The organism is Candidatus Chloroploca sp. Khr17 (assembly GCF_004138165.1).
GTDB lineage: Bacteria > Chloroflexota > Chloroflexia > Chloroflexales > Chloroflexaceae > Chloroploca.
In genome coordinates this window covers 1-57671 of record NZ_RYFF01000005.1, presented here as the reverse complement: position 1 = coordinate 57671, position 57671 = coordinate 1, and the positions used below count along the sequence as shown (strand labels likewise).

52 protein-coding genes are annotated in these 57671 nt (G+C 56.8%); 21 read left to right on the top strand and 31 right to left on the bottom strand.

From position 1 onward, the window contains the following. The first annotated feature begins 11 nt into the window (after positions 1 to 11). Positions 12 to 197 carry a 50S ribosomal protein L28 gene (gene rpmB / locus EKD05_RS04645; protein ID WP_129671274.1) on the top strand — a complete coding sequence of 62 codons (186 nt, stop codon included), beginning with the start codon at positions 12 to 14 and terminating at the stop codon, positions 195 to 197. Between the two features lie 115 nt (positions 198 to 312). Here the strand turns inward: rpmB and rdgB are convergent, their stop codons facing one another. Next, complete coding sequence (gene rdgB / locus EKD05_RS04640) at positions 313 to 909, bottom strand: RdgB/HAM1 family non-canonical purine NTP pyrophosphatase (protein WP_129671273.1); 597 nt, start codon at positions 907 to 909, stop codon at positions 313 to 315. A 177-nt stretch (positions 910 to 1086) separates the two neighbouring features. Between rdgB and EKD05_RS04635 the strand changes: the two genes are divergently transcribed. The 18 genes from EKD05_RS04635 to EKD05_RS04550 all read left to right on the top strand — a co-directional run bounded on the left by EKD05_RS04635 (position 1087) and on the right by EKD05_RS04550 (position 16129). Further along, the gene (locus tag EKD05_RS04635; protein WP_129671272.1) at positions 1087 to 2067 is read left to right on the top strand and encodes a decaprenyl-phosphate phosphoribosyltransferase; all 981 of its coding nucleotides are present in this window, start codon (positions 1087 to 1089) and stop codon (positions 2065 to 2067) included. 33 nt (positions 2068 to 2100) lie between these two features. Beyond that, a complete protein-coding gene (locus EKD05_RS04630) occupies positions 2101 to 2919 on the top strand; it encodes an isopentenyl phosphate kinase (protein WP_129671271.1) in 819 nt (272 codons plus the stop codon). Next, the gene (locus EKD05_RS04625; protein ID WP_129671270.1) at positions 2906 to 3862 is read left to right on the top strand and encodes a stage II sporulation protein M; all 957 of its coding nucleotides are present in this window, start codon (positions 2906 to 2908) and stop codon (positions 3860 to 3862) included. The genes EKD05_RS04630 and EKD05_RS04625 overlap by 14 nt, the downstream gene beginning before the upstream one ends. 24 nt (positions 3863 to 3886) lie before the next feature. After that, a complete protein-coding gene (locus EKD05_RS04620) occupies positions 3887 to 4909 on the top strand; it encodes a hemolysin family protein (RefSeq protein ID WP_129671269.1) in 1023 nt (340 codons plus the stop codon). Positions 4910 to 5058: 149 nt separating this feature from the next. Further along, positions 5059 to 5715, top strand: a complete 657-nt coding sequence (locus EKD05_RS04615) for a metalloregulator ArsR/SmtB family transcription factor (RefSeq protein WP_129671268.1) — start codon at positions 5059 to 5061, stop codon at positions 5713 to 5715. Between the two features lie 29 nt (positions 5716 to 5744). Beyond that, the gene (sufC, locus tag EKD05_RS04610; protein WP_129671267.1) at positions 5745 to 6524 is read left to right on the top strand and encodes a Fe-S cluster assembly ATPase SufC; all 780 of its coding nucleotides are present in this window, start codon (positions 5745 to 5747) and stop codon (positions 6522 to 6524) included. A 1-nt stretch (position 6525) separates the two neighbouring features. Next, positions 6526 to 7734, top strand: coding sequence for a Fe-S cluster assembly protein SufD (sufD, locus tag EKD05_RS04605; RefSeq protein ID WP_129671266.1), 1209 nt, complete (start codon positions 6526 to 6528; stop codon positions 7732 to 7734). A gap of 40 nt (positions 7735 to 7774) precedes the next feature. Next, complete coding sequence (locus tag EKD05_RS04600) at positions 7775 to 9013, top strand: cysteine desulfurase (RefSeq protein WP_129671265.1); 1239 nt, start codon at positions 7775 to 7777, stop codon at positions 9011 to 9013. A gap of 14 nt (positions 9014 to 9027) precedes the next feature. Beyond that, positions 9028 to 9429 carry a Fe-S cluster assembly sulfur transfer protein SufU gene (gene sufU, locus EKD05_RS04595; RefSeq protein WP_129671264.1) on the top strand — a complete coding sequence of 134 codons (402 nt, stop codon included), beginning with the start codon at positions 9028 to 9030 and terminating at the stop codon, positions 9427 to 9429. A gap of 26 nt (positions 9430 to 9455) precedes the next feature. Continuing rightward, positions 9456 to 10871, top strand: a complete 1416-nt coding sequence (gene sufB / locus EKD05_RS04590; protein WP_129671263.1) for a Fe-S cluster assembly protein SufB — start codon at positions 9456 to 9458, stop codon at positions 10869 to 10871. An 83-nt stretch (positions 10872 to 10954) separates the two neighbouring features. Continuing rightward, positions 10955 to 11272 (top strand): non-heme iron oxygenase ferredoxin subunit, encoded by a 318-nt coding sequence (locus EKD05_RS04585; RefSeq protein ID WP_129671262.1) that lies wholly within the window; start codon positions 10955 to 10957, stop codon positions 11270 to 11272. A gap of 96 nt (positions 11273 to 11368) precedes the next feature. Continuing rightward, a complete protein-coding gene (locus tag EKD05_RS04580) occupies positions 11369 to 12220 on the top strand; it encodes a sulfurtransferase (RefSeq protein WP_129671261.1) in 852 nt (283 codons plus the stop codon). Positions 12221 to 12313: 93 nt separating this feature from the next. Continuing rightward, positions 12314 to 12700 carry an iron-sulfur cluster assembly scaffold protein gene (locus EKD05_RS04575; protein ID WP_129671260.1) on the top strand — a complete coding sequence of 129 codons (387 nt, stop codon included), beginning with the start codon at positions 12314 to 12316 and terminating at the stop codon, positions 12698 to 12700. A 33-nt stretch (positions 12701 to 12733) separates the two neighbouring features. Continuing rightward, on the top strand, positions 12734 to 13666 hold the full coding sequence (locus tag EKD05_RS04570) for a PLP-dependent cysteine synthase family protein (protein ID WP_129671259.1): 933 nt from the start codon (positions 12734 to 12736) through the stop codon (positions 13664 to 13666). After that, positions 13666 to 14139 carry a M67 family metallopeptidase gene (locus tag EKD05_RS04565; protein WP_129671258.1) on the top strand — a complete coding sequence of 158 codons (474 nt, stop codon included), beginning with the start codon at positions 13666 to 13668 and terminating at the stop codon, positions 14137 to 14139. The genes EKD05_RS04570 and EKD05_RS04565 overlap by 1 nt, the downstream gene beginning before the upstream one ends. Before the next feature lie 240 nt (positions 14140 to 14379). Continuing rightward, complete coding sequence (locus EKD05_RS04560; protein WP_129671257.1) at positions 14380 to 14655, top strand: MoaD/ThiS family protein; 276 nt, start codon at positions 14380 to 14382, stop codon at positions 14653 to 14655. 1 nt (position 14656) lies between these two features. Then, complete coding sequence (gene moeB, locus EKD05_RS04555) at positions 14657 to 15811, top strand: molybdopterin-synthase adenylyltransferase MoeB (RefSeq protein WP_129671256.1); 1155 nt, start codon at positions 14657 to 14659, stop codon at positions 15809 to 15811. 69 nt (positions 15812 to 15880) lie between these two features. Next, complete coding sequence (locus EKD05_RS04550; RefSeq protein ID WP_129671255.1) at positions 15881 to 16129, top strand: hypothetical protein; 249 nt, start codon at positions 15881 to 15883, stop codon at positions 16127 to 16129. A gap of 218 nt (positions 16130 to 16347) precedes the next feature. Here EKD05_RS04550 and EKD05_RS04545 read toward each other — a convergent pair whose 3' ends face one another. From EKD05_RS04545 to EKD05_RS04410, 27 genes are all read right to left on the bottom strand, one after another. Beyond that, positions 16348 to 16989, bottom strand: a complete 642-nt coding sequence (locus tag EKD05_RS04545) for a LysE family translocator (RefSeq protein WP_129671254.1) — start codon at positions 16987 to 16989, stop codon at positions 16348 to 16350. Between the two features lie 212 nt (positions 16990 to 17201). Then, on the bottom strand, positions 17202 to 17498 hold the full coding sequence (locus EKD05_RS04540; RefSeq protein ID WP_129671253.1) for an addiction module antidote protein: 297 nt from the start codon (positions 17496 to 17498) through the stop codon (positions 17202 to 17204). Beyond that, positions 17495 to 17860: a type II toxin-antitoxin system RelE/ParE family toxin gene (locus EKD05_RS04535; RefSeq protein WP_129671252.1), complete on the bottom strand. Its 366-nt coding sequence runs from the start codon at positions 17858 to 17860 to the stop codon at positions 17495 to 17497. Before EKD05_RS04535 ends, EKD05_RS04540 begins: the two co-directional genes overlap by 4 nt. A 332-nt stretch (positions 17861 to 18192) precedes the next feature. Continuing rightward, entirely contained in the window at positions 18193 to 18525 is a 333-nt protein-coding gene (locus tag EKD05_RS04530; protein ID WP_240695635.1) for a DUF5615 family PIN-like protein, read from the bottom strand. Then, positions 18506 to 18742 (bottom strand): DUF433 domain-containing protein, encoded by a 237-nt coding sequence (locus EKD05_RS04525; RefSeq protein WP_205703861.1) that lies wholly within the window; start codon positions 18740 to 18742, stop codon positions 18506 to 18508. Before EKD05_RS04525 ends, EKD05_RS04530 begins: the two co-directional genes overlap by 20 nt. 554 nt (positions 18743 to 19296) lie before the next feature. Then, positions 19297 to 19815 (bottom strand): GNAT family N-acetyltransferase, encoded by a 519-nt coding sequence (locus tag EKD05_RS04515; protein ID WP_129671251.1) that lies wholly within the window; start codon positions 19813 to 19815, stop codon positions 19297 to 19299. 348 nt (positions 19816 to 20163) lie between these two features. Beyond that, a complete protein-coding gene (locus tag EKD05_RS04510) occupies positions 20164 to 20601 on the bottom strand; it encodes a PIN domain-containing protein (protein WP_129671250.1) in 438 nt (145 codons plus the stop codon). Then, complete coding sequence (locus tag EKD05_RS04505; protein ID WP_129671249.1) at positions 20585 to 20800, bottom strand: hypothetical protein; 216 nt, start codon at positions 20798 to 20800, stop codon at positions 20585 to 20587. The genes EKD05_RS04510 and EKD05_RS04505 overlap by 17 nt, the downstream gene beginning before the upstream one ends. A 65-nt stretch (positions 20801 to 20865) precedes the next feature. After that, on the bottom strand, positions 20866 to 22509 hold the full coding sequence (locus EKD05_RS04500) for a transposase (RefSeq protein WP_129671248.1): 1644 nt from the start codon (positions 22507 to 22509) through the stop codon (positions 20866 to 20868). Between the two features lie 227 nt (positions 22510 to 22736). Next, positions 22737 to 23453, bottom strand: coding sequence for a M48 family metallopeptidase (locus tag EKD05_RS04495; protein ID WP_129671247.1), 717 nt, complete (start codon positions 23451 to 23453; stop codon positions 22737 to 22739). Next, positions 23453 to 26575, bottom strand: coding sequence for a type I restriction endonuclease subunit R (locus EKD05_RS04490; protein WP_129671246.1), 3123 nt, complete (start codon positions 26573 to 26575; stop codon positions 23453 to 23455). Before EKD05_RS04490 ends, EKD05_RS04495 begins: the two co-directional genes overlap by 1 nt. Then, positions 26568 to 27836 (bottom strand): restriction endonuclease subunit S, encoded by a 1269-nt coding sequence (locus EKD05_RS04485; RefSeq protein WP_129671245.1) that lies wholly within the window; start codon positions 27834 to 27836, stop codon positions 26568 to 26570. The genes EKD05_RS04490 and EKD05_RS04485 overlap by 8 nt, the downstream gene beginning before the upstream one ends. After that, on the bottom strand, positions 27827 to 30304 hold the full coding sequence (locus tag EKD05_RS04480) for a class I SAM-dependent DNA methyltransferase (protein WP_129671244.1): 2478 nt from the start codon (positions 30302 to 30304) through the stop codon (positions 27827 to 27829). The genes EKD05_RS04485 and EKD05_RS04480 overlap by 10 nt, the downstream gene beginning before the upstream one ends. 425 nt (positions 30305 to 30729) lie before the next feature. Further along, positions 30730 to 31005 (bottom strand): BrnA antitoxin family protein, encoded by a 276-nt coding sequence (locus EKD05_RS04475; RefSeq protein ID WP_129671243.1) that lies wholly within the window; start codon positions 31003 to 31005, stop codon positions 30730 to 30732. Next, entirely contained in the window at positions 30968 to 31246 is a 279-nt protein-coding gene (locus tag EKD05_RS27120; RefSeq protein ID WP_129671386.1) for a BrnT family toxin, read from the bottom strand. The genes EKD05_RS04475 and EKD05_RS27120 overlap by 38 nt, the downstream gene beginning before the upstream one ends. A gap of 672 nt (positions 31247 to 31918) precedes the next feature. Then, a complete protein-coding gene (locus EKD05_RS04465) occupies positions 31919 to 32170 on the bottom strand; it encodes a DUF2442 domain-containing protein (RefSeq protein ID WP_129671242.1) in 252 nt (83 codons plus the stop codon). A 9-nt stretch (positions 32171 to 32179) separates the two neighbouring features. Next, positions 32180 to 32494, bottom strand: a complete 315-nt coding sequence (locus tag EKD05_RS04460) for a DUF4160 domain-containing protein (protein ID WP_129671241.1) — start codon at positions 32492 to 32494, stop codon at positions 32180 to 32182. 104 nt (positions 32495 to 32598) lie between these two features. After that, positions 32599 to 33078, bottom strand: coding sequence for a GNAT family N-acetyltransferase (locus EKD05_RS04455; protein WP_129671240.1), 480 nt, complete (start codon positions 33076 to 33078; stop codon positions 32599 to 32601). 513 nt (positions 33079 to 33591) lie between these two features. Next, entirely contained in the window at positions 33592 to 34218 is a 627-nt protein-coding gene (locus tag EKD05_RS04450; protein ID WP_129671239.1) for a hypothetical protein, read from the bottom strand. Positions 34219 to 34573: 355 nt separating this feature from the next. Next, a complete protein-coding gene (locus tag EKD05_RS04445; protein WP_129671238.1) occupies positions 34574 to 35617 on the bottom strand; it encodes a S66 peptidase family protein in 1044 nt (347 codons plus the stop codon). Positions 35618 to 35642: 25 nt separating this feature from the next. Then, positions 35643 to 36071 carry a type II 3-dehydroquinate dehydratase gene (gene aroQ, locus EKD05_RS04440; RefSeq protein WP_129671237.1) on the bottom strand — a complete coding sequence of 143 codons (429 nt, stop codon included), beginning with the start codon at positions 36069 to 36071 and terminating at the stop codon, positions 35643 to 35645. Next, entirely contained in the window at positions 36068 to 43714 is a 7647-nt protein-coding gene (locus EKD05_RS04435; protein ID WP_129671236.1) for an NEW3 domain-containing protein, read from the bottom strand. Before EKD05_RS04435 ends, aroQ begins: the two co-directional genes overlap by 4 nt. A 12-nt stretch (positions 43715 to 43726) precedes the next feature. Continuing rightward, positions 43727 to 47953: a right-handed parallel beta-helix repeat-containing protein gene (locus EKD05_RS04430; RefSeq protein WP_165360585.1), complete on the bottom strand. Its 4227-nt coding sequence runs from the start codon at positions 47951 to 47953 to the stop codon at positions 43727 to 43729. Between the two features lie 153 nt (positions 47954 to 48106). Further along, positions 48107 to 48331 (bottom strand): hypothetical protein, encoded by a 225-nt coding sequence (locus EKD05_RS04425; RefSeq protein ID WP_129671234.1) that lies wholly within the window; start codon positions 48329 to 48331, stop codon positions 48107 to 48109. Between the two features lie 354 nt (positions 48332 to 48685). Next, on the bottom strand, positions 48686 to 49957 hold the full coding sequence (locus EKD05_RS04420) for a pitrilysin family protein (protein WP_129671233.1): 1272 nt from the start codon (positions 49955 to 49957) through the stop codon (positions 48686 to 48688). 204 nt (positions 49958 to 50161) lie between these two features. After that, positions 50162 to 50425, bottom strand: a complete 264-nt coding sequence (locus EKD05_RS04415; RefSeq protein ID WP_129671232.1) for a hypothetical protein — start codon at positions 50423 to 50425, stop codon at positions 50162 to 50164. 182 nt (positions 50426 to 50607) lie between these two features. Beyond that, positions 50608 to 52095: an MDR family MFS transporter gene (locus EKD05_RS04410; protein ID WP_129671231.1), complete on the bottom strand. Its 1488-nt coding sequence runs from the start codon at positions 52093 to 52095 to the stop codon at positions 50608 to 50610. Between the two features lie 545 nt (positions 52096 to 52640). Between EKD05_RS04410 and EKD05_RS04405 the strand changes: the two genes are divergently transcribed. Continuing rightward, positions 52641 to 53507: a metallophosphoesterase gene (locus EKD05_RS04405; protein ID WP_129671230.1), complete on the top strand. Its 867-nt coding sequence runs from the start codon at positions 52641 to 52643 to the stop codon at positions 53505 to 53507. A gap of 7 nt (positions 53508 to 53514) precedes the next feature. Next, positions 53515 to 54405 carry a DMT family transporter gene (locus EKD05_RS04400; protein WP_129671229.1) on the top strand — a complete coding sequence of 297 codons (891 nt, stop codon included), beginning with the start codon at positions 53515 to 53517 and terminating at the stop codon, positions 54403 to 54405. A 76-nt stretch (positions 54406 to 54481) separates the two neighbouring features. On the opposite strand, the gene EKD05_RS04395 is transcribed toward EKD05_RS04400, so the two are convergent. The 3 genes from EKD05_RS04395 to EKD05_RS04385 form a co-directional block, all read right to left on the bottom strand. Continuing rightward, positions 54482 to 55363 carry a DUF4230 domain-containing protein gene (locus tag EKD05_RS04395; protein WP_129671228.1) on the bottom strand — a complete coding sequence of 294 codons (882 nt, stop codon included), beginning with the start codon at positions 55361 to 55363 and terminating at the stop codon, positions 54482 to 54484. Between the two features lie 27 nt (positions 55364 to 55390). After that, positions 55391 to 56107 carry a ubiquinone/menaquinone biosynthesis methyltransferase gene (locus tag EKD05_RS04390; protein ID WP_129671227.1) on the bottom strand — a complete coding sequence of 239 codons (717 nt, stop codon included), beginning with the start codon at positions 56105 to 56107 and terminating at the stop codon, positions 55391 to 55393. 131 nt (positions 56108 to 56238) lie between these two features. Continuing rightward, complete coding sequence (locus EKD05_RS04385) at positions 56239 to 57135, bottom strand: class I SAM-dependent methyltransferase (protein ID WP_240695632.1); 897 nt, start codon at positions 57133 to 57135, stop codon at positions 56239 to 56241. Between the last annotated feature and the right edge of the window lie 536 nt (positions 57136 to 57671).

Below are 57671 nucleotides of genomic sequence, written 5' to 3'. Positions count from 1 at the left end.
GGAGTTACCCAATGGCAAAGTGTCAAATCTGCGGAAAAAAGCCATCCTTCGGTCACAACGTCAGCTTCTCGAAACGTCGCACAAACCGGATGTGGCGGCCCAACATTCAGAAGACAACCATCACCAACAAGGACGGTTCGTCGGTACAAGTCAAGGCGTGTACGCAGTGTATTCGTACGATGTCTAAAGTTCGTTAAGCACCGGCCACAGCGTTGCCCATTATAGCCGAACGCCAGAGCCGATGCAATAGGAATTTTCCACCGAATCACCGCGAAGCCCTGAGGCTTCGCGGTGATTGTTTTCAGCGCCTTGTTACTGTGGACTGAACCAGTGAGCGAGGATCGCGCGGGCAGCGTGGGCAGCGCGGGCACGATGGCTGATAGCATTCTTCCGTTCGGGGGGCAATTCAGCCATCGTCTTATCTTCATCAATCAGATAGAAGAGCGGATCATAGCCAAAGCCCTCGGTGCCTTTTGGCTCACACTCGATCACCCCTGGCAGCACCCCTTCCACCAGTTCGGTTGGATGCGAGGGATGGGCCAGGGCAATCACGCAGACAAACCGGGCGAGGCGCGCATGCCAGGGCACATCACGCAACTGGTCAAGCAGATAGCATAACTGGGCCTCACCGGTGACGCCGCCATAGCGCGCCGAATAGACGCCCGGTGCCCCATTGAGCACCGCCACTTCGAGGCCACTATCATCGGCAAGCGTCGGCAAACCGCTCAGGTCACGATACTGTTCAGCTTTGAGGGTCGCATTGGCGGCAAATGTAGCCCCCGTCTCATCCACTTCATCGACAATGCCCAACTCATCAAGCGTCCGCAACTGCAGATCGAGTCCGGCAAAAATGGCCGCAAACTCGCGCAATTTGCCGGGATTGCGGGTCGCGATCAAGAGTTCTTGCATTGGTCTGTCTCCAGGCTGGATCCAATACCTTGCAAATACGTCGGGTTATTTGACGCAGAGGCGCAGGGGCGCGAAAGTTTAAGGTGATTGACGCATAACGCAGATATGCAGTACAATCCCCTGTGCATAGTATATACAATCTTGAGGCATGATACCACAGTAACCCTCTTACGCTGTATGAATAATGTTTCGACCGATCGTGCGACACCGACGCTCACAACGGGAACCGTCAATCCCTTGCGGGAACTATTGCGAGCGATGCGTCCACGGCAGTGGGTAAAAAACGCTTTTGTCTTTGCGGCCCTAGCTTTTTCTGAGGATCGCCTCTGGCAATTTTGGGGTGAAGCGGGACCCGGGCCACTCTTGCGGGTGATTGGGGCGTTCATCGCCTTTTCGATGGCCGCCAGTGCCATCTATCTGGTCAACGATCTCGTTGATATCGAGAAGGATCGCGCCCACCCTAAAAAACGTGAGCGACCCTTTGCGTCAGGGCGTCTCGATCCACGCATAGGCATCGCCGCAGCAGCCGTGCTGATGCTTGCCATCATTCCGCTCGCCATCGTGCTTGATCGCGATCCGCCACCCGCCCCGCTCGATCTCGACTTTCTTGGGGTGCTCGTGCTTTATATTGTCATTCAGGGCTTCCTCTATACCTACTGGCTCAAAAATGTGGTTATCTTTGATATCCTCGTGCTTGCAGCTGGTTTTGTCTTGCGCGCCGTAGCTGGTGCCGCCGTCCTGGATATCGAGATTACCCCGTGGCTGCTGCTCTGCATGCTCCTGCTGGCGCTCTTCCTCGGCATTGGCAAACGGCGCCACGAGTTGACCCTGCTTGAGCAGGGCGCAGGTGAGCATCGCCGGATTCTGCAGGAATATTCGGTGCCAATGCTCGACCAGATGATGTCAATTGTGACGGCAAGCATCATTATGGCCTACAGCATTACCGCTTTTCTGGCCCCGGTGGCCCCGCAGGAACCGTACCCAATGTTGATGATGACGATCCCGTTTGTGATCTACGCGATCTTCCGGTATCTCTATTTGATCTATCAACGCGGTGAAGGCGGCGCGCCCGAAGATCTGTTGCTCCGCGATAGGCCGTTGGCGAGCAGTGTGGTGCTGTGGGGAATCACAGTGCTTGGGGTGTTATTCTTTTTTTAGTGGGCTTGCGCCCGCGTAGCCATCAGGTGCGGTGTGTATACCTTTATCAAACTTGGTGGTTCCGTCATTACTGATAAGCGCGGCGAGGAGGCGGCCGATCTGCCGGTGATCCGGCAACTGGCGGCTGAACTAGCGGCGGCCCGCCAACTTAGGCCCGAGGTGCGCGTGCTTCTGGGGCATGGCAGTGGCTCATTTGGGCATGTCGCGGCGACCCGCTACGGGGTGCATCGCGGTCGCGCCGCCGGGGTTGAGCCATTTGGGTTGGCGATGACCGCCAGTGCCGCGCTACGCCTCAATCGCATTGTGGTTGATGCCTTGCTCGACGCTGGCCTGCCCGCGATGGCGTTCCAGCCCTCGGCCACGCTCTGGGCCGAGGGCGGCCAGATTGCGTCGTGGGCGACAGGCCATGTCGAACACGCCCTAGAAGAGGGGTTGCTGCCCGTGATCCACGGTGATGTCGCCTTTGATCATCAGCAGGGGACGGCGATCATCTCGACCGAGTTGCTGCTCGCGCATCTGGCGCTGAACAGCAACATCGCCCCCAACCGGATCATTCTCGTAGGCGAAGATGCGGTCTATACGGCTGATCCGCACCGCGACCCGGCGGCGACGCGCATTCCCGTGATCAGTGCCGACAATCTTGCCACCGTGTTGCACGGGGCTTCAGGGTCACACGGGGTCGATGTCACCGGCGGGATGCGCAGCAAACTCGAACTGATGTGGCGCCTCGTGACGGCCTGCCCAGGGCTCGAAGTTCAGTTGATCGGACCAACCCCGGGAAATCTGGCTGCAGCAGTAAGCGGTACCCCCCTAGCGAGCGGAACCATCATTAGAGCTTATGCGCCACGATGAGTTTATTGCGCAGCGTCGGCCCAACTGGGAACGCCTCGATCGCCTGATTGAACAGGCCGGCGCGGGCCTCGCGGGGTTGTCGGCGAGCGAACTACGTGAACTTGGGCGGCTCTATCGGCAGGCTGCTGCCGATCTGGCGACGGCTCGACGCGATCTGCCGGAGCACGCGATTGTAAGCTTTCTTAATGGGTTGGTTGCCCGCGGGCATAGTGCCGTCTATCGGGAGAGTGGGGCTGGTGGCACAACACGGATCCGGGCCTTTTTCAGCACCGAACTCCCCCAGACGTTTCGCGCTACCTGGCAAGCAACGCTGATCGCCTGTCTAATGTTCTTTGTGCCAGCGCTTATCGGCTTTGGCCTCACGATGAACGATCCGGCGCTGGCCGGCGTACTGATGCCAGGGGCCGAACTTGTCGTTGGTGAAGTCCAGGCGGGCAACGAATGGTGGTTGCGCATTAACGAAGAAGGTCGCTCAATCGCCTCGGCGGAAATCATGACCAATAATATTGGCGTCGCCTTTCGCGCCTTTGCAGGAGGCGTGACGCTAGGCATCTATACGGGCTACATTCTGATCATGAATGGGCTCTTTCTTGGCATTATTGCCGGTGCCGCCCAGCGTTTTGCCTTTGCTGGCAATCTCTGGGGGTTCATTGCGGCCCATGGAGTGGTTGAACTGAGTGTCATCTTTATCGCGGGGGGGGCCGGGTTGCAACTGGGCTGGGCGATCCTGCGGCCTGGCTTGCTCACGCGGCGAGCCGCCCTGGTAGTCGCCGCACGCCGCGCCCTGATCTTGATCCTCGGCTGCATTCCTCTCTTGATCATTGCAGGCTTGATCGAGGCGTTTATCTCACCTTCGGCACTACCCCTGGCCGTCAAATATGTCGTCGCGCTCGGCTCGGGCGTCGCACTCTACACGTACCTGCTTGGCGTTGGACGTACCTGAACAGAACATGCGGAGCACCATCCTATGGAGCAACTCTTTCTCTTCATTGCCCTGGTTCTCATCATCTCGGCCCTCTGTTCGGGAGTCGAGGCAGCCTTCTTTTCGACCAACCTTGTGCGGGTACGCCAACTCGCCGAAGGTGGGGGTGCTTCGGCAAAAACTCTGCTCAAGATCCGTGAAAATATGGGCCGCCCCATCAGCACCATTGTGGTCTTGAATAACATTGCCAATATTGGGGGCAGCATTATTGTTGGTGATCTAGCCACAACGGTCTTTGGCAGTCAATGGATTGGAGCCTTTTCCGCCGGGTTGACCCTGGCGGTCATTATTTTTGCCGAGATTATCCCCAAAAATGTTGGAGAGCGTTATTCTGAGCCAATTGCACTGGTGGCGGCGCGCCCGGTGGCAACGCTGACCATGCTGCTCACACCGCTTGTCTGGCTGATCGAGCGCCTTGTTGCGCCGATTGTGGGCACTTGGAAAGCACCGACCACCACCGAGGCCGAGATCCGGCTGCTGGCGCGGATCGGGCAACAGGAGGGCATCATTGAGCGCGATGAGTCTGAGATGATCGAGCGCGTCTTTCGGCTCAACGATACCATTGCCGAAGATATTATGACCCCGCGGGTCAGCCTTTCGTACCTCTACGCCGATGAGAGTCTTGCCGAAGCGCGTGAGCGCGTGCTCGCCTCAGAGCACACCCGCATGCTGGTCATCGGCGACTCGATTGACGAAGTACGGGGCATTGCCTTGCGTCAAGAGATCCTGGCCGCCCTGCTCGAAGGCCGCGGCGACGAACTCGTTACGACGATTATGCGGCCAGCCAATTTGATTCCGGCGAGCGTACGCGCCGACCGGCTGCTCGAAGTCTTTCGGCAGACCCGCCAACACCTCGCGGTGGTCATTGACGAATATGGCGGGGTGGCCGGAGTGATCACCCTTGAAGATGTGCTCGAAGTGATCACCGGCGAAATTGTAGATGAAACGGATCGCGTCGCCGACCTACAAGCCGAAGCGCGCCGCAAAAATCGCCGCCGGTTTGAATAAAAAAGGTATTTTCCGTTTTTATTGACAAAAAGAAGTGAGGTCGGTACAATAGGTCTATACGTTGAGCACACATTCTCATTGAGTTCATAATGCGCCCCAAGTGGGGCGCCAGCGAAGGCAGTGGCTTTCGCAAGAGGCGAATAAGAGCTATGCCCGTCATCGGTTATGCCACAACCAGCGCCTCGGGCCAGATCCTGCAGCACTTGCAGCGTCAGGGCGAGGCAACCGTGAAAGAACTGGCGACGGTGCTTGGGGTCAGCACCACTGCCGCTCGTGAACATCTCGTTCACCTGCAGGCCGAAGGGCTCGTGGCAGTACGCGCCGAGCGGTACGGACCAGGGCGACCGCGCCTGATCTACATGCTCAGCGACGAAGCCCATAGCCGGTTTCCCAAGCAGTACGATCGCCTCATCAATGGCTTGTTACGTGAACTGATTGCGCTCGAAGGCCCTGATAAAGTCGGTGAACTGCTTGAACGGGTGAGCCGACGCCTGGCCAACGAGTATGCCGACCGCATGGCAGGCAACGATGTGCCTGAACGTCTTGGTGAGTTACGTCGCCTGCTTGAACAGCGCGGTGTCCCGGCTGAAGTAGCCGAGAGTGGCGACAGCATTCGCCTCTTTGCGTGTCCGTTTTATGACATTGCCCAGGATCATCCTGAAGTCTGCTCGATGGAGCGGCAGATGATCGAGTTTGTCCTTGGCGAGAAATTACAGCTTGAGAGCAGCATCCGGGAAGGGTCGCACACCTGTCGTTTTGTGGTACGAAGCGGAGTAATTCCGCTTGTACCAGTTCAGTCTGAGTAAGAGTTTTGATTTTTTGTAATGAGGAGCACATGAGCAACGATCTGGTCATCAAGGATCTCTGCGCGAACATTGGCGACAACGAGATCCTCAAAGGCGTCAATCTGACCATACGCGGCGGAACCATTCACGCCATTATGGGGCCGAATGGCAGTGGCAAGAGCACACTCGCGCATGTTATTGCCGGGCATCCTGACTACGAAGTAACCGCCGGTGAGATCTGGTATGGTGGGCAGAATATTCTTGAACTGGAAGCCGATGAGCGCAGCAAACTGGGTCTCTTCCTGGCCTTCCAGTACCCGGTGGCCGTTCCTGGGGTGACCGTCGCCAACTTCCTGCGCGCCGCGATCAATGCACATCGGGCCGAGGAGGGCAAAGATCCGAAAGAGACCGCTATTCCGATGGCGGAATTCCGCAAGATGCTGCGCGAAGGGATGAAAACCCTCGAGATGGACGAAGGTTTTGCCCGTCGCTACCTCAACGAAGGCTTCAGCGGTGGTGAGAAGAAGCGCCTCGAAATCCTGCAGATGACCATGCTCAAGCCAGGGATGGTGGTGATGGACGAGACTGACTCGGGGCTCGATATTGATGCACTGCGCATCGTCGCTGAGGGCGTCAATCGCCTCGCCGGGCCAGAGCTGGGAGCCCTCGTGATTACGCACTATCAGCGCTTGCTCAACTATATCAAGCCCAACTTTGTTTCGGTGATGATGGATGGACGCATCGTGCGTGATGGTGGCCCCGAACTGGCCCTGGAGCTGGAAGAGAAGGGCTACGACTGGCTCCGCGAGGAACTGGCTGGAGCAGCGTAAGATGAAGCAAAGCATTACTCTCAAAGACTTGACCGCCGACCTGATTGTCGAACAGGCTCACGCCGCGCACGAGCCGGGTTGGCTTGCCGAGCGTCGTCACGAAGCGTGGACTTTTTTTGCCCAATCAGGGCCACCCGAGTGGCGCCGAACTGACTTGAGCGGGTTGGCACCTGATGCCCTGACCCTCAGCGGTGCCGTTGGCACCGAATTGATCTGGGATGCAGCGCTGGCCGAGCAGGGCGTCGTCTTCAAACCACTGCGAGAGGCGCTCAACAGCCACGAAGAACTGATCAAGGCGCATATGGATAGCGCCGTTGCGCCGCTTGATCACAAATTCAGTGCCTTGCGCGCCGCCCTCTGGGCCGATGGCGCCTTGCTCTATGTGCCGAAAAATGTCGCTGCCGATACGCCGATCCATGTGCGCTACACGCTGCCTGCCGACCACCACATGATCATGCCGCGCACCCTGGTGATTGTGGAAGCCAACGCCAGCGCAACGATCATCGAAGAGTTTATCTCGGCGGATCGCAGCGAACAGGCGCTGGCCGCGCCGATTACCGAGCTTATCGCTGGCCCCAATAGCACCGTGCGCTTTATCAGTGTGCAACAGTGGGGCGATGGAGTGTATCATATCGGTGGACAAAAGGCTGTGCTTGGCAATAACGCCTCGCTCGAGTGGACTTCGCTGGCGCTCGGGGCGAAAGTGCAGCATATCGAAGCCGAGACGACGCTCAAGGGCAATGGCTCACGCGTCAACTGGCTCGGGGCCACCTTTGCCAATGGCTCGCAGGTGCTGGTCACCGCACCCTGGCTGCGCCACATCGGCCACAACGCCGAGAGCTTTATGCAGTTCAAGACGGTGGTCAACGATACGGCCTACAGTGTGTTTGATGGAATGATCAAGATCGAGCACGAGTCCACGGCAACCAGCACACGGCTCGAAGAGCATGCGCTGCACCTCAAACCGGGGGCACGCAACGACTCGATCCCGGGGCTCAAGATTGACACCAACAGTGTGCTCAAGGGCGGTCATGCCTCGACCAGCGGCGATGTGGACGACGAGCAACTCTTTTATATGCAGACCCGCGGGCTCAGCAAAAATGAAGCACGCCGTATGATCGTCATGGGCTTCTTTAGCCCGGCCCTCGACACGATCCCGGTTGAAGCGCTGCGACACCAGCTCGAAGCGGTGATTGAAGCGAAGATCTAGGCACTGGGGCCAAGGCCCACCAGTTGCGAAGCGAGTGGTTATGTCAACTTTAACCCAATTCGATGTCTTGGCGATTCGGCGTGAGTTTCCGATCCTCCAGCAAGAAGTGCATGGTCATCGGCTGGCCTTTCTCGACAGCGCGGCCTCGTCGCAGAAACCGCGGCAGGTGATTGATTGCCTAGAAGATTACTATCGCCGCTACAACGCCAATGTGCATCGGGGGGTTTACAAATTCAGCGAAGAGGCCACCTTTGCCTACGAGCGCGCACGAGGCAAGGTGGCACGCTTCATCGGGGCCGCCAGTCAGCGCGAAATCATCTTTACCCGCAATACAACCGAGTCGATCAATCTGGTGGCTCAAACCTGGGGCGCAACCAATCTGCGTCCCGGGGATCACATCTTGCTCTCGCTGATGGAACATCACTCGAATATCGTGCCCTGGCAGATGATCGCGCAGCGTACCGGGGCCATCCTCGATTATCTTTCCATTGATGGGGAAGGTCGGCTCGTGCTCGAAGAGCTTGACCAGAAATTGACGGAACAGACCAAATTAGTTGCGCTGACGCAGCAGTCCAATATGCTCGGAACGATCAATCCGGTGCGTTTGATCGCCGACCGTGCGCACGCGGTTGGGGCGGTCATGCTGGTCGACGGTGCCCAGAGTGTGCCGCATATGCCCGTCAATGTTGCTGAACTCGGTTGCGATTTTCTCGCCTTTAGCGGGCATAAAATGTGTGCCCCGACTGGCATCGGGGTGCTCTGGGGGCGCCGCAAGCTGCTGGAGGCGATGCCACCGTTCATGGGGGGCGGCTCGATGATCAAAGTGGTCGAGCTGAAACAGAGTACGTATGCCGATGTGCCGGCACGTTTTGAAGCCGGAACGCCAGCGATTGGCGAGGCGATCGCGCTGGGCGAAGCGATTGATTACCTCAGCACCATTGGGATGGAGGCGATCTATCAGCACGAGGTCGAATTGATGGCCTACGCGCTCGAGCGGCTGGTCAATGTGCCAGGGTTGACGCTTTATGGCCCATTGACGACTGAGCAACGTGGAGGTGCCTTTAGCTTTACCCTCGAGGGCGTGCATCCCCACGATGTCGCCGCGATTCTCGACGGGCAGGGCATTGCCGTGCGGGCAGGGCATCATTGTACGCAGCCATTGCATCGCCACTTTGATGTGCCAGCGACCACTCGCGCTAGCTTCTATATTTATAATCTGCCCGAAGAGATCGATCGGCTCGCGGTCGGCCTCGAAAAAGCAAGTAAGCTCTTTCAATAAGAACGGGCCAGGGTATGGATGATCTCTATCAACAACAGATCCTTGAACACGCCAAGTATCCGCATAATTTTGGACGCCTCACAGAACCGGATATTTCGCATGAAGAACATAATCCACTCTGTGGTGATCGGGTGCGGATTGAATTACTGATCGAAAATGATATCATTACTGATGTACGTTTTGAAGGTCGTGGATGTGCGATCAGCCAGGCTTCGGCCTCACTGTTAACCGATGAGCTTAAAGGCATGCCGGTTGAGACAGCAAAAGCTTTTAGCAAAGAGGAGTTGCTTGACTTGATCGGGATTCCACTCACACGGAATCCGACCCGGCTTAAATGCGCCCTACTCTCGCTCAAGGCCCTCAAGGCTGGGCTCTATGGCATCGATCACCTCAATGAGGACGACGACGATTTGTAACAAGATATATTTCAGGAGGATAGAAAATGGTCGCAGAAGCAACCAATCTCCAGTTTGATTACACCAAGTACGGTTTTCGGAACGAAGAGAACTATCTGTTCAAGGCGCCCAAGGGGCTGAACGAGCGGGTCGTCCGGGAACTTTCGGGGATGAAGGATGAGCCCGAGTGGATGCTGAAGCGACGCCTGCGTGCGCTCGATATTTTCAATAAGAAGCCAGTGCCCCTGGCAGGCATGTGGGCGAACCACGAACTCGCGGATCTGAACCACGACGAGATTCACTATTTCGTGCGTGCCGGTGAGCGCCCGCAGACTGATTGGGACGCGGTGCCGCAGGAGATCAAGGACACCTTCGAGAAACTGGGCATTCCCGAGGCCGAGCGCAAGTTCCTCGCGGGTGTTGGTGCGCAGTACGAGTCTGAGGTGGTCTACCACTCGCTGCGCGAAGAGTGGTCAAAACTCGGCGTGATCTTTCTTGATACTGATACAGCGTTGAAGGAGCATCCGGAATTCTTCAAGGAGTATTTCGGCACGATCATTCCTTCGGCTGATAACAAGTATGCCGCCCTCAACACCGCCGTCTGGTCGGGTGGCTCGTTTGTCTATGTGCCCAAGGGCGTCAAGGTTGACATTCCGCTGCAGGCCTATTTCCGCATCAATGCTGAGAATATGGGCCAGTTCGAGCGCACGCTCATTATTGTGGATGAAGGAGCTGAGGCGCACTATATCGAGGGTTGTACCGCACCAATCTATTCGACCAACTCGCTCCACTCGGCTGTCGTTGAAATCGTCGTCAAAAAGGGTGGCAAGTTTCGCTACACCACGATCCAGAACTGGGCCAACAACATCTTCAACCTGGTGACCAAGCGTGCCGTCGCCCACGAAGAGGCGAGCATGGAGTGGGTAGACGGCAATATCGGCAGCAAGCTGACGATGAAGTACCCGTCGGTCTACTTGATGGGCCGCAAGGCACGGGGCGAAGTGTTGAGCGTCGCCTATGCCGGCAAGGGCCAGCACCAGGATGCCGGGGCCAAGATGGTTCACCTGGCACCCGAGACGACGAGCCGCATCACCAACAAGTCGGTCAGCAAGGATGGCGGCAAAACGACCTACCGTGGTCTCGCCAAGGTTGCCCGTGGGGCCTACGGGGCCAAGATCAACGTCAACTGTGACGCGCTGATCCTCGATGAGCGGTCAGCCTCCGATACGATCCCCTTCATCGAGATCGAAGAGGATCGCTGCACCCTCGCCCACGAAGCGACCGTCGGACGCATCGGTGCCGAGCAACTCTTCTACCTAATGAGCCGTGGATTGCCCGAGGCCGATGCACTCTCGATGATTGTGCTTGGTTTTATGGAGCCGTTTACTCGCGAGTTGCCGATGGAGTACGCGGTCGAGTTGAACCGCCTGATCCAGATGGAGATGGAGGGATCGGTAGGCTAAGGCTAGCGGGTTGCCGCCCGCAGCCCTTCGCCTACCGGTGAAGGCTAGCGGGCGAACCACTTTGTTGAAGAAGAAGAGAGTCGATGAGCGCAATTCAGATTGGAACACTAGCCGAGGTGCCAGAAGAGGGTGGCAAGGCCTTTACGGTTGAGGGCCATGCGATTGCCGTCTTTCGCGTTGAGGGCGAGCTCTTTGCGATTGATGATACCTGCACCCACGATGAGGCCTCGTTGAGCGAGGGCGAGCTTGATCCCGACATGCTCTGTATCGAGTGTCCCCATCACGGGGCGCTCTTTAGCCTCCGCACCGGCGAGGCGCGTACCTTGCCGGCCTACAAGCCGGTCAAGACGTATCGCGTCTATGCTGAGGGCGATGCCTTATTTGTTGAGTATTCTACGTAAGAACTTGACTTTATGCCAGACCAGCGGTATACTGAAAAAGAGGGAAGGCAATGCCTTCCCTCTTTCAAATATGAAGCTTTTGGCGAGGAGTTTCCGATGAATGCATATGCCCATCCCGAAGTACTGGTTGACACCACCTGGGTAGCTGACCATCTCAACGACCCGGGGGTGCGCCTGGTCGAGAGCAATGAAGATGTGTTGCTCTACGAGACAGGACACATTCCCGGTGCGGTCAAGCTTGATTGGGTTGGCGACTTGAATGATCCCGTTGTGCGCGACTATCTTGATGCACCGCGTTTCGCTGAGTTGATGGCGAGCAAAGGGATTAGCAACGCTACGACCGTGGTTCTCTATGGGGATCGCCACAACTGGTGGGCAACCTATGCCTTCTGGGTCTTCAAGCTCTTTGGCCACAAGGATGTTCGCTTGCTCAACGGCGGGCGAGCGCGTTGGATCGCCGACGGGCGCGAGGTGACCCGCGTCGTGCCGAGCTATCCACAGGGCAGCTACCACGCCCCCGAGCGCGATGATACGACGATCCGCGCCTTTCGCGACGAAGTGCGTGCGCAGATCAAGCACGCCGCTGGCACGGCGCTGGTGGATGTCCGTAGTCCGCAGGAGTTCAGCGGCGAACGCACGCATATGCCCGAGTATCCGCAGGAGGGCACGCTCCGCGGGGGGCATATCCCGACTGCGGTCAACATCCCCTGGGCGCAGGCCGTCAATGAGGATAGTACCTTCAAAAGTACCGACGAACTGCGGGCGCTCTATGCAAGTCAGGGCGTAACCGACGACAAGCAGGTGACAACCTACTGTCGCATTGGCGAGCGCTCGAGCCATACCTGGTTTGTGCTCACCTATCTGCTCGGTTTCCCACATGTACGCAACTACGACGGCAGTTGGACCGAATGGGGCAACGCGGTTGGCCTCCCCATCGAACGGGGGTAGGAGGTCTAGTTGCGGTTGGTGGCAGCGGCTAGCGAGGCTAGCCGCTGCCACCAACCGCAACGTAGGGTTAAACGATGACCAAGCGAGACACCAATGGATCGCCAGGCTATTATTGAGCGGCTGCTTGAGCACTATGACCATCCCCGTCACCACGGGCCACTCGCCGAAGCAGATATCACCTTATCGGGAGGCATTCCTGATTGCGGTGATATGATTACCATCTATCTCAAGGTTGAGGCCAGTGGGGAGCATGTCACAGCGCTCAGCTTCGAGGGTCAAGGCTGCACAATCAGTCAGGCGGCAGCCTCGCTGCTCAGCGAACAATTCCAGGATGCGCCGCTGGCAGCCATTGAGAACATGGAAGACAATGCGGTGCTCGATCTCCTGGGCCGCGAAGTTGTTCGAGCACGGCCACGTTGTGCAACGCTCGCCTTGAACACGATGAAAGCGGCCGTGCAAGCCTATCGGCGTCGCCATTGACGCAAAGGCGCTGAGACGCGAAGGTTTAAAGGTATGAGCACAACGCCACTGGATCTGATTGGCAATACGCCGCTCTTGCGTTTGACTCGCCTGACAACGGGGCTTGCCCCGGGGGTCGAGGTCTACGGCAAGGCCGAGTGGTACAACCTCGGGGGGTCGGTGAAAGACCGGCCCGCCTTATGGATGGTGCGTGACGGCGAGCGGCGCGGTGCGTTGCGCCCAGGCATGCGCATTGCCGATGCCACCAGTGGCAACACCGGCATTGCCTATGCGACACTGGGGGCGGCGCTGGGCTATGGTGTCACGCTCGCGCTGCCGGCTAACGCCAGCCCTGAACGCATCCGTACGCTGCGCGCCCTCGGGGCTGAACTGATCCTGACCGACGCGAGCGAAGGCATGGATCTGGCAATCACGACGATTCGGGAACTGGTTGCCGGGCAACCCGAGCGGTTTTTTTATCCAGACCAATACAGTAACCCGGCCAATCCACAGGCCCACTACAAGACGACGGCCCCCGAAATCTGGGCGCAGACAGGTGGCCGAATCACCCACTTTGTGGCCGCGTTGGGCACCAGTGGCACCTTTATGGGCAGCAGTCGCCGCCTGCGCGAGCTCAACCCGCAGATCCAGATGCTTGCGGTGCAGCCCGATAGCCCCTATCATGCCCTCGAGGGCGTCAAGCATATGGCCTCGACCCGTCTGGTGCCAGCCATTTACAACCCCAACGCGCCTGATGCAGTGATCGAAGTCCGCAGCGAAGAGGCCTTTGCCATCGCACGCCGCCTGGCGCGCCGCGAAGGCCTGCTGGTAGGCATCTCGGCGGCGGCAAACGTAGCCGCTGCCTTGCGAGTAGCACGTGAACTAGAGCGTGGCGTGGTGGTCACTATTCTCTGCGATAGCGCCAACCGGTATCTCAGCGAGCGTTTCTGGGAAGATAGCGATCTGATCGAAGGGGCAGGCATCTAATGATCCGTGTAGCCTCTGAGGCGGCAACCACTATTGCCCGCCACGCCGAAGCAACGTACCCTGATGAGTGTGTCGGCCTGCTGCTCGGCCACGTCGACGGTGAAGATAAAGTCGTCAGCGAAGCCTTTCCGGTCGAGAACCGCTGGGCAGGTCAGATGAGCCTGGCCGAGACCGACGATCCAACCTCGCGACGGGATCGGTTCTATCTCGATCCGCGCGATTACATGCGCGCCGACCGCGCCGCGCAGGCTCGTGCGCTCGACATCGTTGGGTGTTACCATTCGCATCCCGATCATCCACCAACACCCTCGGAACGCGACCGGGTCGGGGCCCAGGCGATTGCCGGCCCGGGCTTTGCTTTTGCCATTCAAGCCGTAGAAGACGGCAACGCCACCAGGCTTGCCTCGTGGTGCCTGCTTGATGGCGGCGAGGCCTTCGTCGAGGAGCCTCTTGTCCTTGAAGAGCAGCGGTAGGGGTTTTTAGGAGTACTGTTTACACTTACTAGTGTGTGAAGTAAGTTTTGTGGTAGCGCCGCCGATCACGAATGCTGATAACGAAGAAACGAATATGGGCTGCTCCATGCGCTCTTCGTTTCTTCGTGGCCCCCATTCGTGGACCCCATTCGTGGACGGCTGAGGACGCCAGAAAACTTCGTTGACAGATCACTTACGTTTAGGCTAGCGAAAATGGCCAGCACAAATAAGGAAAAAATCATGGCGATTACGATTACGATTCCAACGGCCCTGCGCCAGTATGCAGGGAATAACGCGACGGTGGCCCTTGAAGCAGATACGGTGGGTGCGCTCCTGCACGGCCTGGTGGAACAGTATCCCACCCTTGGCAAGCATATCTTTGATGGGGGCAAGCTCCGCAGCTTTGTGAATGTCTATGTCGGCGACGAGGATATTCGCTACCTGCAGGGCGAAGCGACCCCGCTGAAGGATGGCGAGACGGTTTCGATTATTCCTGCGATCGCCGGAGGGATGTGACATGGCACCACCAGTCTTGTCGAATGAAGAGATCCGGCGTTACAGTCGCCATTTGATTATGCCCGAGGTGGGGATGGCGGGCCAGCGCCGCCTGAAGCAGGGGAGTGTCTTGCTCATCGGTACCGGTGGCCTCGGCTCACCCCTGGCGCTCTATCTCGCCGCAGCGGGCGTCGGGCATATCGGGCTGGTTGACTTCGATGTCGTTGACGAGAGCAACCTGCAACGCCAGATTGTCCACGGCACTTCGACGGTTGGCCTTGCCAAGACCGAGTCGGCGCGACGGCGGCTCCACGATCTGAACCCTCTGGTTGAAGTGACAACCTACGAGACCCCGATCACCTCGGCGAACGCACTTGACCTGATGCGGCCTTACGATATAATTATTGACGGTACCGACAATTTTCCAACGCGTTATCTGACCAACGATGCTGCGGTGATGCTCGGCAAGCCGAATGTCTATGGTAGCATTTTCCGTTTTGAGGGGCAAGTCACGGTCTTTTCGCCCAAAGATGGCGGGCCGTGCTATCGCTGCCTCTATCCCGAACCGCCGCCTCCCGGCCTGGTACCGTCCTGTGCGGAAGGCGGAGTCCTCGGTGTTTTGCCTGGGGTTATCGGCACGCTGCAGGCAACCGAGGCGATCAAGTTGCTCACCGGCATTGGTGAGCCGCTGATCGGTCGTTTGCTGCTCTATGATGCCCTTGAGATGCGTTTTCGTGAGTTGAAGCTGCGCCGCAATGTCAATTGTCCCGTCTGTGGTGACCACCCGACCGTCACCGAGTTGATTGACTATGAACAATTTTGCGGCATTGTCCCTGAGGTACAGACCTTGAGTAGCCAGTATGAGATTACCCCGGTCGAGTTAGCGGCGTTGCTTGAGACACCCGAGCGACCGTTCCTGCTCGATGTACGCAATTCGTATGAAGTTGAGATCGCCAGCATCGAAGGAACCGATCTGCTTATTCCGGTCGATCAGCTTCCTGAACAGATCAATAAGCTCGACAGTTCAGTCGAGATCGTTGTCTACTGCCGCAGCGGTGCCCGCAGTGGTCAGGCCGTCGAGATGCTCAAAGCCGCCGGGTTCCGCAAGGTCAAAAACCTGGTCGGCGGAGTCCTCCGCTGGAGCGACGAGGTCGATCCGACCATGGCGAAGTATTAGGTAGCACCTTCTTTGGGGGCAGTTCCGTACGGACTGCCCCCTCTGCATTGCCCACGAGAGGATCTTCGCATGACCCTGGAAGACGCCATCACCGAACTGAGTCAGCGCATCACGACGATCTGCCCCGAGGCAGTGCTGCGCATTGCCCGTGCATCCGAAGAAGAAGCAAGCATCCGGGTCTATGCCCCCGCAGGCGTCGAGACGGCGATCAAAGCGGCGACCCACGAATACACGATCGACCTACTGACCAGCGAAGGCCTCGACGTACAAGTGCTCGTCTACGACATCGCCACGTCGCTTCCGCCCACCGAAGCGTGATAGTGGCTGCCCAACGCCGTGCCTTCAGCTGCGCCGCTGGCAACATTGATAGATGGCGCCGCGCGCTGGCACGCCACGCGCTTGAAGAACGCACCAGGTTCCTGGACGCGCCAGCGGCGTCAGGTGCTTGCTCCTAATTTGTCTTTAGAACGAGTAATATCTGCTTACTCTGTCAAGAGATTAACGAGTATTCTAATAAAGAACGTCCTGATTTTTACCTAGTGCGCGATGCGTCGGCTCTGGAACACCCAAACAGCGAGACCGATCAGCACAGCTCCCATCGCTTTGCTAAGCAGTGAGGCCGCCTGCGACCGCGAGGTGAGCCACTGGCCAAAGTGACCGCTTGTCACGGCGATCGGAATCTCGATCGCGAGCATAATCACCGCAAGCACGATCCCGAGGATGATGATCTGCGCCCAGATCGGACCGCGTATTGGGTCGGCGAACTGGGGCAGGAATGTGAGGGAGAAGAGGATGGCCTTAGGATTCATTAGGTTGTTGATCAAGCCCTCACGAAAGAGCCTTATGCCCGATTTACCAACTCCGGCATCTGAGACCGACAGCGGCGATTCCTTCGCAAAAAGCAACTTTACGCCGAGGTAGAGGAGGTAGAGTGCGCCACCGATGCGAACAACCTCGTAAGCCGGCTGCCACGCGACGACAATAGCTGTGAGGCCGAAGGCAGCAAGCACCGCATGGGTAAAAGCACCAGTTGTGCATCCGAGTGCCGAGAACACACCGCCACGCTTGCCCGAGGAGAGTGCATTGGCCGTGATGAAGACCATATCCGGCCCTGGGATGAGCACGAGGACGAGCACGATCGGGATAAATGCGACAAGTGTCTGGATATCGATGAGCAACGGATCCCTCCTAATTATGCCTGACTCATAGATTGTCGGCTAATTCAACTTATACGAACTACGAAATTCCACGTTGCACTCACGTTGAGCTGTTGCAGACCGCATCAGGCGGATTGCGCGTCGCTGCTCATGCGGCGAGATGCTCGGTCTTCTGCACCAATGAGAGCAGGAATTCGGGGGCAAAGTCCACACCGTTGGGTCATTCAATCCCTTTATGGCGTTTCCACTTCAATGGCTAAACGCAGCCCAATGCTATGTAATAGCGTTTTCAAGCTGGATAGTTGCGGATTTCCAGCAGGCGATAGCATTCGGTAAAGATTTTCTCGGTTCAATGAAGCGTCTTGCGCCACCCGTGAAAAACCATGCGCCTCAGTAATGTCGCGTAAAGCTAACAGAAAAACTTCCTGGTCATTTTCTTCAAGCGCTGCATTCAGATAAGCAGCCGCTTCTTCGGGGTCTGCCAGGGTTGCTTTCAGTCCAGTTTCATAGTTTGCAGTTATTGGGTTCATCTTATCCTCCGCAAATAGTCATCCCAGTACGTTTGGGCTAATTCAATGTCTCTAGATTGTGTTTTCTTGTCGCCCCCATACAACAAAATGACAACCGTATTGTCTTTGCGCCCAAGATAAACACGATAACCTGGCCCATGTGGGATTCGTAACTCGCTTACGCCACGTCCCACGCTTTTGCAATCGCCGAAATTCCCCAATCGAATTCGATTCAGCCGGACACGAATCTTTGCTCTGGCTTGCCGGTCTCTGAACCCTTGCAACCAATCCCGAGCCTGAATGACCAAGATTGGCCGACAGTACCCTGCCGCTGAGCCACTTGGGTCGGGAAAGTTCGCCCACCAAACATCTCCGCGCTGCATTACCATTCTTCCTTTGGTAATAGCAGCCCTTGCGCGGCAATATATCCCGGGTCAGGTGGTGATAGCATACCAGAAGTTTGCGGATCACGGCCAATGTGAGACAACACGCAGATAGCGACAGGGAATGATACCCCGCCCAACGCCGGTAGTTAGCCCCGCCGCTGCGGCACCTATAGGTCAAAGTGAGCGGTGGCACAAGAACCGGTTTGAAAAAAACGCCAGGTTTGGGGCCGCACAGCGGCGTCGGCTCCAGTGCGATGTTGGGCCGGGGGTTGCAGGGAAGATAAAAATACCGCATTGGAAAGCGGCATTTCTATCTCTAGAGGATAGTGTTAGTCTTCGTGTGATCCAATTTCCATCACCGCGCCAGCAAGCATGCACGGTATGGCTTGTTGCACCTGTGGCATAAATGGCTGAAGGGTGGTAAGACGGTTATCACGCGCAACGAGCACGATGATACCGTAGCGAATGCTCCTCAGATCTTGTTGGTAACGTAAATTCTGATCCGATGTTAGAAACACATCCACAGAGTCATTCATCAGGCGCAAAAGTTCCCCATTTTTCTTACTCGACCATCCGCGCTCTTGAACTGTCGTTACCTCGTGTCCAGCGAGGCTTTCTTTTAGCTTTCGCGGCAGACATTCGTCAAGCAGCACGCGCATCATTCATCTCCAGGACAAGTGCTTCGACCCGAGCGAGAATCGTATCGACTTGCTCGCGGCTGACCGACGGGAAATCATCCAAAAAATCCGTAATCGTATCGCCTGCCCGGACATAATCGAGCAGATTTTTGACTGGTACCCGCGTACCGGCAAAGACCGGGGTTCCACTCAAAATATCTGGGGATCGTACGATAAGGATCGCCATCTTCGGTGTCATCATGCACCTCCTCTGTCGTGCCCTCTAGCAAACAGTGCTGAGGAAAGTATAGCATAGATGGAAAAACAATAACGAAAGACGGACCGCCGGAACGGCGTTACGGTAGGTATCCCTGTCAGTAATGATACGCTTCGTCTTTCAGATTATTCTTTACACTGCCTATCTTGCTACACATCGAGCACCAGGCGAATTCCTTCTTCAACTTGGGTCAAGGTTGGAGTAGTTGTTAGGCCGCTAAGGAACTCCTCCAGGCAACATTTTGCTCCACAGAAGCTTGTGGTAGCGCCGCAGCGTAGGGCTCGCGGCGTCCGGATCCTTTCCCACAGGCGTATCGCTACGAAAGTCGAACGCGATGTTGATTGCGTGTCTCATGTCCTCCACTTTTGCGGCCCAACGAACTACGGATTCATGTGGCGCGAAGCCGCCACATCATCCTTGTTCGTTAGGTTTCACCGTCTGCACGCTAATGATGCGGAGGTGATCGCCCTGATCGGTATGGTCAACACACAAGAGCCGACCCACGTCCGATGTGCCGAGGATGATCCAACGATCCTTGGTTATTGTACATTGGTCTTGGCATACATGAATTGATCGAGCACGCGCCCGTGTTTGACCACGCTTGCACGGAGCGTGCCCTCAAGCCGATAGCCTGCCTTTTCCAGCAGTCGAGCTGAAGCTGGGTTGGATGTGTATGGCTCCGCATAGATGCGATTCAGCTTGAACTGCGCAAATCCATAGTCAGTGATGGCCGCAACCGCAGACGTCATAATCCCTTTGCCCCAGAAGGGCTCTGCCAGCCAATACCCAAGTTCCGCTGTGAATCGGTGAACATCGCTGCCGATCATCAGGCCAATGCTCCCGATGGCCTCCTCGTCACGCGCAATCGCGAAGATGGTACGTGGCGATCGAGCGGTTACATTGCGCAAGAAGGCTTCGGCATCAGACGTTGTATACGGATGCGGAAATCCATCGCGAAGGTTCGCCGCAACGTTGGGGTTGTTGGCATATCTAGCCAGTGCCTCAGCATCATCCAACGCCCAATCGCGAATCGTGTAGTGGCCGATGGCAATTCTCATGGTCAACTCACAGAGCGGATATCGGTACCTCGTTTGCGGGGAATGGGCGTGATCGTGGCCGCCGACCGGTTAGCTGTCAGCCGCCGGTGATCACGAACACTCGATGCGAAACCAGGCGCATGCTCCGGTCGGCTAGGCGGGGTGTTGGGCGGCGGCCTACGCAAAAACGCGTGCGTCGTCCGGATCGAGGCCGAGCCCAGGGATCCGCTGCATGCCACGTTGCGCTCACGTTACGCTGTTGCAGACCGCATCAGGCGGCTTGCGCGTCGGCGCTCATGCGGCAGGTTTGATGCAAAGTCCCAGTAAGGTTAGGAAGGAGGTGCCTGATTTATATACGCTGGCTACTCTTTATGATAATTCTTTCAGGGGGTTTTTAATATGCAACTGATTGTTGACGATGAGACTATCGTGCATGTCTTCTGAGTAGAGAATTGTTGCTCCACTCTCCAGAGCGCTGGCGACAATGGTACTATCCCAAAAAGACAGGCTATACGTGGTGCGTAGACGTGATGCATTGAGGAGGAGGTCTTCTGTAAACGTGTATACCTGATATTTACGGTACATGGTACGAACAAGGCGCTGTATCACATCTTCTGTCGCGTCATATTTGCGCAGAAGGTTGTTTGTTATTTCGTTAATGACCTGTGTACTAAGAGAGATCATTCGCTCACGACGAATAAGCGCTCGCGCGCGTTGTGTTTTTGTCTTCTCTTGTGCGTCAACGAATGCATATATCCAGATGTTTGTGTCAATAAAGACGTTCGGGGGGTTATTTGACTCGGTCATATATCTCGTCTCGTGTAAGCGGTATTGCGTTATTCGCGTTCAGCGGATGTTGCATCAGATATTCGATCATGTCAATATCATCTTCTGCTTCATCAGTGATAATAATGACGCGTACACGGCCATGAATGCGGCCACGATATTCTAATGGTACGGTAATCGCATCCTTATCTATCATTGTTTCAAATTCAATCTGACTCATGAGGCATCTCCTTCATTGGTTCCGCCAAATGGAACAAGTGTAGTATCCTCCCCAAAACCGCTGGATCAGGCCGCCGGTTGCACCGCGACACCTGCCCGCTGGGCCAGTCGCTCGGCGAAGGTCGGCGTGGTTGCAGGCGTGACGATCCGGTCGCGGAGATAGTGAAAGAACCCCACGCCGAGTTTCGCCGACGTGGCCGCCAGGGTTTGGAAGGTATCCCAGGCCCGCGCCCCCGTTCGCGATTGGGGGCCGAAACTCACATCCCGTTTGCGCACCCGGCGACGAGCCGCCAGTTCCATGGCGTTATTATGCAACGGAATATCGGGATGTTTCAGCACCGCCAACAACTGTGCGCGTTTATCGGCGGTTTTGCTGATGCGGTCATCCAAGGCCGCATACCCGGTCACATCTTCGACCAAGGCGTCGAAGGCGTCCTCCAACCGCGCCCGTTCCGCCGCCGTTGGGGCCTGTTGGTAGGCCAGCAGGTCGCGATAGAATGCCCAATAGCGATCACCAAATGCCTTTAGGCTCGCCTGATGCTGCGGCACCCGCGGGGCAAGCTTGGCATAATGCCGCCAATCATGCACCCAACACAGCGCGTGTGTGTCGGTGAGGTGGTCATAGACCGCCGCATCATCACTGAGTAACCAACCCAGCACGGGTACCTGCGTTTGGGCATGATAGGCAGCCACCGCCAGGGCATCCCCCACCTGCTGCTGCTGCTGCGCGTTCAGCGTGATCCCCGCCGTGGTCAGGTGCTGCTGGAGCTCCGCTGCCGTCATGTCCATCGCGTGGGGCAGCGCCTCCCGGAGCCGCCGGAACAGGGTGCGGGGCAGACTGCTCGCCTGCAGCCATGCCAGCGCTTCGTCGTTCAGGCGATAGCGAAGTTCCTGGCCCCAGAGCACGGCCAACACATCCTGACGCGTGCCGCCGGGACGGGTGTGGTAACTGGTAAACAGCGCATTGCCCACGACATGGCAGACCTCGTTCTGCCCATCCACGCGGGTGGAGGTCTGATCGGTGGCGACCCACGAGCCGGTGGCGAGGCCCGTCTGATGGATGGCCGCTGCTTCGTCGGCCCAGAAGCCATCCGGATCCAGCAGCATCCGCGCCACCGTGCCGGTGCCAATCGTCAGGCCCACATCCCGCAGGAAGGTCAGCAACGCGGGTTGACTCACGTTCGCGCCATGTCCAAGGGCCGGCACCAGTGCATGAATGGTGGGGCAGAACCCGCCCCGGTAGCCCGGTGGCAACGGGGCGGTGATGGTCGTGTTCGTGCTGGGGACATACCAGACCTCACGCACGAAGCGGACAACCTCCACGTTGATCCGCAACCGCTGCACGATGGCATCCGTCACGCCATGCCGCACCGCATCCGGCGGAAGGGTCGCGGGGTCAACCACGCAGCGCTCCTCGTGGGTGACGATCAGGGTGGCGTTCTTCTTGGGTTTGCCCCGGGGCGTGCGCGTGCGGCGCTCGGCCTCCGAGGAATGATCGTCAGGCGGGGCCGGGGGTGGCGTGGGTGGTTTGATGTCCGGCTTCCCCGACCGCCCCGTCAGCCGTGCCACCTCGTCACGCAGCTGCTGGCTTTCAACGCGCAGCGCCGCGTTCTCAGCCGCGAGCGTCTCAATGACGTTCAGCAACTGGATCACGATCTGGCGTGTGGCCAGATCAGGAATGGTGGTGGGGTTGAGGTCAGGAATCTGCATATGCAGGGAGTGTACCAGATGTTGGCTCCGCTGTCACCCTCTGGCTAGCGGTTTTGGAGAGGATACATTCATCTGATGCATGCAATGAACTGCGGACGCCTAACAACCAAGCTCACCGGCGGCAATGGAGCGCAGCCGGAATTGCCGTCCGATTGCAGCGCCTTGTTATGTGTAAATCGCATCTAACCTGCCGTTTGCCTAACTTTTGCAGTCGTGAAACCAAGTAGCTACTCCCTCCATTCTTCTGCGGCTAATGGCAACTCGTTGAGTTCAGCTCTGGCTTCCCGCCATGTTGGGAAATGATCGGTGAGTAACGAAATAAAACGGTCGCTGTGAGTTGGCTCTATCAAGTGGAGCATCTCATGGACAACAACGTATTCGATCAGATCCCTGGGTTTCTTCACGAGTTCGGTGTTTAACCTTATATGCCCAGCCTTGTGATTGCAACTTCCCCATTTGGTTTTCATCCGCTGGAGGAAATAGGCTGTTACCTGCACACCGAGCTTCGGTTCCCACTTGCTAATCAGGGTAGGAACAAACTCATGCAATAGGCCCTTATGCCATTCGTGGATAATCGACGCTCGTTTAGCATGGTCACTGCCTGGCCGCACACTCAGCGTGATCCGTTTATGGTCGACTGTTACGGAGGGTTTGGTGTCGCGTTCAATCACGGTCAGCAGATGTCGACGACCCCAGAGATAATGGCTTTCGCGTTCGATGAATTCCCGTGGTGTTTCTCGAGCCTGATTGCGCAGCTTTTCCTGCTGCTCACGTATCCAACTGAGTCTTGTAATGGCATAGGCTCGGGCCACCTCAAGGCGCGTTTCTATTGGGGCGGATAGCGTGACACGGCCCTCTGGCGGGTGGACGGAAAGGTGAACGTTTTTAATGTCCTTCCTCGTCACCGCAATTGAAATATCACCTATGTGAATAAACTCGGCCATCAGTACCCCGGCATGTTTTTAATGAGTTCAAACAAGGCCGTTGTTATGTTTCGGTCCTTATTCAAGAGCGGGAAGAGCGCATTGAGGACTTGTTTCTCTCGTGCGTCGTCACCCCGCCAGCCTGCCGGCGCTTTTTCACGCATGGCACGATCGATTTCAAGGGTCAGGGAAAGCCTTGTATTCCCATATTCAGCCCGCGGCTCTCTTACTTCGTTGGGGGCTACACCACCGGCAAGGATCGAGGGCAGATTGTTATAGATCACTATCGCTTCACGTTTGCCAACCAATTCAGCAGGAATTCCCTCATCAGCTTGCCCCTTAGCCATCTGTTTAACCAACGCCTCAGCTTTGCGGAGAAACTCTTCATAGGATTCCGTGTCATCGCGTTTTTGCTTGATGAGGTCATCAAGCAGCTTCGACATTTCTTTGTAGAACCTGGGATCGGTCAACTGATCGCGAATAATCGTCTTTCGAACGTTGTTGATGATGCCCTCGGCAACAGCATTCTTTGAGAGTTTTCCCTTCTCGTTGAGCTTCTTCGCGATGGCGTCATGGATGCCGGTCTCGATGATCAACTCAACCAGCGAATAGTTATCCACCGCTCCCAGAGGGGCAGCAGGGTCGGCCTGGATATAGGTGTTGATGAGGTGGCGCATGTCCTCCTCATAAGGCTTGATGTCAAGCTCTTCCCCGGAGTGCTTCTTGATCGCGGCGCGAATCTCACTGAAGAATTCAAACTCACTGTTCAGCGAGGTGATCTCGGCAGCGGAGTATCCTGCTTCGTCGAGATCCTGAGAAATGGCGGCAAATGCCCGAACAAATGTGGCCACCGATTTGTAGAACGAAATACGCAGAGCCTCAGTGTCATTCAGCGCGTTTGGATCATTGGCGTCGCCACAGAAGTATTGCAGATATTGCTCTACCTCACGCGGCGCAGGAATCGGCTCACAGAGATATTTCAAGGCTTCGCGGGCAGCGTCGAGCTTCGCTTTTCCCTCTTTCAACCAATCCTTGAGATGGATGTTGTTGCTCCCACCGCTGCCTTCGTCAATGTCCAACTCGTCCGAGCTGTAAACCGCAATGGCCTGCTGCACGTCCCCAAAAAGCTCCTTGAAATCGACAATATGTCCATAATCCTTATCGTCTCCATCGAGACGGTTGGTGCGACAAATGGCCTGAAAGAGGTTGTGGTCGTGCAGTTCGTTGTCGAGATAAATATAGGAGCATGAGGGGGCGTCGAAACCGGTCAGCAGCTTGCTGACCACGATCAGCAATTTGCAGTTGGCAGGCTCTTCAATAAAGCGCCGCTTGGTTTCATCCTCATACTGCTTGGTCGTCTGGCCGTTCTTCAATACATGCTGGGTGTAGGTGTCGAACTTGTAGCGCTCATCGCTGTTGGCAGGCTCTCTTGAAATCGCGTTGTGGTTCGGTTCGTAAGAGGTGATGATGCCGCAGTACTGCCCAAACGAAGTGTTTTGAAAAAGCCGGAAATAGTGACAGGCGTCATAAATGGAAGCTGCCACCAAGATCGCCGTGCCACGGTCATTGTTCAGGCGTGGTTTGAGGCCGAAATCTTCGATGATGTTGGCAATGATGCGCTGTTTGCGCTCGCCCGCGCTCATCAATTCTTCCATGGTTGCCCAGCGTTTGCGCAGAACCGCCTTCTGGAAATTGTTCAAGTTTCTGGTTTTCTGCTCAAACCAGGCATCGATGGCTTTCTGTGAGGTCAGGCGCTGCGGCACATCGCGGGCTTCGTACTTGAGATCGAGAACCACCTTGTCGGCTACGGCCTGATGGAATTTGTAGGTGTGGATATAGGTACCGAACACCTCACGGGTGGTCTTTCTGTCTTTGCGCAGCAGCGGGGTACCGGTAAAGCCGATGAAGATGGCGTCTTGCATCCACCGCTTCATCTGTTTGTTCATATCGCCACCCTGGGTCCGGTGGCATTCATCGACAAAGATGTAAAAACGCCCATGAATCGGCGGCGGGTCACTCTTAAGGTCAAGATCGAACTTGTGGATCAACGCACAGAGCAGGCGCGGAGTGGTAGCGCCGAGCTTCTCGACAAACTGCGACCTTGAGGTAATGCGCGGCGACGGTGCCTCCTCGTCGATCACCCCGGCGTTGCGCATCACGCCCACAATTTGCTTGTCCAACTCGTCGCGGTCGGTGATGACCAGGATTCGCGCATCGGGATCGTGTTCCATCAACCATTTGGCGATCAGCACCATGAGGATGCTCTTGCCGCTGCCCTGGGTGTGCCAGATGACGCCACCCTCGCGCTGCCGGACCCGTTCCTGGGCAGCCTTAACGCCGAAATACTGGTGGGGTCTGGGCACCTTCTTCTGGCCTGCGTCGTAAATGATGAAGTTACGGATCAGATCCAGCAGTCGCTCTTTGCCGCACATCTGAGCCAGAGGCTTATCGAGCAAGGTGCCTGGCTCCATTGCACTGCCGCCTTCTTCATCTTTCCACTGGACAAAGAACTGTTCGGGGGTGCCGGTAGTGCCGTAACGCAACCCCTGAGAATCGCTGCCCGCAAAGACGAGCTGCACCGTGCTGAAGAAGCCGATATTAAAGATTTCTTCCTGGTTCGTGATCAACTGGCGAACGCCATCGGCCACTTCCACCGAGCTGCGTTTGAGTTCAATCACGCCGATGGCGATACCGTTGATGTACAAAACCAGATCGGGACGTCGTTCATAGCCGCCCTTCAAGGTGACTTCCTCGGCCAGGGCAAAATCGTTTTCCTCCGGATGCTCCCAGTCGATCAGGTGCACATCCTCGTGCGCCTGCCCCGGTGCCAGCAGTACCTTCACCGGGTAGCGCAACAGGTTGTAGGTACGCATGTTGGCCTGGTAGAGCGTGACGCCAGTGGTGTCGGCGGCGGTTTCCAGCTTTTGCAGGGCGGCGGAGATGTGGGCATCTGAATAGCCGCGCTTCTTGAGGTTCGCCCTGAGATAGTCCGCTTCGATGGGTCGATTGGCTGTTCCATTGTTTGGGCGCTTGCTCCAATCACCCAGATGGTGATAGCCAAGACAGTCCGACCGGCATGTGTCGGTAAACACGGCAATCACGCGATTCTGGGTCAGCCGCTCGGGGCGAGGTTTATTAGACATGAGACCCTCCTGGCGTCACGAGACGGGTCTTGCCGGTCAGCAGTTCCTGCATCATCGCTTGTTTGATGTCTTTGGTTTTGTTGCGGCGCTGTTCAAGGGCGGCGAGTTCGGCGTCCATATCTGAGAGGACGGTGGCGATGGCAGATTGCTCTTCAACAGTTACTGGGGCTAGGAATTCAAAATTCACAAAATCCTTCTGATAGAGATGTGAAATTGTTGAACCCGCTTGGAGCTTATTGAGAAAGTCGACAAATATCTGAGACCGAAGTATATAAAAGAAATACTTCGGTACGTATGATCCATTTTTAGGTCGTATAACAAAGACACCGCTATTCAATGTTGCTGGATAGGGCAGTTTATCGACAAATGCAGCTTTGCCAATCGTCCCGTCCTTAGTCAATAAAACATCATTGATTTGAAGCTTAATATATTTGTCTTGGTCGTATCGTACTTTTTCAACAAAATGACAACCATCCCAATCTATCTTTCCATCAAAGAAATCTGTTCCGGTTACCAAAGCGTATTGTCCAGACTCGAGATACTCGGCTGTTGTTAATCCCTGCCAACCAATTCTCGCTTTTAGCGTTGAGTCCTGCGCCATGTTCAGAGGTTTCCACTCGCCCTCAAATCCCGGCAGGCGGGTCTTGCCGGTGAGGAGTTTCTGCATGGCGGCCTGTTTGAGGTCGCGCTTCTTGGCGATCAGCCGGTCGAGGCCATCCAGTAGGGCATCGGCATCGCTTAAGGCGGTAGCGATGGCGTCGATCTCATCGTCAGTCGAAGGAACAGGTATCTGGAAAGACTTGAGGCTCTTGTTGGTGATCTGGTTAATGGTCGCGCCCAGGTGTTCGTCGATCTGGCGCTTCATGATGTGCGACCGGAATAGATAGTTGACGTATCGGCCGTGGTCGCTCCGAAATACCGCCATGAATGCACCGAAAGCCATTCCTATTGTGCGCTCATCCAAAAGTGCCGTCTTGCCGATCAGTATGCGGCTGCCATTCCGTACGCAGATCAGGACGTCATCGGGTCGCACCATGATCCGTTCTGGAATCTCCATATCGACAAAGACATTGTCCTCGAACGCAAGCGCGTCGTTCTGGATGTTTGAGGAACGTAGGACAAGGGTACCGTACGACCGCACATCCGATGGCGCATAGGTCAGACCATTAACGACCAACCCTATCTCTTCGAGCTTTGCGGTTGTCCAATCGCTTGGAAGAGGACCAAGATCGGTTTCCTTGTATCCCGGCTTTAGTTCCATACCGCCCCCATTCGCTTGAGGTGTTCATCGACGCGGGCAGACAAGTCCGTCACTTCGTCCACCAATTTCGGTAGCGGCGTGTCGTACCGTTCGGCAAGCTGACGAATGCGGGTGGTGAGGGTCTGTGAGACGCGATCCAACTCGCCCTGCACGGCCATGGCCAGCGTGGCCAACCATTTGTCATCCACCACCAGGGTTTTGATCTCGTCCACGCTGAGCTTGGGGTACTTAGCGTCGATCTTCTTGTCCAGGTCTTCTTGTGCGGCTTTGCGCTTAGTTTTGGCGTCGGACTGCTGTTCCATCAAGTCGGCATAGGCCACAAGCGCTTCGCACTCGTCAGCGAAATTCGGGTCTTTGCCGACTTCCTTCAGTCGCGCCTTCACGGCCTTCGCCGTGATCTTCTGCTTGTCACCTTCGCCCTCGATCACCTCGGAGAGCAACCCGTCCTCGCCATTGTTCTCTTCCCGCATCTCGTCGAGTTGCTGCTCAAGCATGGCGAGTTGGTTATCCAGCGCGTCGATGGCATCACGCTCGGCAACGAAGTACTTGGCGACCAGGATCGGCGCGGGAACAAGATCAGACTTAAAGCGCCGCTTACCTTTCAGGTAGTCGTGTGGCTCAGGCCAGACGAGTTTGTTGTCCTTGTTCTTGACCTGAATGATCTCGCGGGGCTGCGCTCCCTTCACCCACCCGTCAGCGGCAATCAGGTAGCAATCGTCCTGCATGGCTTCAGCCCAATAGTCCATGAGGTGCTGGTAGATGTCATAGGCGTCGAGCAGCGGGGCCTTACGGAAATTTGCCAGCAAGTCCTCGGCAATGGTCTCAATCAGCGCTTTGGGGTGTCCTTCTTTGTTAAAGCCTTTCAGGGCTGGCGTGTTGAGGGTGCGCCACTGATCAAAGCTCTTGGTCACACTCGTCTTGAATGCCGTAAATTCGCTGTGACTCAGAATGGCTTGTTTTAATTGAGAATGGAGAATTGAGAGTTGAGAATAGCCGGGGCGTAACGGTTGGAAAATGCTCTGACGAACATTGGGAAGAATCTTCCAGTAATCGCTGAGGGCCTCAATATCCCAGTCGGGAATCCCCCCGCGCAGATGACCGTCGATGTCCTGAATGTCCTCCGGTTCGGTGCTGTCAATGTAGCGCGGCAGGTTAAGGTTGTAATCGTTTTTGGAGCCGGAAATCTCGTCAAAGGGCACCATGCGGGCATAGCGGGGCGTATTGGTCTGCTTGTTAAAAGTGTCGACAATTTTATGGATATCCTGCTCCCGCAAACGGTTCTTGTTGCCGTCCTTAATAAAACCCTTGGAGGCGTCGATCATGAATACACCCTTGCGACCCGGGGCATTTTCCTTGTCGAGCACAAGAATGCAGGCAGGGATGCCGGTGCCGTAAAACAGGTTGGCAGGCAGCCCGATAATGCCCTTCAGATACCCCGAGCGAACAAGCCGCTTACGGATGGCCGCCTCAGCATTGCCACGAAACAGCACCCCGTGCGGCAGGATGCAGGCCGCCTTGCCTGCGCTTTTCATCGAGCGAATGATGTGCAACAGGTAGGCATAGTCGCCTTGTTTAGCGGGCGGTTCACCCCATTCAAAGCGCTGGTATGGATCAGTCGTGGGCGTGAGTCCGGTGCTCCAGGTTTTGTCCGAAAACGGCGGATTGGCGACAACGAAGTCGTAGGTCCGCAAGCTCTCGCCATCCTTGAACTTGGGAGAGGCGAGCGTGTTGCCATTGAGGATGTTGGCCGTCGGGAAGTCATGCAGGATCATGTTCATGCGGGCAAGACCGGCGGTGGTTACATCCTTTTCCTGCCCCTCGAGGGTGATGTGTTTGCCTGCCTCGGCAGCCACCTTCAAGAGCAACGATCCCGATCCACATGTCGGGTCATAAGCCGTGGTGGAAGCGACGGCATTCCGCGGTGAAATACCGATGACCTTCGCGATGATGCGGCTGACCTCGGAAGGCGTATAGAATTGACCTTTGCTTTTGCCGCTTTCAGTTGCGAAGTGGCGCATCAGATATTCATAGGCATCGCCCAGAATATCGTCGTGATCGGCGCGGTTTTTTGAGAAATCCAGCTCAGGCTTTTGAAAGATGCTCACCAGATTGGTGAGTCTATCCACCATCGCCTTGCCCTCACCGAGTTTGTTTGGATCGTTAAAGTCGGGGAAATCGCTGCGAGCCAGGCGGGAATTGTTGTCGATCAACGGCTGAATGATCTGGGTGTTGATCTTGTCACCGATGTCGCTCTTGCCCTTGAGCTTGACCATATCCTTGAAGCTGGCCCCTGGCGGTATGGTGACCGGTGGCGCAAAATCATCGGTATCAGCGTACTTGTCTGAGATGTACTTGATGAACAGCATGAACAGGACATAGTCCTTGTACTGGCTGGCATCCATCCCGCCACGCAATTCGTCGCAACTCGCCCAAAGCGATGAGTAAAGCTCAGATTTCTTGATCGCCATATTACCTCAATATCTTTTCAATATTTTTATGCTCAAAAGCTAACTTCCCTGCTCAGCTTTCATGAATTCGTGCAGGGTTAAAACACATAACATGAAGTAGACGGCGATTCTGCGGCCTAGATCAGCCTTAGCCGTGCGATATCGCGATGATTCCACCTCAATCTCAATCGGCCCTGTATGGTGCGACGCCGCACGGTTGCCGCCTATCCACGCTTCTGGTCGGTGATGGTGCTTATGTGCCGTCTATCCACCGCTAAGCCACCCCATGCGGCTCGCTACAAGCTCGACTCTGGGATGAGTTATGCCTTTCCAGGCCAACCCTCAGCTTTCTGGCGATTTGATCGTGTGGTTGCGCTGGTACTTTTCATAAATGATGCGCAATATCCCTCGGCCACATACCGATCAGGGTTGGGCGGCACGGACGGTTAGGGTTGGGCAGTTTTATGGGCTTCCGCATAGATACGGAGGGCGGCATGCATACGTTGCTCGTAGTCCTCACCCTGCGCTTTGAACCAGGCCAACACATCAGGGTCAACCTGCACGGTCACCGCAATCAGATGCCGTGGCATCTGTACTTTGGCCCGTTTGAAAAACGCTTCCGTGAGCGGCGGAATGTCCGATGTGTCGATCTCCGCATCGGTCATCGCGTCGATGCGCGCCCAATCAGTTTCCGAAGGCTTGTTCATAGGTTTGTCGCTCATGGCTCAAGGCCTTTCGCAGCGAGATGATCCGAATTGTCGCTTCATCTGGTTCAATGTAGACGACCACCACAATCCGTGATCGCAACTGACCGATTCCGATCCAGCGATCTTCACCGTAATCGAACCGATCATCCAGATCGATGAGCATGGGTGCTGCAAAGATTTCCCAAGCATCGGCGAAACTAAAGCCGTGCTTGCGCATGTTGCTTTGGTTCTTCTGCTCATCCCATGCAAACTTCATAGACGCAGTATAGCCGGGGACACCGCGAAAGGCAAGCACACCAACTGGGGAGATGCAGCAAGCAAGGGTGCCAGAACAGATGGCGGCGACGCGAGATAAACAGATGTACTCACATTGGGATGGTACTTCAAAAATCGGTTTGAAATCGGACAAGGTAAAGTGTCGCTCCTAACGTGAAGTCGACGGCGATTCTGCGACCTCGATCAGCCTTAGCCGTGCGATACCACGATGAGGCCACCTCAATTGGCCCTGTATGGTGCGATACCGCACGGTTGCTGCCTATGCACGATCCTGGTCGGTGCGATGGGGCGCTTGTGCAGGTGCCCCTCGACGGCGCTGGTCGCATGGATCGCCTGGTATGCCCGACGCACGCTGCCTGCTGCGCTTGTTGCGCCCGGCGGCGTCTACGGTTCGATGCGGCGTCGCGGGCTGAGAACGGCCCACGCTTTGTTCCGTGTCCGGGGTTGCGTCCTTGGTTCTGCGCTATCGTCGCGCACGAGCATGCGAAACCAGGCGCATGCTCCGGTCGGCTGGACGGGGTGTTGGGCGGCGGCCTACGCAAAAACGCGTGCGTCGTCCGGATCGGGGCTGAGCCCAGAGACCCGCTGCATTCCACCGTTGCGCTCACGTTGAACTGTCGCAGACCGCATCAGGCGGCTTGCGCGTCGCCGCTCATGCGGCGACATGTTCGGTCTTCTGCACCAATGACAACAGGAATTCGGGGGCAAAGTCCGCGCCGTTGGGCCATTCAATCGTGCGACTGGTCAAGGCTACTTGCCGAAACACCTGCTGATCGCGCAGAGGTTCGAAGACCTCTCCGTAGAGTTCTGGTTCTAGATCGACAACACCCTCAACGCCGTTGTTGAAGTGCAGTTGGAGCCGATAGCCGTCCAGGTATTGCACATTTGTTACATGGATAAACATTTCACCTCCTCAACGGAGCGGTTCCACGGGTTTGAGTGCTTGTCGCGCTTGCGCCCGTTTCCAATTCTCCATAACTTCGTCGCGATGTTCGTCCAACCATGACCAGATCAGATTCAAGGCGCGTCTAGGCATCCTGCCCGTAACCAGTCCACTGGCGATCTCAATGGTCGCCTCGAAGTCTTGATATTCTGCATGAAAGTGAGGTGGCAGGTGGTAGAAGATTTCATCGAAGGAGAGACGGTCTGCCTGGGCTTCTTCGTCGGCGTGGTCGGTGATCCGAACACGATTGTAACGGATAGCATCAATGATGGCTTGGATGTCCACAAGATAACCTTGCCAAACGGATTCTGTTTACCATTGTAGCGCGACATGCCGAGCTTGCAAAGGGTTGGCTAACGTTCGAGCTACGTTACGTGCAGAGGCAGGTGTTAGGCATCACTGAACACCGGTTTGAACATGTTGATATTCGTGGCGGTATAGCCTAACTTGATGTAGAGCGCTTGGGCGGCAAGATTATGGCCGAAGACGTGCAATGCGACTCCCGATAGGCGAAGTCTTGCAACTTCCACTTCCAAAGCCTGAAAGGCCCGAGAAGCGTGACCCTGCCTTCTGTGCTCAGGCTTTATGTAGATGTCGTAGACATAAGCGATGCGGCTGTTCGCTCTTTCCTGCTCGACAAACCACAACGTTCCGACCGGAAACCCTTCTGGGCTTAGAACGGTGAAGATGTGGTTCTTGTCGGTCTCCTTTCCATTTGGCAGCAGATCGGCATAGTCCTTTCGAGCTGAGTCGAGCGCTGAATCCTCTGGCCATTGGCCAGAGGAAACCTTGTCTTCGGCATAGGCCGGGATAACTATCTCAAGCCAAGCTGCGTACTCGGCTTCTGTGATTGGTCGTAGAACTGTCACGCAATCTCCTTGTAATGCCTAAGCCGGGCTTCAGCGGCGGCGCGGGCGGGTTCGCTAACGGGCATGGCTGGCAGCACGCGACGGCGTTGCAGAAAACCGCCAGCTTCAAGGCCGCGCCCGCAGCGTCCACTGCGAGTCGATGCTGGGCCATGTGCTGCTAGATTTAGTAATACTTTTAAGTATTTATTAATTTCTATTTTCGTAGTTTTAAACGTATCTGTCTTCTAGATATTTTCTAAGCAACTGATTTTCTATTGTATGAATAGACATATCCCAGTGTGCGCCAACAAATTTTTCTCGATCTATTGGTGATAAGATATTTTTCCAAACATCATGCAATAACTGTCCTGAAAACTGCTTTAAGCCAGGGGAGAGTATCAGGTATTCTGGGCGAAGGATGTTAATGTGGTCATTATGAGAGTGTGTCAGGTGAACTACCCTATAGTCTTCAAAGATATGTTTCCCAAAGACTCTTCCTGTCGTTTTCTTTGCTAATAGAGTCATCCTTAATAATTAATACAAATGATCTGGTGAGAAGTCATATAAACCAAGTATAGATTCTATTTTACCTATCCGATATTCTTCGTCAAAATCAAATGGAAAATCTTTACTTTTGCGTAACTCAGCTAGAATTAACGAATATCGCCGAAGCCGTTCAATACCTTTTTGACCACAAAACCGCCCAAGTGTAATATTGCGACTCAATCCTTCTGTAAACTTCCATTCAATTAGTATTTGAGTTGTTTTTCCATCAACTTTTCCTAGCAAAAAAGCGTCAATACTTGTACGACTCTGACCTCTTCCACCTCCTTTTTCATTAATTGGAGATTCTTGAGGCCCAACCCACTCAAAAATGGCATAGCCTTTGTCATTGTAGTTTCTTCCTTCAAAAGAAGTAGCGCCAGAGAACCTGTAAAGTTCTTCAATTTCCAACCCACATGATTTAAGGAACTTTATTAATCCATCTGGATCATTAAGTAAAGAGCTAATCACATTCAAGCAAGACGCAGAGCTACTTAAAGGATGATTCTTCGTCTCATCGTGGAGTTTGACCGAAGGATCTATGTTGGCAAAAACCGACGAATTAAAAATCAAATTTGCCCCAAATTTCTTCTGATATTCTATCGAGAGCTTATTCATGTACTATACCTTTCTAGTATCAAGCAAGCGTATCAAATATGCCCTAATATAACATAATATACACAGCAGTTTCAAGATTGCATATCGCGTTCAGCAAGGCGCATTTATATTCGTCACGACAAACAAGTAGTTCAATATGTATCTATTCACTTTGTCCGGTGAAGCGCATCCAGCTAGCACGGACATACTTGAGTCGCCCAACATGAATTCGACAGCGATTCGGCGGCCTCGATCAGCCTTAGCCGTGCAATACCGCGATGAGGCCACCTCAATCGGCCCTGTATGGAGCGACGCCGCACGGTTGCCGCCTATGCACGATTTGGATAAACCGCCGGAATGGCGTTACGGGCTAATGTCAGTCGGTTACTGCATTTTCTATAATGGCAAACTGTTGAGTATCACAATCGATCTCGGCTTGGATACCATAAGGCAACACAAACATTGGATCCGTATGCCCAAAATCCATTCCAGCTATGATAGGAAGCTCATCCATTCCTGTTTCTTCGGCAACTACCTGCAAGAGTGCTTGATCGTATTCTTCATGCTTTTCGACTGGGATTTGCCCGCCAGGTCTGCCAAATAGTATCCCGGACAACCTCTGCAAGATTCCAAGCGCCGCATAAGTACGTAAACCGTATTTGACTACCTCTGGCGAGGGTGCATCCTCGGATGTCTCCAAGAATAGAATCGCATCTTGCCAAGCATCAGCTTCCGGCCAAAAGTCAGTTCCGCGTAACGAGTCTAGCACCTCAAAACAGCCCCCGATCAAATGCCCCCGTTGAACACCTCGCCCCTGCAGAAAACGCCATCCTGTCGATGGCTTGAGCTTCCGCCGTTGTGTTTGGTTTGCAGGATTGGCCCAATCAAGCATCTCTACAGTCCACCCATTGGTGTTGGGCGCAATGGTCCCTACTGATTTTGCGTGAAAAAGGGTCTTGCGCACCGACTCAATCATATAGGGAAACATGCCCACATTCTCGGCAAAGCCGGCCATGATTGCTGGGCCGTAGAACGTGACCAAGCCGGCCTTGAAGCAAGCCAGGTGCGCAATCGTAGTGTCGGAATAACCTATGAATACTTTGGGGTTTGATCGAATGACCTCCAGGTCTAGATAAGGAAGCAGCCGGATGGAGTCATCTCCGCCAATAGTGGAAAAAATGCCTGTAACCGTAGGATCGGAAAACGCGGCCATCAGATCCTCAGCACGGGCTTGAGGATGGCGATGCAACCAATCGGGGTCCTTGAGCGTATGAGGCATCTCTGCGACGATCAACCCGAATTCCTCTTGTAGCTGTTTTTTACCAGCTTCGTAGCGATGAGGTATTGCCCCAGGGCCACCCCAGGACAATGAAACAGTCGCAACCTTGTCGCCCGGTCGAAGTTTTTGTGGTTTTATCATCTCAATTCTTTTGCCAATTAGCGGCTCAACTCATGATGAGCCATTCAAGCGCGAGCATGTACCCCTGCCAGCCCAGACCGGTGATCTGACCGGTGGCAACTGGCGCAACGACCGAAGTGTGGCGAAATGGTTCGCGGCGGTAGACATTCGAGATATGTACCTCGATGATCGGGGCGCTCAGCGCGGCCAATGCATCGCGTAGCGCTAGGCCGTAGTGCGTGAGCGCACCAGGGTTGATAATCACTCCGTCGGCCTCCCACCCCTCGCCTTGCAAAAAATCGACCAGAGCGCCTTCGTGATTAGACTGAAACGCGATCAGGCGCATCCCCGCCGCCTCGGCGCGTGTGGTCAGGGCGGCATTGATGTCAGCCAGCGTGGTATGCCCGTAGATCGCGGGTTCGCGTCGCCCGAGCATATTGAGATTTGGTCCGTGGATCACCGCAATCGTCTTCATCGGCGCACCAGCGGCAGGAAGACGCGTGAAGGCGTCTGCCCACCCGTAAAGTAGATCAACGATAACTCGATCGCATCCGTAACGGTTTCGTCATTGGTCGAGCGACCTTCGATCCGCAGGGTTTTAATGGTACCAGGCGCAATGCGTTCAGGTACCACGACGCGCATTGAAACGCGGGCGGTACTCGTATGATCAACCCACACACTACTACGACTCAGATCAACCTCCCAGCCATCGCTCTCACCAACCACCGTCAGGGTGATGGTATCGCTCCCACTACCAAGATTGGTTACCGCAAGATCGCTCATACTGATCAGGCCTTGCCCTGGTTGCACCCGGCGTACTTGCGACGAGGCCAGTTTGAGCCCGGCAACCAGGGTAACGCGCAGGTCGATCCGCGCCTGCGCTTGAACCAGCACCGGAGTGTCAAGCTGTTGCGCGGTCACGATCGCAACATTCGGTGTATCAACCCGCACCCCTTCAGGGATACGTACCAATGCAAGGATCTCGATCGCTTCATCAGGAGCAAGGGTTACAAGGTCAGGGGTGACGTTGGTAAACCAGCCCAGCGAATCAACGACGCGCAAGCGGAACGTCCCTTCGGCAGAACCAAGGTTGGTCAGGGTATGCCTGCTCTCGACCAGCGTGCCTGGCGCACCGGTCAGATCTGTATCGGGCGTCAGCATAAGACTAAAGAGCGGCCCGACCCGCGTGACGGCTTCACCCTCATCGAGGATGAAGGTCGGCGCACCCTCTTCAACGAGTTGCAAGACGGTTGTATTCGTATCACCGCGAAGAGCTTCGGGTGGCGCAGTAACGCTGATCGTGAGCGTGCCAGTCATCCCCGGAAGCAAGGCGGGCGTCGCCGCACCCACCTCAGAACGCCATCCCGGCAGCGTGTCACTCAAGACCACAGTATAGTTGGTGCGTTCAGTCCCTGTATTGCGCACCGTCAACAAATAGGTAGTGGTGCTTCCACCAACATCAACGTTGCCACGGGGGCTGTCGAGCAATTCGCCCGCAACCAATGACCCGATCGTCACGATAGCGGTCACTTCCGCCGTCGGGCCATCGTTCACCCCAACCGCACGCACGGTCAACCGCTGAACGTCACCTGCCAGCACATTGGCCGGAACCACCGTCGTTGTCGTGAGCGTCCGCGTGCCAGCACGCGGCAGATCACTTACCTCGGTCGGCGTCAGATTGACCGTCCACGCCGGGAGAGTCGCCGTCTGGCTCACACTGAGCGTATAGCTATCGGGCACGTTGCCGGTGTTTTCGAGCGTATGGACAAAGGTCACTGTCTCGCCTGGCAAGGCCTGTTCCGCCAGATCATCAGGGCGCAACGCAACGCCGCGCACCACCCCAACCTGCACACGGAGCGTTGCTTCATCAGTGATATCAGGCACCGTTGGGTTCGTCTGGGCACTATTATCTGCCGTGGCGGCAATGATCAGATCGGTCACCCCCGCATCAGCCGTCGGTGGCACCGTGACGGTCACGGTAAATTGACACGACGCCGCTGGCGCAAGGCCGGGAAGACCAGACGGACAGCCATTGCCCGTCACGTCACCTGTCCAGCCAGAGGGCAGACCAGTCACCGGCCCGGGCACGATTGGCGCAGCCGCATTGCCCGTATTGGTCGCCGTAAAGGCCGCCGTCACCGTGACTGGCTGCATTACCCCGGCAAGGTCAACCTCGGGTGGTGCAACCAGATCAGGACTCAACACGACCGAGCCTCCGGCCACCACGACAAGTTCAATTGAACGCACGGCGGGTGCAGGCGGCTCAAGGCCACCAACCGCTCGCGCCGTGATCGTCAGCGGGTAGGTTCCCGCCAGCGCCGCCGAAGCGACCGCATACCTGACCTGTACCTCGGAACTGGTGCCCGCCGGCAGATTCACCAGACTCGGCGTCGCCGTCACGCCGAGCAGCGTCACCCCGTCAGGCGGCACCGAGGGATCAAGGGCAAAGCTATCGACCCCACTACCGGTGTTGGTCAAGACATACGTGAACATCACCGTCGTGCCGGGAACCGTTGTCCGGCGCTGAAGTGGCTCAGGAGTAAAGACAAAATCACGCACAACCCGTTCCGTAACCGTCACGAGCGCTGTGACTTCGGCTACCGGGCCAGCATTGACGCCGGCAGCGCGGATCGTCAGGCGTACACTTTCACCCGGCAGCGCCGTCGCAGGCACCACCGCTGTCGTGGTAATGGTACGGGTTCCATCACGCGCCAGATCGCTGACCAGCGAAGGACTCACCGCCACCGTCCAGACTGGTTCAGCCTGAGGCTGCAGCACACTGAGGGTAAAGCTATCGGGGGCGTTCCCCGTATTTTCGAGCGTATGGACAAACGTCGCGGTCTGACCGGGGCCGACTAACTGAGCAAGACCATCAGGCCGCAACGCGACGCCTCGTGCGACCGCCACACGCACCCGCAACGTAGCTTCATCAGTGGCATCCGGCACCGTCGGATTGGTGCGTGCGCTATTATCCGCCGTGGCTGCCACCGTCAGATCGGTCACACCCCCATCAGCATCGGCGGGAAGGGAGACCGTGACGGTAAAGCGACACGTCGCTGCCGGAGCCAGGCCAGGCAATGCAGCAGGGCACGCATTGTCTGTCACCTCACCTGTCCAGCCATCCGGCAGCCCGGTCACCGGCCCCGGCAAGATCGGCGCAGGTGCGTTGCCCGTATTGGTTGCGGTAAAGACCGCCGTCACCACGACCGGCTGCGTCGCTCCGGTCAGGTCAAGCTCAGGCAACTCGGCTATCTCGGGCACAAGCGCCACCGCACCACGCCCACGCACCACAATCTCAGCAGCACGCTGGGCATCCGGGGGAGGATCATCGCCCCCGCTCACCCGAGCGGTAAGCGTCAACGGATAGGTTCCCTCTAACACGTCGGCCCCAACCGTATAGCTCACATGCACCGTCGAGCTAGCACCAACGGGAAGATCATTCAGGCTCGGTGTTGCCGAAACCCCCGCCACACTGAAACCGGCAGGCGGCACCGAAGGAACAATGGTAAAGCTATCGGCCACATTGCCAGTATTGGTCAGAAGGTACGTGAAGTGTACCGTTGTCGCCGGGTCGGTAGTCACACGCTGCAGCGTTGTGGGAGTAAAGAGGAAGCCGCGTACCACTGGCCCGATCCTCGTACTTGCTTCACGTTCATCAAGGATGACCGTGGGCACGCCTTCTTTGACCAAACGCAGCCGCGTTGTATTGGTCGCCTCGGGGAGAGCATCAAGCGGTGCGGTCACACTGATCACCAGCGTGCCGGTCATCCCCGGCAGCAACGCAGGCGTCGCCGAGCCAACTTCAGAACGCCATCCCAGCAGCGTATCGCTCAAGACGAGGGTATACCTGGTGCGTTCAGTCCCTGTATTGCGCACTGTCACCGTATAGGTCGTTGTGGCACCGGGATCAACGCTGCCACGCGGGCTGTCAAGCAACTCGCCCGCCACGAGCGAACCGATCGTCACGGCTGCGGTCACTTCCGCCGTCGGCCCATTGTTCACCCCGGCGGCCCGCACCGTCAACTGTTTGACCTCCCCCGCCAGCAGATTCGCCGGCACCACCGTGGTGGTCGTGATCGTCCGTGTGCCATCACGCGCCAGGTCACTGACCGCTGTTGGCGTCAGACTGAGCGTCCAGGCGGGCAATGTCGCCGTCTGGCTCACAGTAAGCGTATAACTATCGGGCGCATTGCCGGTATTTTCGAGCGTATGCACAAACGTCACCGTCGCGCCCGGCAAGGCCTGTTGCGCAAGGTTCGCAGGACGCAGCGCCACCCCGCGCACCACCGCAACTTGCACACGGAGCGTCGCTTCATCAGTATCATCAGGCACAGCCGGATTCGTTCGGGCGCTATTATCTGCCGTAGCCGCGACCGTGAGATCAGTCACCCCGGCATCAGCGGTAGGCGGCACGGTGACCGTCACGGTAAAGAGGCAAGATGCTGCTGGCGCAAGACCGGGGAGGGTCGCTGGACAGCCATTGCCCGTCACATTCCCCGTCCAACCAGACGGCAGACCGGTCACCGGCCCGGGCAAGATCGGCGCCGACGCATTGCCCGAATTGGTCGCCGTAAAGACCGTCGTCACTGCGACGGGTTGCGTCGCGCCGGTGAGATCAACGGCGGGCGGCGCGGCCAGCGGCGGGGTAAGCGTCACCGCCCCACTCCCACGGACAACGACCTCAAGCGAGCGCAGCACCGGTGCAGGCGGATCAGCGCCACCAGTGGCACGCGCCGTCACCGTCAACGGATAAGTACCGGCGAGCGCAGCATCCGCCACCGCATAGCTCAGTTGCACCGTCGAAGAGATGCCGGTAGCCAGATTGCTCAGACTCGGCGTCGCAGTTATGCCCGTAAGGGTCAAGCCAGCAGGTGGTACCGAGGTCGCAAGGGCAAAGCTATCAGCGGCATTGCCGGTATTGGTCAGGACATAGGTAAATCGCGCCGTTGCGCCAGGATCGGTCGTCACACGCTGTAGCGCCGCAGGGGTAAAGGCCAAGCCACGCACCACCGGCACGACAATCGTATTGGCGGTCTGGGCTAGCCGCGTCTCGTCACCCGTCACCAAGGCCCGCAACCCAAAGACCACCGGGCCGGCGGGGGGAGCACCAGGCGTATTGACCAGCACCGTGACCGTCATCGTCTGCGTAGGAGTCAAAGTAAACGACGCCGGCGTCACCGAGGCCACCGACCATCCGGGCGGCGGATCGCCCACAAAACCGGTACTGCTGACCGTAAAATCACCGACCACATCGCCGACATTGCTTACCGTATGGGTAAAGATCGTCGTCGGCCCGGCGAGCGTCGTCGTCAGAGGACCGGTAAGCGCGGGGAAGGCCGGGCCAGGCAGCCGCACCGTAGTCGTATTGGTCACCACATTCGACGAGCGAGCGGTTCCAACGAGCGCACGGACGCTCGTTGTCTCGGTGGCCGCCTCGGTCTGGGTAGCGGGCACCGTCACGGTCACCGAAATCGGGGTTGACGCATTGGGGGGCACCGTAACCAGGGTTGGCCCATTGGCCCAGCGCTGGGTCGAAGTCAGGGCCACCGAGAAGGTCAAGGTGATCGGGGAAGCATTATTGAGCGTATGCAGATAGGTCGTCTGCTCGCCAGGGGCCACCGCGCGTTCAGTACCAGCAGGATCGGCGACGAGATCAAACGCAATTGGCGCGCAGGGATGATCAACGCCGAGGTCAATGCGGGCACTAAAAGGCGACGTATTGCCAGCGGCGTCAGTCACTGTTGCATTGAGATAGCGCTGACAGACGGGCAACGGGATATTGAAGGTACCATCAGCAAGCGTTGCCCCGGAGGACAGATAGATCGGCCCCTCGTCGGCTTCGGTGCCACGCGACGTCGTAAAGATCTCGACCGTGCAACCGGGGCCACACGCGGGATCAGTCGAACCAGTGACACTGGGGGGGGCAGGGTCGGGATTCTGCTGCAACTGCGGATCCAGCGTCGGCGGGGTACGCCCGACATTGCCGCCGTCAAGCAGAGCAATGCCCGGCCCCTGATGAAACTCGGTTGTCGTCTGCGAAATCCGAATGCCGGTCGCGCCGCGGATCAGGACACCCGGTGCATCGACACCGCCATTGCGCACCAGACGATTGCCAATCAGATCATTATTACTCGCGAGATTGCCATCAAACAGCGAACCAATCAAAATACCAGGTACGACATCAAACGTCTGGCCGGAGCCATTATAGGCAACGAGGTTTTGACGGATCACATTATTTGAGCCATTGTAGAGACGAATGCCAACCGAGAAATTGCGCGGTGCGGCGGCGAGATTGGCATCAAGCGGCAACTCGCCCGTTGCCGGGGCACCAATCAGATTGCCCTCGATCAGCAGATTGGTGACGGCACCAGCGACAGTGCTCGGTTCCCCCAGGGCGAGACCCTGGCCAACCCCACCAATCACATTATTGCGCACCGTCACACCGGTGGTGCGCCAGATGCGCATCCCCTCGGTACCAGAAGGCGACGCGGCATTCAACGGCGTCACACCATCGGGACGAACCCCAAGATAGTTGCCTTCGATCAGATGGCCGCTCGTTGTACAAGTACCATTGCAGCGGTTGGTTCCCAGCGCCACCGGATTGATCAGGATCGCGGCACGCGCACCACCGACCTGCGAGCCGCCATACGCAAGCACATTGCGGTCAGCAATGGTCGTCCCACCAATGGTAACCCCAGTACCATGCTCAAGAAAAATGCTCGCCCCACCATGGGCAGTCAGGCCCGTTTCAGAACGATCGCCGGAGAGACTTGTCCCAATATAATTGCCTTTGATGACATGGTTACTGGAACGAACATGAATACCAAAACTGCGGCTTGCTGCGATCACATTATTGGGGCCAACGGTAACGCGCCCCGGCGGGAACTGGGCGGTACCACCGCCAAGCAGACCAATGAAGAGCGCCCCGGAGGAGCTATCACTGCTTGTGCCATTGGGCAGCGGCGTGCCATCAGCAGTCAAACCGATCAGATTGCCAAGAATAGTTGCATCGCCCCAGACAAACCCGGTATCAAGGAAACGAATACCGTAGTTGGTATTGCCGGCAATGATATTGCGGTCAAGTGGATCGAGGCCACCAATCGTCGTATTGCGTGGGCCATAGGCATTGCTGCCAAGCTGAAGACCAAATTTATTTGGGATGGGTGTGCCACCACGCGTCACCCCAATCGTATTGCCTACAATCACGGTATCCCGCGCAATGAGTGCATTGGTCGACACCTGATCAACGCCGGGCATAAAAATACCAAATGACTCAGGGAACCCCCCGATCACATTGTTACGGATTATCGTATTGACCGCACCGGCACGGAGGCTAAGGCCCGCGCTATCTGTACGTGTCCCATTGTTACCTGCAGCATCACCCGTAGGCGTCGTCCCAACATAGTTGCCCTCAATCAGATTATTCTGATTCAAGGCATTATTGCTCGCCGAATTGATGCGAATGCCGCCCATGACGTTTGACGTCAAAACATTGCGTTGATCATCACGGTCAGCCCCAATGACATTATTGCTCGCCCCATTGCCGATGAGCAGGCCATAGCCCTGATTGCCCTGGGCCGAACCATCGGCAGCGAGGCCAAGCCAGTTTTGATAGAGTTGATTGCCGCTCGCGCCATCAAGAAAGATGCCCGCCCCAGCGATATCCGCTGACATACCCGCCGGAGCACGAATAAGCGCCAGGCCCCGCACCACATTGTTGTTGCTCTGGAGATGCAACCCGTGCGAGCCCGGCGCAATGCCCAGGGCATTCAGCGTCACGTTGGGCTGCATCGCCGCCGGATCGGCGCTGGTCGCATCAATCGTCGTCGCATCATCAGTCAAGATGGGCAAGGCCGTTTCGAGGGTGATCGTCCCGGTCACGCTAAACGTGATGCTATTTAGCCCATCGCGGTCATTCGCCAGACGGATCGCCTCGCGCAGGCTACATCCATCAGCGCCACAATCATTCGCCCCACCATTGTCAAGGTCAGTGAGATTACTGACGACAATGCTCTCTTGAGCAGCGACAAACGACCAGGGCACCGGCAGTGGAGCAAGCAACGCGAAGAGCAGCGCCAGCATGAGCACCAGCGCGAGACGACGATTGAGTGATGCCACGGCGCTCCTCCTTTATTTTTGCACCAGCGGTAACCATACCCTTGGCAGCCGGTTGCCACGCACAATCGTGATCTGATTGACCAGCGTTGCATCGCTTATGACTTGCTCGGTTGAGGCTTCGCGCAAGGTCAACGTGACAAGCTCGCGCTCATTGGGCAACAGACGTGGATCAAGCGAGACAATGGTCCGGAACTGGGCTTCACGGAAGAGCGGGGGCTGTTGGCTGCCATCATTGACCAGATCGAGGCGGAAGCAGCCATTCGCATCAACCACAAAATCGCGGGTGGCCGACTCGAAGCGCACCGTACTGCCTTTGGTCGTCGAAGCAATCAGGCAGAAAAAAGCCGTCCCATTGCTCTGATTGATCACCGTATGGGTAAAGATCGCCTCGCCACCGGCCGCAGCCTCGGCGGTCTCGTCGCGTTCAAGGTCAGCATCGGGAGCAAGGCCAACGCGGGTTGTCGCGGTAAAGGGCAGGGTCAACGCAGGGTAACTGAGCAACGGATTCACCCCCTCAAAAGCTGGCACCGTTGCCGTGACGCTCGTGGTCGCCTGCACCGGATTGCCCAACGGATCGAGCACCTGGGCACCAGGGGGCACCCGCACCAGCACGGGCAGAGTAACCTCGGTCTCGGGCGCGAGCGTCACCGTGGTCGTCGGCAAGGTCGTTGTCCAGAGTTCGGTGATCCCGATGGCATCACGGGTCACAGCGGCAAGATTGGCCGTAACCGTTACATTGCCTTGATTGCGGAGCGTATGCTGATGTTCGACCAAAGCCCCGGGTCGGGCAGCGCCCACGGCCACCAGTGGATCAACCTGAAGGATTGGCTGCGCCCGAACACGTGTCTCCAACCGAGCGGTTGTTGGTGAGCCATAGGCATTGCTAACCGTCACATTCAGCACATTGACCAGACCAGCGCGTGCATTCGGATGCGCCCCTGGGGGCAAGGTCAACGCGAACGTCAGTTGCTTGACTTCACCATCTGCGAGGGTCAGAAGGGTACTCGTCACCGGATTCGTCACGAGCGTCCAACCCTCAAGCGGAGCCGACACATCGACCTGCAGGTCAACGAGGTTCAAGGTACCCGTATTCGACAAGGCAAGCGTAAAGAGCACCGTCTCGCCGGGGATCGCCTCGCGGATCAGATTTGCTTCCTGGAAGACCATGCCACGTCGCACCGGAAAGGCACCATACTCAGAGCTATTGCTGAGCACATCAGTGGCGATGAGCAGCAACTCGAGGGTGTCGGTCAGATTCTCGAACTGGCCGCTATAGAGGCCTTCGGGCGAGGCTGTGACCGTCACAAGCGACGTCAGACCCTGGCCGAGCGATTCAGGATCAGGGCGGAAAACTTCGATCGTACAGGTGACACAGCCATCGAGGGGCGCGGGCAAAGCCCCGGGTTCCAGCGTCGCGGTGATCACCCGTCCCTGGAACGTTCCATTATCAAAGACGCGCAGGCGCATCGGATCAGTGCCAGTGAGATCGATGATAGGCGGGGCAAGATCATGATTCGGATTGGTGGCGGCGGGCGAAGGAGCCGCACGCACAAAATTGATGCCCCCGGCCTGATTGAAACTGAGCCGATTGCCAGGGAGTTTCACCCGCTGGACATTGCCGTTGAGCAGAATACCAAAGCCCTCGTTGGCCCGCAGCGTATTTTCACGCACCAGCACATCAGCGATCTGGCTGACCGTTTCAAGCGCAATAGCATCACCACGGTTCGCCACAAGCTCATTCTGAGCCAGCGTCACAAACTGCGACGTACCTGTCACCACAATACCACGGCCATTCTCAAAGATCGCCCGATCCGCCATATGATCAGTCACCGTCGCCGACATCACATCAGTGAGACGAATTGCAGCCCCATCATTGCGACGAATGCGATTATTATTGCGAATCTGGACATAGTGCGCCCCCTCAACGACAATGCCCTCGCTATGACCAAAGCTAAGAAAGGGTTCGCCATCGGGTGGTGCGGTGGGCACAAAACCAATGCGATTGGCCTCAACCGTCGCGGTGAAAGTCTGCGTCCCCGAAATCACAATCCCAGGGTAGGCAGTGAGCGGATCATTATCACCCGCGACCGTATTGCCACTGATCAACGTCAGATACGGCCCCTCGGCGACAAGGATCTGCGGCCCGAGGTTGGGGCTCGCCACACGGGCAAACCCTTCGGCATCACGCAGCAAACCAGTGACATTGCCTTGCACATTCGTCGCACGGGTCTTGGTTCCCGTAATCACCATGCCAGCGCCAGCATTGCTCGCCACAAAATTATTGGTAAGCGCGGTCGTCTGCGCATCAAAGACCTCGATACCCGTACCGAGGTTCCCAAGGGCAGTGCGCGTATCCATCGTCAACCCGACGCGATTGAGGCCAACCGTCGTGGTCATACTCTCACTGACACGCAGCCCGAAGGAAGCGTTCGCGCCAAAGACATTCTCGGTAATTGTAGTATTGCTGGCCGCCTGCACGACGAGTCCACCGGCGGCATTGCCGGTTAGCGTATTGGTAATGACCGTTGTATTGCTGGCCCCATCGAGCCAGATCCCAGCAAGGGCCTGATCAGCGACCGTATTGCCCAAGAGCCGCGTACCTTCAACCCCAACGCCAACGTGAACCCCATAGGTTGCATTGGCGCTGATGGTATTGCCCATCAACGTTACATCAGTCGCATCAGGCTGGATCGCCACACCACTGGTGCTATTGTCCGTAATGATATTGCCCATCAACGTCACACCGGTTGCACCAGCGCCAATAGACACCCCACTCGTCGTATTGCCGCCAATCCGATTATTGGACAGAAGGGTCGTCGTTGAGGTGACAACCTCCACCCCACCAAGCGCATTGGGGCGAGCCTGGAAACCGCCAGGGGCTGGCACAAGGCCGATAAGCGCCTGCTCGATCCGATTATTGGCCGCCAGCTCACCAATGCCACCAATAATCACCCCGGGGCCTGCATTGGCAGCAATACGCAGACTATTGCCCGCACCCTGGAGCAGCGTCCCGGTGACCCCGGGGGCAATCAGCACCCCACCGCGACCATTGCCAAAGGCAGTCACCCCATCGGTACGGGTTCCAATAAACGTCGTCCCAGCGATCACGTTATCACGCGTGAGATCGCCATTGAGGCGCAAATGGATGCCATAGTTGACATTATTACTGATGACCAGCGGGGCCGCCCCCGAACCACCGATGAGGTTATTGCGTGCGCCAGCTTCAAGGAGCAAGCCATCGGCACGATTCCTGAAATCGTTATTGGCGCTATCGAGACCAACATAATTGGCCTGGACAGCATTCGTAATCGTACCCGAACCGCGCAGCAGAATACCGGCCTGACCATTATCCGCAATCACATTGGCGAGTTCGGCGCTCGTACCACCAATCACATTATTGGTACTGAGGCTACTGCTAATACTGGCAATTTGCACCCCATACTGCCCATTACCCCGCGCAACCAGGGTCGTTGACTGATTCTCACGTACAATGCCAATGAAATTATTCTGGACAAAATTGCCCGAGGCATTGCGAATAATGACCCCATTTTGCGTATTGCCGCTGATATAATTCGCCACACCAGGCCCACCGGCCCCACCGATCACATTGCCAGTGGCACTGCCCTCGATCCGAACGCCACTAAAATTTTGCCGCCCAGGGATCGTCTGTCCATCCGGATTGACACCGATAAACGAGCGCTCGACACGATTATTATTGCCCGTAATATAAATCGCCGAACCAAGAAATTCCTCAATCCCAAAATCCGAAAAGCCATAGAGACTCAGGCCCCGGATCAACCCCTCATTGCCAGCGAGTTGAAAACCGACGTCGCGGCCATTGCCATCGAGCTGAATCTTGGGAATCCCAAAGAGATCGTTCGCAATAATTTCAACGCGATCCGTCGTAAGCTTGGGCAACACCGGCTTCAAGGGGTCAAGCCGGACAATGCCACCCTCGGTTGAGAGCGGGCCATCGGTAAAATAACGGAAGGTAATGACTTTATAATCACTATTTGCTGGATGCGCATTCGCACTCACAATCGCCTGACGGAGGCTACAGGTACGACCGGGGCCAGGTTCCACACATCCATTGGTACCATCCAGATCTTCCAGGGTGTCAACAAAAAAGACCACCTCGGAACGACCAGACTGCGCGGGAAGGAGGGTGACCAGACCAAACGAAGCAACGACGAGAGCAACGACCGTGAGGAGAAGAAGAGTGTGCCTGCGCGGAGCCATGCCGAACTCCTTGTGCCGCCGCCGGGGCAACGGCGATACCATCGGGAGGAGAGCAACAGAGGATATGCCAAAAAAGCGCATCGATACGCGCTGTTATTTTAGCACGAGTCGTAACCACATGATAGAGTGTACCGATAGGAATTGAGTCCTTATCTACCGCGTACGACGCTCTACCGTAGTAGCGACATTCATCATATACTGCACCCGAATGAGATCACCTGATTGCGGTTCGGGATAAAGACTCTCACTGCCGAGGCGCGCCTGGCGGGGTTGGGTTTCGCCTACGTGGGTATAGGCAAGATCATAGAGGATCGTGCCATGAATATTGACCGCCTGAACCTGATTCAGCACAGCATCGCGGGTACCTGCAACAATCATCAACGTTCCTCCCTTGGGCATGTTTTCGTAGTCTGTAACGTACATTTTCTGCTCTGCTGCCGAAGGGAGTACCGGCGGATGGTCTTCCAGTATATAATCCGGTATGCACCCGATGCCGTCGGGCTAATGGTCTTTCAGTACATAATCCGCTATGCGCCTGATGCCGTCGGGCTAAAGCCCTCGGCTAGGCAATGCGAAGCCCACCTTCGTGGGCTAGAGCGGATTCATTTCTAGAAAACCATAAGCCCTCGGCTATGGGAAGCGAAGCCAACCTTCGTAGGTTGGAGCGGATTCATTTCTGGAAAACCATAAGCCGGCACTCCAGAAGACCGGGAAACTTCGTTGACAGACTACCTAGTTAGACGGTGGACCCGCGACGGCCAGGGCATAGCCAGCACCACCGAGATAGCGCCGGGCCACCTCCAGGATCTCTTCGTGGGAAACAGCGGCAAGCAACGCCGGGTAGCGCTCGATAAAATCGCGCCCAAGGTTATAGCGTTCCATCGCCAGCAAGGTTCCGGCCATGCCATCGTTGGTCTCAAGGCCAAGCACAAGAATCCCGGTAAGAAAAGCGCGCGCATCGGCCAATTCTTGCGCCGTTGGCCCTTCACGAGCAAAAAGGCGGATCTCGTGCAGCATCGCCTCGATCGCTCGTTCGACATCATGCGGGTTGACCCCAGCCACGGCTGACCAGGGGCCTGCGCCCAGATCAGCATCGAGGCTGCTCGAACAATAGTAGGCCATACCCTGGTTCTCACGCACCTCTTCGCCAAGTCGCCCCCCGAGCCCCAAGCGGCCAAGGATCAGATTGGCGAGCATCGCAGGATAAAAATCAGGATCATTGCGGGCGAGGCCGTGGACAGCCCAGATCACATCAGACTGGAGCTTGCCCTCCATCACGATATCGCAACGCTGCGGTTCGTGCAACGGCGGCACAGCGGGCAGGGTCGTTTTGGGCGGTGATTTGCCGGGGTTCCATGAGCCAAAATGGCGTTCCAGGGCCGCAAAGACAGCGTCAGGCTCAACATCACCAACCACAGCAATGATCGCATCCTGGGGATGATAAGCACCATGAAAACGCACGAGATCATCACGCTCTAGCGCCTGCACCGTCATAAGCGTCCCCGTCGCGAGGCGGCTATAGGGATGTTCGGGCGGATAGAGCAACGTATGGATCGCCCGTGACGCCCTAGTCATCGGCTCCTCTTCCTGTTCACGCAAGCTCATCAAGAACTGATTGCGCAGCTTCGTAACCTCGTGGCGCGGAAAAGTCGGATGGATGAGCATATCGGCCAGGAGTTCAAGGATGAGGGGCAAATCTTCCACCAGCGCCCGCCCGCCAAAACTCGTCGCGTGGAGCCCACCGGCGGCACTGACTCCACAGCCACGGGCCTCGGTTTCGGCGACCAACTGTTGAAAGGTACGCTCACCGGCACCACGAATAAGCGCAGCGCCGGTCAGCAACGCCAGGCCATTAGCGAGAGCCGGCTCATCAACCGCCCCCAAGCGCAACTCGCCCCGCACACTGACGGTAGGTGTACTGGGATTGCGATGCACGAGGGCGATCATGCCATTCGCGAACTGATACCGTGATGCCTGAGCAATCCCACCGATACTCCTGACCATACGGGTCTCCTCTCGACATTAGACACCGCTGTATAGTACCACGTTTGCCGGGAGGGGGTTGGGGGCCTGCGGCCCCGAGGAAGCCTTATGTGTACTGACGCCAACGGCCAGCTTCACTGGCCGTTGGCGTCAGCACACATAAGGAGAATAACAACGGGCCGTCCAGATTGGACGGCCCGCAGATAGCAAACGAACGAGGAGGAATTAGACGAACGACATCTCATCTTCTTCTTCGTAGACCATCACAAACTCAACGGGCTGGATATGCGTGCGGCGAGCCTCACGGCGGAGGCGAGCCTCGATCTGCGCCAGCAGTTCATCCGAGTTGGTCCCGGTGGAATTGGCCGCCTCGCGCAGCGACATACGCGTTGTACGATCGATACGGGCTTCACGCAAGTATTCACGCGACTCGGGAAGGCGACGAGCCACAGCATCAACCGAAAGATTTTCGTAGTTACCGTTCCGCATGGTGATATCTCCTTCTGTCTTCATTGTCGAGGTTACGAGTTCTGGCACCGTTGCCCTAACCCTGAGTTGTGCAGCAGCACTGCCGCCTTGTTGTAGTTAGTATACTCGATCTTTTGGTCAAAAGCAACAAGTCAAGAGGCTTTTCATTTGTACATTTTGCACAAATCGAGCATCTTTCTGGCTCAATCGGCCGTGATAGCGTGCTCAGGATCGGGTTGAGAAGACGACTGGATCTGGGTACGTGGGGTGAGCAAGGCGACCAGCAGCGCGAGCACCGCGACGACAAAGGTTGTCTGGAACATTGCCCTCATCGCCAGCGCGAGCGCACCGCGGGCTTGCGCACTCAACTCGGCGGCACCGGTAGCACCTTCGCCGATCAGGGCATCAAGGGGCACTGCCTCCGGGCTGAGGCCATACGAAAGCAGGATCGCCGTCAACTGCGACGCAAGGATCGCACCGAGCACAGCAACGCCGAAGGTTCCGCCAATCGTACGTGAAAACTGAAGCATCGCCGTTGCCGAGCCGAGATCGGGCTTGTTGACACTGCTCTGCACCGCAATCAGGAATGAAGGGATCGAAGCGCCCATCCCGAGGCCCATCAGACTCAGCGCAACCATGATCTCAAGCTGGGTTGTGGTGGGGCTCACGCGGGCCATCAAGCCAGCACCAAGAACAAACACGACCATGCCGGTGATAATCAAGGTACGGTAGCCGACCTTCAACAAGAGCCGACTCGCCACGATGCTCGACAGCACCCACGAAAGCAGCATCGGGGTGAGCGTTGTGCCTGCCTGTGTCGCCGACGTCCCCAGTACGCCCTGGACAAAGAGTGGCACATAGCTCATGCCGCCAAAGAGCACCCAGCCAGCGAGCACACCGTGCGCACAGGCTACGGCAAAGAGCCGCCAGCGAAAGAGGTGGAGAGGCAAAATCGGGGCCTCGGCACGGCGTTCAACGAGAAAAAGTGCAGTCAGCGTTGCCACAGCGACCATTAGCAAGACATTGCTCTGGAGGCTGCCAAGCTCATTGAGGCCGAGCAACAACGAAGCGACCCCGATGCTCAACAGGATCGCACCAGCGTAATCAATCGCAGGACGCACGCCTGCAGGGCGGGGGACACCGCGCCAGGCCATCCAGACCAGGCCTGCGGCAACGAGGGCCGCCGGCAAATTGATCCAAAAGACCCACTGCCAGGCCACGCGGTCAACAAGAAAGCCGCCGACCAATGGCCCCAGGATCGAACTGACGCCCCAGACACCCGAAAAGAGCCCCTGCACCTTGGTGCGTTGCTCGAGCGTAAAGATATCGCCCACAATAATGAAAGCGAGCGGCAACAAGCCACCGGCCCCCACACCCTGGACCGCACGCGCCGCGATCAACTGGCTCATACTGGTCGCCAGACCACAGAAGAGCGAGCCAAGCATAAAGACGGCAATCGCAACCATATAGACTGGTCTACGCCCATAGAGATCCGACAGCTTGCCAAAGATCGGCCCCACCGTGGTCGAGGTCAGCATATAGATCGCAAAGACCCAGCTGTAACTCTGGATGCCCCCGAGTTCAGACACAATCGTCGGCATGGCCGTCGCAATCACCGTGCTCTCCATCGAAGCCATAAACAGGCTCATCATCACCCCAAGCGTGATCAGCACGACACGTCTGCGGGTCACAGGCCGCCTCCTTCGCGCACAGAAAAGTGCCCAGTATCTGCTCAGTCAAATATTTCTAGGTTTGACTATACCATATTTTCGGCGGGCTGCGCCCGCCGAAAAACAATGGCAAGGAAGAGCCCGCATAGGGTGCGTTTACGAAAATAGGGCGTAAAGCCCAGCAGCTTCAGCGCTGGGATATGAGCCCTTCACGCACTTCAGCGGCTTCAGCCCCTTGACGAACAGGCGTACGTGTCTTATCATACGCATGGGTGTTCGCACCTACCCAAGTGAGCCTTGCCGGTTCGAGCGGACAAGCCTCTGCTCGGTAAAAGGTTCAAGGTCATGTGGCGCACTGGTTCGGCGGAAGGGGCCAACCTGAGAGCCGGGACAGGCAAGTGCATTCAAAGGCCACCCCCCACCCATGTGCTCCATGGAGCACGAGACTGGGGCGGCAGTCTCTGAAGCCCAAGCGTTTACGCTTGGGAGCCGTCACAAATTCCCGAAGGTTGCTATATACTCAAGAGAGTGACCTGAAGCATACCCTGGCTTGAGTAGCTTTTTCTATGGATAAAATTGCGCTTCTGGCGGATATTCACGGGAATCTGGCGGCGTTGCACGCGGTTGTGGAGGATCTTGAACGATGGGAACCCGATCTGGTCATTGTAGCGGGAGATATCCTCAATCGCGGGCCGCTCTCGGGGGCCTGTTTTGACCTGGTGAGGCGTTTTGCGGCTGAGCATGGCTGGCTGGTGATGCGCGGCAATCACGAGCGCTATGTGCTGCACTATGATGAGGAGCATCGCCGCCCCGATTTCCCCACCAGCGGGCCGCAGTTTGAAGTGAGCCGGGTCATTGCCTGGACCCATACCCAGGTGGCGCATCAGATCGCCGCCATTGCCGCATTACCGACTGACCTCACCCTCAACCTCGACGGTACGACAATGATGGTCTACCATGCCTCGGTACGCCATGATCGCGATGGCATTGACCCTTTCGCCCCCGCCGGGATCTTGCGTGAACAAATTGATCCACGCGCCCACATTTTTTGTGTTGGGCATACCCACGCTCCCTTTGTACGCCGGTTTGGGCCAACGCTGGTTGTCAATGTCGGCTCGGTCGGGCTGCCGTTTGACGGCGATCAGCGGGCCGCCTATGCCCGCCTGAGTCGCCAGCGCACAGGATGGCAGGCCGAGATTGTTCGTCTACGCTATGATGTGGCCGCAACCGAGCAACTCTTTCACACGAGCGGGATGACCGAAGCGATCGGAGCCCATAGTCGGCTCATGATCCGTGAACTTCAGACGGGACAATCGCTACTCTTTGATTTTGTGCCTGCTTATCACGACCGCATTATGAGCGGGAGGATGAGCATTGACGAGGCCGTGCAAGATTTTTTAAACCGCTCTCAACGTAGCCGAGAAACGAAGTGAACTGACGATGCAGCGTTCGATGTGGCCGTACCTGATTCTCTTTAGTGGTGTCTTGATCGCTTCGACGGCTTCGATTATGATTCGGTATGCGCAGGCGGCAGGCGTTCCGTCGATCAGCATTGCCGCTGGTAGACTGGTGCTCGCCTCGCTGATTCTCACGCCGCTGGTGCTCGCCAAGGCACGCCCCGAGTTGCAGCGCTTGAGTCGACGGGATCTGTTGCTGGCGCTTGGCTCGGGTAGCTTTCTGGCGGGTCACTTCGCGAGTTGGATCAGTTCGCTCGCCTACACTTCGGTGGCCTCGAGTGCCGCCCTAGTCGCAACCAATCCGCTCTGGATTGCCCTGGCTTCATTTTTCTTCTTCCGTGAGCGCCTGAGTTGGCGCACGATAGTGGGCATTAGTCTGACGCTGCTCGGCACCATCGCGATCTCTTTTTCTGACAGCGCCCAGAGCCTTCAACCCAACCCGATGCTCGGCAATCTGCTCGCGCTTGTTGGGGCAGCGACAGCCAGTGGCTACCTGCTGATCGGACGTTCGCTACGGCGGCGGCTGAGCATTCTGGCGTATATCTATGTAGTCTATAGCACCGCAGCCGTGGTGCTGGTGGTGTGGGCAATGCTCGCAGGGCAACCACTCTTCGGCTTTTCACCGTACGCCTACCTGCTTATCCTTGCCCTTGCCCTTGGCCCGCAACTGCTGGGGCACACCGCCTTGAACTACGCGCTTTCGACCCTCTCGGCAACCTTTGTTGCGATTGCCCTGCTCGGCGAACCAATCGGCTCGGCGATCTTTGCGCTTGTCCTCTTTCAAGAGCAGTTTGCCCCTTTGCAACTGATCGGCTTTGTGCTATTACTTGGCGGCATCGCCCTAGCCTTGCAGGCCGAACAGGGCAAAGGGTAATTTGTGTGGCTCTTCGCGCAACCAGGGCCAGCAGAACTGGCCCTGGTTGTGCAACGGTGCGAGCGAAGCACCAGGTTTACGGGGCGGGGCACGGGCCTGGAGGAGCTGGAACGACCGTCACCGCAATATTATCAAAGAGCCCAACGAGCTGGGTAAGCGAAGTCTGAGCCTGCTCGGTTGCCTTGCTGAGCACACCATCCTCGCAGGCTGCGAGCAGAATCTGCTGTTCAGCCTGACGGCGAGCCTCGGTTTCGAGATCTTTGTTTTCTGGAGCAAAGATGCCCCGGCTCCGGCTATAGACGCGGGTACGCTCATTATCGAGGGTGGTCGCAAAGATCATCGCTGGCGGCAAGCGCAGCGTCACACTCCGGCCATCGGCGGCAACGGTCACATCGTCGGTTGTCAGCGTATTGAGATCAACGCCCGCGATCACGGTACCGTGTGCAATGAGTAACAGCGCATCGCCCTCAAGAAAATCACCGACAACAGGAATATTGCTACCCTGGCGAACATCAATCACCGTCTGAATGCTATAGGACGCCGTCTCGAGGCGGCTCAACTGCTGCACACGCTGCACCACAGCGGCACTCGTAATAATTTGCGGCGTCGGAGTGGCAATCAGCGTCGCCACATCGGGCAGCGCAGGCACTCCCGCAAACATGTCACCAATGCGGCCTGCAAACTGATTCAAGGCAAAAAAACCGATCAACAGCGCCACGAGGGCACCGATCGTCAGATAGAGCACCGCCTGCGCGCAGCCACTCCCGCCACCCGAACCACGGCGATAGCGAGGATAGGGCGGCGCTTGATCATAGCCCATACCTGGTACACGAGGATCGTCGAAATCATCAAAGTCCTGATCAGCGGCCAACTCATCAGCCACCTCTTCGCCACGCGCCTTACGGAGGCGGCGCTGCATCATATTCTCGCGTTGCTCACGCGGATCATAGTCATTCATCGTCTTGCCATTGTTAGCATCAAAAGATCAGATTTTGGCCCCCACATGGATGGCCACAGCCCCCAGGCCATAGAGGCGATACGCGACATAGTTCCAACCGGCCTCCCGCATCAGATCGGCGAGGCGGTCGGGAGAGGGGAACGCCCGGGCCGACTGGGGCAAATAGGTATAAGCGCGGCGATCGCCGCCGAGCAACTGCCCAATCCAGGGCACCACCCCTTCAAAATAGAGCCGATGGCCCAGACGGATCACCGGATTACGCGGACGTGCCACTTCCAGGCATGCCACCATCGCACCGGGGCGAGCGACGCGATGCATCTCGGCGAAAGCCTGACGAATATCGGTGACATTGCGCATCACAAAGCCCGTCGTAATCGCATCAAACGTCTGATCGGGAAACGGCAAACAGAGTGCATCGCCCCCGACAAACTGACTAGAACGAGCGCCGAGCGCATCGAGTTTTGGTTGACCAGCCACCATCATTGGCAGCGTAAAATCCACCCCAACGGCCAAGCCATCGCGACTCCAGGCGGCAAGTTCAGGCAAAAAATCGCCCGTGCCGGTACCAACATCAAGCGAACGCCCGCCAACCGGGGGCGCAACAGACGCAACCACACGCCGACGCCAACCCTGATCGAGCCCGAAGGTCATGACGCGATTGACCCGATCATAGCCCGGCGCAATCCGGGCAAACATACGCTCAACATAACGAGCTTTTTCTTCAATTGGAGGGAGCACTGTCATATGGGTATTTCTTTTTTTGCTGCCGCAGCATGCCAGCAAAGCTAGCATGCTGCGGCAACCCGATGAAAGCTTTCGTGAACCACACTTCTCACCTTCGCTGGCAAGATCGTGCAGGGAAGAACCGATCAGCCCTACTGGGACTTGCGAGCGACCCAAAAGATCCGCTGGGTTTCTGGCCCAGGCGAACTCAGCGTAAAACTATCATAGCTTGCTTCGACAGTGAGCCCGGCGCGTTTGAACAAATCCGCAACCTCATCAGGCGAATACGCCCGTTCAACGTGGAGCTCATCGAAACGTTCGTAGCCACTGGTCTCATCACCAAGAAAACCGGTCAAGAGCATCGTACTGAGCGAAGACGTCGGCTCGAAATGGCTCCGTTCAACCTGGACATAGCCGGATTGCTCATGGATCGCGCACGTACCCCAGCCAAACTCAAGAAAATGGCGTGTATTCATATCAGCCACATAGAGGCCCCCCGGAGCCAGGGCGCGCGCAGCTGAGTCAAAACAGGCAGCGAGATCGTCGTGCGTCAGCATATAGTTCAGGCTATCGTAGGTACATGTTACCAGATCAAAAGCGGCGGACGACACTGTCCCGGCGAGGGTACGCATATCGCCCTGCAGAAACTGCACGGTTGCGCCAGGGTTCTCTGCGACACGCTCGGCCGCCATCGCCAGCATTGCAGCGGAAGCATCAACCCCAACGACACTCCACCCTCGTTCAGCCATCAAGAAGGCCAGCGTGCCAGTACCACAGGCAAGATCAAGCAAGCGACGACCCTGCACAGGATGCAGGGCAAGAACCTCGCGCAGATAGATGTGAACCAACAACGCAAAACGCACCTGACCGCTCAGATCATAGGCCTGGGCATACCGCTGATAGGGCGGCATCGTGGGTGTCTGTCGATACGTGCGATGAAACTGGGTCATTGCTTTGCCTGGATCTTGCAACGGCGGCTCATTGAAGCTCAATACAGGCAGGATACCAGGGTTGATGATCTGGCGCAACCCTATGTGGTTGCGTGGCATGGCTGATGCAAAGTCCCAGGAGGGTTAGATAGTGTCTGCAGATGACTTTGCATGATACTGCTGGCAAACACTCGCTCAGCGGGCGGCTGTGCTCCCAGGGCTGATGCAAAGTCATCCTGACGGGAGCACCGTCGGGCTGATGGTGTTCCAGTACATAATCCGGTATGCGCCCGATGCCGTGGGGCTGAAGCCCTCGGCTAGGGGAAGCGAAGCCCACCTTCGTGGGCTGGAGCGGATTAATTTCTGAAAGTCCATAAGCCCTCGGCTACGGTTCGCGAAGGCCGTCTGCGCGGCCTCATCCAGCCGGCGAAGGCCGGCTTCGCAGACGGTAGCCGAGCCGTTGACGGTGCCCCCGGAGCGTTGACTTTGCATCAGCACACGATGCGCCTGCCGGCGCACCACCACGCAGGAAAACGGGGGCGTGGGGGAACGTGGTTCCCCCATTTTCAGCGTAGCCCTGCGGTCATGCGGTGGTTGGGCAACCATACATCGATCCGTCTGCTATACTAGCGTCAGCACAGTTTCTTGAGGCTTGT

Coding starts and splice junctions, on each gene's coding strand:
- EKD05_RS04525 (WP_205703861.1), bottom strand. CDS start 18,742: ATGATGACACCGAAGATGGCGATCCTTATCGTACGATCCCCAGATATT.
- EKD05_RS04405 (WP_129671230.1), top strand. CDS start 52,641: ATGGATAAAATTGCGCTTCTGGCGGATATTCACGGGAATCTGGCGGCG.
- aroQ (WP_129671237.1), bottom strand. CDS start 36,071: ATGAAGACGATTGCGGTGATCCACGGACCAAATCTCAATATGCTCGGG.
- EKD05_RS04615 (WP_129671268.1), top strand. CDS start 5,059: ATGCCCGTCATCGGTTATGCCACAACCAGCGCCTCGGGCCAGATCCTG.
- EKD05_RS04635 (WP_129671272.1), top strand. CDS start 1,087: ATGAATAATGTTTCGACCGATCGTGCGACACCGACGCTCACAACGGGA.
- EKD05_RS04485 (WP_129671245.1), bottom strand. CDS start 27,836: ATGGAACTAAAGCCGGGATACAAGGAAACCGATCTTGGTCCTCTTCCA.
- EKD05_RS04400 (WP_129671229.1), top strand. CDS start 53,515: ATGCAGCGTTCGATGTGGCCGTACCTGATTCTCTTTAGTGGTGTCTTG.
- EKD05_RS04585 (WP_129671262.1), top strand. CDS start 10,955: ATGAGCGCAATTCAGATTGGAACACTAGCCGAGGTGCCAGAAGAGGGT.
- EKD05_RS04565 (WP_129671258.1), top strand. CDS start 13,666: ATGATCCGTGTAGCCTCTGAGGCGGCAACCACTATTGCCCGCCACGCC.
- sufD (WP_129671266.1), top strand. CDS start 6,526: ATGAAGCAAAGCATTACTCTCAAAGACTTGACCGCCGACCTGATTGTC.
- EKD05_RS04500 (WP_129671248.1), bottom strand. CDS start 22,509: ATGCAGATTCCTGACCTCAACCCCACCACCATTCCTGATCTGGCCACA.
- EKD05_RS04535 (WP_129671252.1), bottom strand. CDS start 17,860: ATGCAGCGCGGAGATGTTTGGTGGGCGAACTTTCCCGACCCAAGTGGC.
- sufB (WP_129671263.1), top strand. CDS start 9,456: ATGGTCGCAGAAGCAACCAATCTCCAGTTTGATTACACCAAGTACGGT.
- EKD05_RS04625 (WP_129671270.1), top strand. CDS start 2,906: ATGCGCCACGATGAGTTTATTGCGCAGCGTCGGCCCAACTGGGAACGC.
- EKD05_RS04495 (WP_129671247.1), bottom strand. CDS start 23,453: ATGGCCGAGTTTATTCACATAGGTGATATTTCAATTGCGGTGACGAGG.
- EKD05_RS04540 (WP_129671253.1), bottom strand. CDS start 17,498: ATGAACCCAATAACTGCAAACTATGAAACTGGACTGAAAGCAACCCTG.
- EKD05_RS04390 (WP_129671227.1), bottom strand. CDS start 56,107: ATGACAGTGCTCCCTCCAATTGAAGAAAAAGCTCGTTATGTTGAGCGT.
- EKD05_RS04550 (WP_129671255.1), top strand. CDS start 15,881: ATGACCCTGGAAGACGCCATCACCGAACTGAGTCAGCGCATCACGACG.
- EKD05_RS04505 (WP_129671249.1), bottom strand. CDS start 20,800: ATGAGTCAGATTGAATTTGAAACAATGATAGATAAGGATGCGATTACC.
- EKD05_RS04475 (WP_129671243.1), bottom strand. CDS start 31,005: ATGAGCGACAAACCTATGAACAAGCCTTCGGAAACTGATTGGGCGCGC.
- EKD05_RS04530 (WP_240695635.1), bottom strand. CDS start 18,525: ATGATGCGCGTGCTGCTTGACGAATGTCTGCCGCGAAAGCTAAAAGAA.
- EKD05_RS04445 (WP_129671238.1), bottom strand. CDS start 35,617: ATGATAAAACCACAAAAACTTCGACCGGGCGACAAGGTTGCGACTGTT.
- EKD05_RS04575 (WP_129671260.1), top strand. CDS start 12,314: ATGGATCGCCAGGCTATTATTGAGCGGCTGCTTGAGCACTATGACCAT.
- EKD05_RS04600 (WP_129671265.1), top strand. CDS start 7,775: ATGTCAACTTTAACCCAATTCGATGTCTTGGCGATTCGGCGTGAGTTT.
- EKD05_RS27120 (WP_129671386.1), bottom strand. CDS start 31,246: ATGAAGTTTGCATGGGATGAGCAGAAGAACCAAAGCAACATGCGCAAG.
- EKD05_RS04385 (WP_240695632.1), bottom strand. CDS start 57,135: ATGCCACGCAACCACATAGGGTTGCGCCAGATCATCAACCCTGGTATC.
- sufC (WP_129671267.1), top strand. CDS start 5,745: ATGAGCAACGATCTGGTCATCAAGGATCTCTGCGCGAACATTGGCGAC.
- EKD05_RS04510 (WP_129671250.1), bottom strand. CDS start 20,601: ATGACCGAGTCAAATAACCCCCCGAACGTCTTTATTGACACAAACATC.
- EKD05_RS04515 (WP_129671251.1), bottom strand. CDS start 19,815: ATGAGAATTGCCATCGGCCACTACACGATTCGCGATTGGGCGTTGGAT.
- EKD05_RS04620 (WP_129671269.1), top strand. CDS start 3,887: ATGGAGCAACTCTTTCTCTTCATTGCCCTGGTTCTCATCATCTCGGCC.
- EKD05_RS04580 (WP_129671261.1), top strand. CDS start 11,369: ATGAATGCATATGCCCATCCCGAAGTACTGGTTGACACCACCTGGGTA.
- EKD05_RS04415 (WP_129671232.1), bottom strand. CDS start 50,425: ATGCGGAACGGTAACTACGAAAATCTTTCGGTTGATGCTGTGGCTCGT.
- EKD05_RS04420 (WP_129671233.1), bottom strand. CDS start 49,957: ATGGTCAGGAGTATCGGTGGGATTGCTCAGGCATCACGGTATCAGTTC.
- EKD05_RS04430 (WP_165360585.1), bottom strand. CDS start 47,953: ATGGCTCCGCGCAGGCACACTCTTCTTCTCCTCACGGTCGTTGCTCTC.
- moeB (WP_129671256.1), top strand. CDS start 14,657: ATGGCACCACCAGTCTTGTCGAATGAAGAGATCCGGCGTTACAGTCGC.
- EKD05_RS04395 (WP_129671228.1), bottom strand. CDS start 55,363: ATGAATGACTATGATCCGCGTGAGCAACGCGAGAATATGATGCAGCGC.
- EKD05_RS04490 (WP_129671246.1), bottom strand. CDS start 26,575: ATGTCTAATAAACCTCGCCCCGAGCGGCTGACCCAGAATCGCGTGATT.
- EKD05_RS04560 (WP_129671257.1), top strand. CDS start 14,380: ATGGCGATTACGATTACGATTCCAACGGCCCTGCGCCAGTATGCAGGG.
- sufU (WP_129671264.1), top strand. CDS start 9,028: ATGGATGATCTCTATCAACAACAGATCCTTGAACACGCCAAGTATCCG.
- EKD05_RS04465 (WP_129671242.1), bottom strand. CDS start 32,170: ATGTTTATCCATGTAACAAATGTGCAATACCTGGACGGCTATCGGCTC.
- EKD05_RS04450 (WP_129671239.1), bottom strand. CDS start 34,218: ATGAATAAGCTCTCGATAGAATATCAGAAGAAATTTGGGGCAAATTTG.
- rdgB (WP_129671273.1), bottom strand. CDS start 909: ATGCAAGAACTCTTGATCGCGACCCGCAATCCCGGCAAATTGCGCGAG.
- EKD05_RS04425 (WP_129671234.1), bottom strand. CDS start 48,331: ATGATTGTTGCAGGTACCCGCGATGCTGTGCTGAATCAGGTTCAGGCG.
- EKD05_RS04570 (WP_129671259.1), top strand. CDS start 12,734: ATGAGCACAACGCCACTGGATCTGATTGGCAATACGCCGCTCTTGCGT.
- EKD05_RS04480 (WP_129671244.1), bottom strand. CDS start 30,304: ATGGCGATCAAGAAATCTGAGCTTTACTCATCGCTTTGGGCGAGTTGC.
- rpmB (WP_129671274.1), top strand. CDS start 12: ATGGCAAAGTGTCAAATCTGCGGAAAAAAGCCATCCTTCGGTCACAAC.